Source organism: Streptomyces yamdrokensis, from assembly GCF_053890455.1.
In genome coordinates this window covers 5463002-5520672 of record NZ_CM132679.1, presented here as the reverse complement: position 1 = coordinate 5520672, position 57671 = coordinate 5463002, and the positions used below count along the sequence as shown (strand labels likewise).

At 72.1% G+C, this 57671-nt stretch carries 36 protein-coding genes and 1 riboswitch (2 of these 37 running past the window's edge); of the genes, 11 read left to right on the top strand and 25 right to left on the bottom strand.

From position 1 onward, the window contains the following. The 5 genes from ACWZEH_RS24635 to ACWZEH_RS24615 all read right to left on the bottom strand — a co-directional run. On the bottom strand, positions 1-175 hold the beginning of the coding sequence (locus ACWZEH_RS24635) for a putative bifunctional diguanylate cyclase/phosphodiesterase (protein ID WP_456193287.1). 2171 nt of this gene lie to the left of the window's left edge; the window shows 175 of its 2346 coding nt (coding positions 1-175); the start codon lies at positions 173-175; its stop codon lies beyond the left edge, outside the window. 291 nt (positions 176-466) lie between these two features. Beyond that, positions 467-2686: an NAD-dependent DNA ligase LigA gene (gene ligA / locus ACWZEH_RS24630; RefSeq protein WP_456193286.1), complete on the bottom strand. Its 2220-nt coding sequence runs from the start codon at positions 2684-2686 to the stop codon at positions 467-469. 14 nt (positions 2687-2700) lie between these two features. After that, positions 2701-3708 (bottom strand): methionine synthase, encoded by a 1008-nt coding sequence (locus tag ACWZEH_RS24625; protein ID WP_456193285.1) that lies wholly within the window; start codon positions 3706-3708, stop codon positions 2701-2703. 165 nt (positions 3709-3873) lie between these two features. Next, positions 3874-4584, bottom strand: coding sequence for an SDR family oxidoreductase (locus ACWZEH_RS24620; protein ID WP_456193284.1), 711 nt, complete (start codon positions 4582-4584; stop codon positions 3874-3876). Positions 4585-4602: 18 nt separating this feature from the next. Then, entirely contained in the window at positions 4603-5142 is a 540-nt protein-coding gene (locus ACWZEH_RS24615) for an LOG family protein (protein ID WP_456193283.1), read from the bottom strand. A 228-nt stretch (positions 5143-5370) separates the two neighbouring features. On the opposite strand from ACWZEH_RS24615, the gene ACWZEH_RS24610 reads away from it, so the two are divergent. From ACWZEH_RS24610 to ACWZEH_RS24595, 4 genes are all read left to right on the top strand, one after another. Beyond that, positions 5371-5712 (top strand): DUF427 domain-containing protein, encoded by a 342-nt coding sequence (locus tag ACWZEH_RS24610; protein WP_456193282.1) that lies wholly within the window; start codon positions 5371-5373, stop codon positions 5710-5712. A gap of 80 nt (positions 5713-5792) precedes the next feature. Further along, positions 5793-6572, top strand: a complete 780-nt coding sequence (locus ACWZEH_RS24605) for an alpha/beta fold hydrolase (RefSeq protein WP_456193281.1) — start codon at positions 5793-5795, stop codon at positions 6570-6572. 943 nt (positions 6573-7515) lie between these two features. After that, entirely contained in the window at positions 7516-7995 is a 480-nt protein-coding gene (locus tag ACWZEH_RS24600) for an RICIN domain-containing protein (RefSeq protein WP_456193280.1), read from the top strand. A gap of 255 nt (positions 7996-8250) precedes the next feature. Next, positions 8251-8613, top strand: coding sequence for a hypothetical protein (locus tag ACWZEH_RS24595; RefSeq protein ID WP_456193279.1), 363 nt, complete (start codon positions 8251-8253; stop codon positions 8611-8613). A gap of 36 nt (positions 8614-8649) precedes the next feature. On the opposite strand, the gene mnmA is transcribed toward ACWZEH_RS24595, so the two are convergent. Next, positions 8650-9786, bottom strand: a complete 1137-nt coding sequence (mnmA, locus tag ACWZEH_RS24590) for a tRNA 2-thiouridine(34) synthase MnmA (protein ID WP_456193278.1) — start codon at positions 9784-9786, stop codon at positions 8650-8652. A 59-nt stretch (positions 9787-9845) separates the two neighbouring features. Between mnmA and ACWZEH_RS24585 the strand changes: the two genes are divergently transcribed. Further along, positions 9846-10526 carry an N-acetylmuramoyl-L-alanine amidase gene (locus tag ACWZEH_RS24585; protein WP_456193277.1) on the top strand — a complete coding sequence of 227 codons (681 nt, stop codon included), beginning with the start codon at positions 9846-9848 and terminating at the stop codon, positions 10524-10526. Positions 10527-10665: 139 nt separating this feature from the next. Here ACWZEH_RS24585 and ACWZEH_RS24580 read toward each other — a convergent pair whose 3' ends face one another. The 3 genes from ACWZEH_RS24580 to ACWZEH_RS24570 all read right to left on the bottom strand — a co-directional run bounded on the left by ACWZEH_RS24580 (position 10666) and on the right by ACWZEH_RS24570 (position 12333). After that, positions 10666-11835 (bottom strand): cysteine desulfurase family protein, encoded by a 1170-nt coding sequence (locus ACWZEH_RS24580; protein WP_456193276.1) that lies wholly within the window; start codon positions 11833-11835, stop codon positions 10666-10668. Between the two features lie 67 nt (positions 11836-11902). Next, positions 11903-12169, bottom strand: coding sequence for a DUF4190 domain-containing protein (locus ACWZEH_RS24575; protein WP_456193275.1), 267 nt, complete (start codon positions 12167-12169; stop codon positions 11903-11905). Between the two features lie 5 nt (positions 12170-12174). Then, the gene (locus ACWZEH_RS24570; protein WP_456193274.1) at positions 12175-12333 is read right to left on the bottom strand and encodes a hypothetical protein; all 159 of its coding nucleotides are present in this window, start codon (positions 12331-12333) and stop codon (positions 12175-12177) included. Between the two features lie 153 nt (positions 12334-12486). On the opposite strand from ACWZEH_RS24570, the gene ACWZEH_RS24565 reads away from it, so the two are divergent. Beyond that, complete coding sequence (locus ACWZEH_RS24565; RefSeq protein WP_456193273.1) at positions 12487-13215, top strand: TetR family transcriptional regulator; 729 nt, start codon at positions 12487-12489, stop codon at positions 13213-13215. A gap of 47 nt (positions 13216-13262) precedes the next feature. Here ACWZEH_RS24565 and ACWZEH_RS24560 read toward each other — a convergent pair whose 3' ends face one another. The 10 genes from ACWZEH_RS24560 to ACWZEH_RS24515 all read right to left on the bottom strand — a co-directional run bounded on the left by ACWZEH_RS24560 (position 13263) and on the right by ACWZEH_RS24515 (position 24035). Then, positions 13263-14123: a thioesterase family protein gene (locus ACWZEH_RS24560; RefSeq protein WP_456193272.1), complete on the bottom strand. Its 861-nt coding sequence runs from the start codon at positions 14121-14123 to the stop codon at positions 13263-13265. A 74-nt stretch (positions 14124-14197) separates the two neighbouring features. After that, positions 14198-14857, bottom strand: a complete 660-nt coding sequence (locus ACWZEH_RS24555; RefSeq protein ID WP_456193271.1) for a trimeric intracellular cation channel family protein — start codon at positions 14855-14857, stop codon at positions 14198-14200. 187 nt (positions 14858-15044) lie between these two features. Then, on the bottom strand, positions 15045-16298 hold the full coding sequence (locus ACWZEH_RS24550) for an ABC transporter ATP-binding protein (RefSeq protein WP_456193270.1): 1254 nt from the start codon (positions 16296-16298) through the stop codon (positions 15045-15047). Then, positions 16295-17296 (bottom strand): ABC transporter ATP-binding protein, encoded by a 1002-nt coding sequence (locus ACWZEH_RS24545; protein ID WP_456193269.1) that lies wholly within the window; start codon positions 17294-17296, stop codon positions 16295-16297. The genes ACWZEH_RS24550 and ACWZEH_RS24545 overlap by 4 nt, the downstream gene beginning before the upstream one ends. A gap of 6 nt (positions 17297-17302) precedes the next feature. Further along, positions 17303-18262 (bottom strand): ABC transporter permease, encoded by a 960-nt coding sequence (locus tag ACWZEH_RS24540; protein ID WP_456193268.1) that lies wholly within the window; start codon positions 18260-18262, stop codon positions 17303-17305. A 1-nt stretch (position 18263) separates the two neighbouring features. Next, positions 18264-19268, bottom strand: a complete 1005-nt coding sequence (locus ACWZEH_RS24535; protein ID WP_456193267.1) for an ABC transporter permease — start codon at positions 19266-19268, stop codon at positions 18264-18266. Positions 19269-19373: 105 nt separating this feature from the next. After that, positions 19374-21044, bottom strand: a complete 1671-nt coding sequence (locus ACWZEH_RS24530) for an ABC transporter substrate-binding protein (RefSeq protein WP_456193266.1) — start codon at positions 21042-21044, stop codon at positions 19374-19376. Positions 21045-21546: 502 nt separating this feature from the next. Next, complete coding sequence (locus tag ACWZEH_RS24525) at positions 21547-22278, bottom strand: enhanced serine sensitivity protein SseB C-terminal domain-containing protein (protein WP_456199801.1); 732 nt, start codon at positions 22276-22278, stop codon at positions 21547-21549. Between the two features lie 165 nt (positions 22279-22443). After that, positions 22444-23250, bottom strand: a complete 807-nt coding sequence (locus tag ACWZEH_RS24520) for an enhanced serine sensitivity protein SseB (protein ID WP_456193265.1) — start codon at positions 23248-23250, stop codon at positions 22444-22446. Positions 23251-23366: 116 nt separating this feature from the next. Then, positions 23367-24035, bottom strand: coding sequence for an AAA family ATPase (locus ACWZEH_RS24515; protein WP_456193264.1), 669 nt, complete (start codon positions 24033-24035; stop codon positions 23367-23369). Between the two features lie 236 nt (positions 24036-24271). After that, positions 24272-24371: riboswitch (glycine riboswitch) on the top strand. Between the two features lie 160 nt (positions 24372-24531). Between ACWZEH_RS24515 and gcvT the strand changes: the two genes are divergently transcribed. From gcvT to ACWZEH_RS24490, 5 genes are all read left to right on the top strand, one after another. Then, positions 24532-25680, top strand: a complete 1149-nt coding sequence (gene gcvT / locus ACWZEH_RS24510) for a glycine cleavage system aminomethyltransferase GcvT (protein WP_456193263.1) — start codon at positions 24532-24534, stop codon at positions 25678-25680. Positions 25681-25820: 140 nt separating this feature from the next. Next, complete coding sequence (gene gcvH / locus ACWZEH_RS24505) at positions 25821-26198, top strand: glycine cleavage system protein GcvH (protein WP_456193262.1); 378 nt, start codon at positions 25821-25823, stop codon at positions 26196-26198. A gap of 15 nt (positions 26199-26213) precedes the next feature. Next, on the top strand, positions 26214-27473 hold the full coding sequence (glyA, locus tag ACWZEH_RS24500; RefSeq protein WP_456193261.1) for a serine hydroxymethyltransferase: 1260 nt from the start codon (positions 26214-26216) through the stop codon (positions 27471-27473). Positions 27474-27655: 182 nt separating this feature from the next. Further along, the gene (locus ACWZEH_RS24495; protein ID WP_456193260.1) at positions 27656-29023 is read left to right on the top strand and encodes an L-serine ammonia-lyase; all 1368 of its coding nucleotides are present in this window, start codon (positions 27656-27658) and stop codon (positions 29021-29023) included. A gap of 106 nt (positions 29024-29129) precedes the next feature. After that, complete coding sequence (locus ACWZEH_RS24490) at positions 29130-29537, top strand: cold-shock protein (protein WP_456193259.1); 408 nt, start codon at positions 29130-29132, stop codon at positions 29535-29537. A 111-nt stretch (positions 29538-29648) separates the two neighbouring features. Here the strand turns inward: ACWZEH_RS24490 and ACWZEH_RS24485 are convergent, their stop codons facing one another. From ACWZEH_RS24485 to ACWZEH_RS24460, 6 genes are all read right to left on the bottom strand, one after another. Further along, positions 29649-30245, bottom strand: coding sequence for a type VII secretion system-associated protein (locus ACWZEH_RS24485; protein WP_456193258.1), 597 nt, complete (start codon positions 30243-30245; stop codon positions 29649-29651). Positions 30246-30334: 89 nt separating this feature from the next. After that, the gene (locus tag ACWZEH_RS24480) at positions 30335-52909 is read right to left on the bottom strand and encodes a lonely Cys domain-containing protein (protein ID WP_456193257.1); all 22575 of its coding nucleotides are present in this window, start codon (positions 52907-52909) and stop codon (positions 30335-30337) included. Then, positions 52910-53257, bottom strand: coding sequence for a hypothetical protein (locus ACWZEH_RS24475; protein ID WP_359740701.1), 348 nt, complete (start codon positions 53255-53257; stop codon positions 52910-52912). 2 nt (positions 53258-53259) lie between these two features. Beyond that, complete coding sequence (locus ACWZEH_RS24470) at positions 53260-53751, bottom strand: YbaB/EbfC family nucleoid-associated protein (RefSeq protein WP_456193256.1); 492 nt, start codon at positions 53749-53751, stop codon at positions 53260-53262. A 28-nt stretch (positions 53752-53779) separates the two neighbouring features. Next, a complete protein-coding gene (locus tag ACWZEH_RS24465; RefSeq protein WP_456193255.1) occupies positions 53780-57373 on the bottom strand; it encodes an AAWKG family protein in 3594 nt (1197 codons plus the stop codon). A gap of 84 nt (positions 57374-57457) precedes the next feature. Next, on the bottom strand, positions 57458-57671 hold the final stretch of the coding sequence (locus ACWZEH_RS24460; RefSeq protein WP_456193254.1) for a type VII secretion system-associated protein. The gene runs 230 nt beyond the window's last position; 214 of the gene's 444 nt are visible here — the last part of the coding sequence; its start codon lies off the right edge, out of view; it ends in the stop codon at positions 57458-57460.

The following is a 57671-nucleotide window of genomic DNA, read 5'->3' as shown; positions in this document are numbered from 1 at the left end:
CGGTGCCGCTCACCCCTTCGGGGCGCGCGTCCGCGGTGCGCGCCCCGGGACGCCCTGGTGCGCCCACAGGCCCCGCGGGCCGCCCTGCCCCACGTCCGCGCCGCCGTGCGGCCGCCATGCGGCGCACACCCAGGCGCAGCCGTGAGCCCGGGGCGACGCTCTCGGTGGGTTCCATTCCCGTCCCTCTCACAGCCGGCGGCGCCCACGCCACACGGCTCGATGCCTGACAACCCCCGGCGGCTGCGTGATAGAAAGCCCTTCCACGGTGCCACCACGAACACAGGGATGCCCCGGCCGCAGCTGGGCACGGCGGGCGCACCTCCCAACAGTAGGCCGCAGAAGGCTTTTGGGGCACCGGTCGCCGACGGTTGCCCGAATGCGCCCCAGCCACCCGTATCCATCTGGTATGCGCCGATCGGGTGACCTTCCCCCGCTGCTTCCCGACTGCCCCCCGACCGCTCCCCCACTACTTTGCGGGCTGTTCCCCGGACTGCTCCTCGACGGGCAGCGCCGCGTCGGCCGCGGCCTGTGGCCCTTCGTCGAGCAGGACGGTGAAGCCCTCCTCGTCCAGGACCGGCACCTTGAGCTGCATCGCCTTGTCGTACTTCGACCCCGGGTTGTCGCCGACGACGACGAAGGACGTCTTCTTCGAGACCGAACCGGTCACCTTCGCTCCCCGGGTCTGCAGCGCCTCCTTCGCGCCGTCCCGGGTGAAGCGCTCCAGGGTGCCGGTCACCACGACCGTCAGTCCCTCGAGCGGACGCGGGCCCTCCTCCTCGCCGGCCCCCTCGTCCTCCATGCGGACCCCGGCCGCCCGCCACTTGCGGATGATCTCGCGGTGCCACTCCTCGGCGAACCACTGCTTGACGGAGGCGGCGATGATGCCGCCGACGCCCTCGGTGGCGGCCAGTTCCTCCTCGGTGGCCTGCTCGATCCGGTCGATGGACCGGAACTCCCGGGCCAGCGCCTCCGACGCGACCGGGCCGACGTGCCGGATCGACAGACCGGTGAGGACCCGGGCGAGCGGCCGCTCCTTGGCCGCCGCGATGTTCGCCAGCATCGCGACCGCGTTCTTGCGCGGTTCGCCCTCCTGGTTGGCGAAGACGGTGGCCGTCTTCTCCTCGCCCGTCTTCGGGTCCCGCTTGGGCAGACCGCTGTCCTGGTCGAGGACGTACGCCCTGATGGGCAGCAGCTGCTCGACGGTGAGGTCGAAGAGGTCGCCCTCGTCCTTCAGCGGCGGGTCGGCCGGCTCGAGGGGCCCGGTGAGCGCGGCGGCGGCGACATAGCCGAAGTGCTCGATGTCCAGCGCCTTGCGGCCCGCGAGATAGAACAGGCGCTCCCGCAACTGGGCGGGGCAGGTACGGGCGTTGGGGCAGCGCAGGTCGACGTCGCCCTCCTTCATCGGCCGCAGCGGCGTACCGCACTCCGGGCACTCGGCCGGCATCACGAAGGCGCGCTCACTGCCGTCCCGCAGGTCGGCGACCGGCCCGAGGATCTCCGGGATGACGTCACCCGCCTTGCGCAGCACCACCGTGTCCCCGATGAGGACGCCCTTGGCCTTGACCACGTCCTGGTTGTGCAGCGTGGCGAACTCCACCTCGGAGCCGGCCACGGTGACCGGCTCGACCTGCGCGTACGGCGTGACCCTGCCCGTACGGCCCACGCCCACGCGGATGTTGACCAGTGTGGTGTTGACCTCCTCGGGCGCGTACTTGTACGCGATGGCCCAGCGCGGTGCGCGCGAGGTGGAGCCGAGGCGGCCCTGGAGCGGGATCTCGTCGAGCTTGATCACCGCGCCGTCGATCTCGTGCGCCACGGAGTGCCGGTTCTCGCCGTAGTACGCGATGAACTCCCGTACGCCGGCGAGGCCGTCGACCACGCGGTTGTGCGCGGAGGTGGGCAGGCCCCAGGTCTTCAGCAGGTCGTACGCCTCGGAGAGGCGGGCGAGGCCCTCGAAGCCCTCCAGGGCGCCGATGCCGTGGACGACCATGTGCAGCGGGCGGGTGGCGGTGACGCGCGGGTCCTTCTGACGCAGCGAACCGGCCGCCGCGTTGCGCGGGTTGGCGAAGGGCTTGTCGCCGGCCTCCACCAGGCGGGCGTTGAGGCCCTGGAACTCCTCCATCGGGAAGAAGACCTCGCCGCGGATCTCCACGAGGTCGGGCACCTCGTCACCCTTCAGGCGGTCCGGGATCTCGGTGATCGTCCGCACGTTGGGCGTGATGTCCTCGCCGGTGCGGCCGTCACCACGGGTCGCCGCGCGGACCAGGCGCCCGTGCTCGTAGGTGAGGTTCACCGCGAGGCCGTCGACCTTCAGCTCGCACAGGAAGTGGAACTCCTGCTCGCCCAGCTCCCGGTGGATGCGCTCGGCCCAGGCGGCGAGGTCGTCGTCGTTGAAGGTGTTGTCGAGGGAGAGCATGCGGGAGCGGTGCTGGACGGACGTGAACTCCGTCGCGTACGCCCCGGCGACCTTCTGGGTCGGGGAGTCGGGGGTGCGCAGCTCCAAGAACCGCTCCTCCAGCGCCTCCAGTTCGCGCAGCAGCCGGTCGAACTCGGCGTCGCTGACGACGGGCGCGTCGTTCACGTAGTACCGGAAGCGGTGCTCCTCGATCTGCTCGGCGAGCCGGGCGTGCTGCTCCCGTGCCTCGGCCGGCACGCTCGTCGTCTCCGCCTGCTGGTCACCCGCCACCGTGTGTCCTTCCGTCACTCTGGGTCGTCCGCGAGGGATCTCGCCGCCCGGACGCAGTGCGCGTAGGCGGTGCGCGCGTACTCCGGGGACGCCCCCGCGAGTCCGCACGCCGGGGTGACCGTGACCGCCTCCGCGAGAAGGCCCGGTCGCAGCCCCAGCCTGCGCCACAGCGTTCTGACACCCATGACGCTACCGGCAGGGTCCGACAACGGGCCGTCCGTGCCCGGCACGACACCGGTGAACAGCCGGGCGCCGCTCTCGACCGCCTCCCCGATCGTGTCGTCGTCACCTTCGGTGAGGAGCGAGAAGTCGAAGGAGACCGCCTGCGCGCCAGCCCTCCGCAGCAGGGCGAACGGCACGTCGGGCGCGCACGAGTGGACCACGACCGGGCCGCCGTCGTGCACGGCGAACACGTCCCTCAGCCCGGACTCGACGAGCTGACGGTCCACCGCGCGGTGGGTGCGGTAGCCGCTGGCGCTGCGCACCCGGCCGTGCAGGACGTCGGTGAGGGAGGGCTCGTCGAGCTGGAGGACGAGCCGTGCGCCGGGCACGCGCCGGCCCACCTCGGCGAGGTGCAGGCGCAGCCCTTCGGCGAGCGAGGCGGCCAGGTCCCGGCAGGCGCCGGGGTCGGAGAGGGCCACCTCGCCGTTGCGCAGCTCCAGCTGGGCGGCGAGCGTCCAGGGGCCGACGGCCTGCACCTTCAGCGGGCCCTCGTACCCCTGGGTGTACTCCTCCAGCGCGTCGAGGTCCTCGCCGAGCCAGGAGCGGGCCCGCCTGGTGTCGCGTCCGGGCCGGTCCCCGAGCCTCCAGCCGCTGGGCTCCACGCGTGCGTACAGCTCGACGAGCATCCCGGCGGTCCGTCCGATCATGTCCGCGCCGGGTCCCCGGGCGGGCAGTTCGGGCAGGAAGGGGAAGTCCTCGAAGCTTCCGGTGACGGTCTTGACGGCCTCGCGGGCGTCCCCGCCCGGCATGGACCCGACCCCGGTCGCGGCCCCGAACCTGAACTGACTGTTATCGCTCACCGGAGAAGCGTACGGAACGGGCGGCGGGGCCGGTGTCCCGGCCGGGCCGCGGGGAGCGCGCGCCCGGCGGCACAGACGGTCCCGCGCCCGGCCAAAGGGCGGGCGGGCAGCAGTCCGCGCCCGGCGGGACGGTGTCCCCGGAGCACCCGGCCGTACGCCCGTGGGTCAGCCCCCGGCCCCCGGCCCCGGCCGCACGGTCAGGTCGTTGACCTCCGCGTCCCGGGGCAGATCGAGGGCCATGACGATGGTCGTGGCGACCGACTCGGGGTCGATCCACCTGTCGGCGTCGTAGTCCTTGCCCTCCTGCTGGTGGACCTTGGCCTGCATGGGACTGGCGGTGCGGCCGGGGTAGACCGAGGTGACGCGGACGCCGCCCGCGTGCTCCTCCTCGCGCAGGGAGTCGGCGAGGGCCTTCAGACCGTGCTTGGAGGCCGCGTAGGCACCCCACAGGGCGTGGGCGTTCAGGCCGGCGCCGGAGTTGACGAAGACCACGTGTCCGCGGCTCGCGCGCAGCTGGGGCAGGAAGTGCCGGGTGAGTTCGGCGGGGGCGACGAGGTTGACGTCGAGCTGGTGCCGCCAGGCCTTCGGCGTCAGCTCGCCGACCCCGCCGAGGTCGACGACGCCGGCGATGTGCAGCAGGGAGTCCACCCGGTCCGGGAGGGACTGGTGGGAGAAGGCCCAGCTGAGCCTGTCGGGGTCGGCCAGGTCGCCGACGAGGGTCCGCGCGCCGGGGAACCCGGCCGCCAGTTCCTTCGCCCGTCCCGCCGACCGCGCGTGCAGGACGAGGTCGTCGCCGCGCGTGTGCAGCCGGCGGGCGACGGCCGCGCCGATGCCGGAACCGGCTCCGGTGATCACATGTGTAGGCATGCCCGCCATGCTCGCATCACGCACGGCTCACTCGATGCCCCGGCTCTCCTCCAGGTACGCCAGCGCCCCGACGGGCTCCTCGGCGAAGAACACCAGGTCGGTGAGGGCGCGGGGCAGGAAGCCCTCGTCCTCCATCCGCCGGAACTGGGTCTTGAGCCCGTCGTAGAAACCCGCGGTGTTCAGCAGGACCACGGGCTTGTCCGTGTGCCCGTGCTTCTTCAGTTCCAGGATCTCGGTGGCCTCGTCGAGCGTGCCGGTACCGCCCACCATGACCACCACCGCGTCGGCCTTCTCCAGGAGCAGCCGTTTGCGCTCCGCCAGGCCGGGGGCGATCACCATCTCGTCGGCGCCCCGGCGTGCCCTCGCCGCCAGGAACTCCACGGAGACACCGAGGAGCCGGCCGCCCGCCTCCTGCACGCCGTCGGCGACGACCTTCATCAGGCCGGTGTCGGAACCGCCCCACACCAGGGTGTGGCCGCCCTTGCCGAGCAGTTCGGCGAACTCCCGCGCGGGGCGCGTGTAGCGCTCGTCGAGATCGGCGGCGGAGAGGAAGACACAGATGTTCACCGGCCCAGGGTACGGGCCCGTCCGGCACCAGAGGGAAGAATTCGCCTTCGGCGAGCGCTGCACCGTCCGGCGTCCGGGCCGGCCGGCGTCCGGCCGGCCCGGCCGGCACGAGAGGGAAGAATTCGCCTTCGGCGAGCGCTGCACCGTCCGGCGTCCGGGCCGGCCGGCGTCCGGCCTTCCCGGCCGGCCCGGACGCCCCCTGACCCGGCCGACCGAGGAGTGTGGACCATGACCGCAGGACATCGCATCACCGTCGAACAAAGCGAACGGCACGTGCGTGTGGTGCACGGCGGGGAGGTCCTGGCCGAGAGCGACCAGGCGCTGGTCCTGCGCGAGACGGGCTGTCCCCCGCGGTACTACCTCCCGCCCGGGGACGTACGGCTCGACCTGCTGACCCCGTCCGACACCCGCACCCACTGCCCCTTCAAGGGCACCGCGTCCTACTGGTCACGGCCGGGCTCGCCCGATCTCGTGTGGGCGTACCCGGACCCGAAGCCGGACGTCGCCGGCATCAGGGACCACCTGTGCTTCTACGACGTGGAGGTCCACGGGGAAGCGGAACTCCGATGACCGGATAGAAGGGTTGCGATCGTCGGACGCGCGGCCCGCCTCACCGATGATCGGGCCGCGGTGCGGCAGTCTGCGGAGACATGGACAAGAACATCGTTTCGCGTGACGGCACCCACATCGCCCACGAGAGCGCCGGACGGGGTTCCGTGGTCGTCCTCGTCAGCGGCGCGATGTCGACGGGCGCTACGGTGGCACCGCTGGCCGCGCCGCTCTCGGAGCGGTTCCGGGTCGTCGTGTACGACCGCCGGGGCCGCGGTGCGAGCGGGGACACGGCCCCGTACGCGGTGGAACGCGAGGTCGAGGACCTGGCGGCGCTGATCGAGGCGGTGGGCGGACAGGCCTCGCTGTACGGTGTCTCCTCCGGCGGCGCGCTGGCGCTGCGCGCGGCGGCGAGCGGTCTGCCGGTGCGGCACGTCGCCGTGTACGAGACGCCGTACGCGATGTCCGAGGGGGATCTGAGGGAGCGCGCGCGGTACACCGAGCGCCTGACGGAGGCACTGGGTGAGGGGCGCCGCGGGGACGCGGTGGAACTCTTCCTCCGCCTCACCGGACTGGGCGAGGCGGTGATCGAGGGCGCCCGTCACTCCCCCCTGTGGGCCGGGATGGAGACGATCGCGCCGAGCCTCGCCCACGACGACGCGGTCATGGGCGACGGCGGCGTCCCGGTGAAACTGCTGGCGTCGGTCCCCGTGCCGGTGCTGTCCATCGCGGGCGACGCGAGCCCGGCCTGGATGCGCGAGGCCGCCCGGGCCATCGCGGACACCGTCCCCCACGGCACCTGCCGCACCCTGGCGGGACAGACCCACATGGTGGAGCCGGACGTCCTGGCACCGGTGTTGGCGGATTTCTTCACGTCATGAGGACGTGACGAGGCCGGGCCACGGCGCCCCGGTCCTCCGCCATGCCCTGTGACGGAGGACCGAACGGGCCGGTGGCGCCGCCGCCAGGCGGCGAGCACGGGCAGACCGGGCTGCCCGGTCTGCCCGTGCTCGCCGCCTGACCCGCAGCCGCCTGACGGCTGGTCACCTCCGTCGAGCACCGGCTCGAACCAGATGCTCTTGCCACCCACCCCGGACACCGCCTCCCGGGTTGGCATCCGCCCCAGTCGTCGGCCGGCAGTTCCAGGACCAGCGGCCCTCGGCCCCGCTCCTCGTCCACCCCGCCCGCCAGCGGTACGGGGAACGCGGTGCAGTGGGCCGAAGACTCCGGGCCCAGGCATCACCAGCAGGTCCGTCCGAAGCCGGACCCCAGTCCCGGGGGCAGCAGTTGTCAGGCCATGTCGTTGTGGAGCACGTACAGGACGCCCTGCGGGCACAGCCGGCCCGGTACCGGCCGCGGGCCCGGCGACTTCTCCGGCCGGGGGGCAGCGGCGGCCCGGCCAGCGCCCACAGTTGCCCTCAGGGATCCTTGCAGGTGTCGAGGAGCAGCGTTTGCACGGCTTCGGAGGGCACTTCGGCGGTGGGCGGCGCTGTCCGTCGTCGTGAACGACGGAATGAGACAGCCGCCTCGTCAAGACGGCTGTCGGTTTCTCGTTCCTGCCGCTCTCGCCTGCCGCGCGGCGTTCACCCCGACCGTTCGAAGCCGGCAGTGCGCCGCCACACCGTTGCGCCGCGTGCGCGACATGTGGGTGACGCTCGGTCAGGTGGTTCGAGTAGCGCCGTCCACCCGTTCGAGATCTTCCAGACAGGCTCTGACCTGGCGAAACGGCCGGTCACTGCGCTGTGGGGCAACAGCCGGCTGCCTACGCTGAGTTTCAGGGGAGCCCTCTCCGATGAAAAACTCTCGAGGCTGAGGAGCACTGACTTGACTGACCTCGTACTGCTCGCGGGCGGATCGGTGACGATGACCCACCACGTCACCGGCACCTACTTCATGTGCAACGACTGGCACGACGGTGTCGGCAACCACACCCAGACCTGGGCACAGGACCCGTTCGCCAAGGACAACAACTCGCACCGGTGGTTCCTGCGGCAGAACGCCGACGGTACCGTGCGCGTCGAGTCGTACGCCAACCACCGCTGCCTCACCGCAGGGGCCAACCCGCCCGACACCGTGACCCTTCGAGAACGCACGGACAGCCTCAGCCAGCACTGGCGGCTGGTCTCCCACGCAGAGCGGGGCAACGACTTCTACATGGTCTCGGTCGTGCACCCGCGCTACGCCCTGGCCATCGCGGACCACCTCCAGGGCAACGACCGGCTGGTGGGCCTGACCCGCATGTGGGGCGGGCCGAACCTCTCCCAGCTGTGGCGGATCTACCCCTCGTCGGAGGACCAGGGCTGACTCCGGACGAGCACGCGCGCCGCCCCGTCGCGGGGAGTGCCGCCTGAAGCGTGCCGGCCAACCAGCGGGTGGCCGCCAAGCGCCGGTCACGACGGCGGTGCAACGGCGGCCACCCGCGGCCGGACATCACCGGCACCTTCCCCCGAAGTCCTTTCAGGACACGGAAACGGCGTGGAAGCGGGATCGGTGGGTCGGTACGGTGCGGTCTTCCGGTCAGTGGTTTCCGTGGACTCCGGCGTTCGGGAAGCGATTCACATGACCAGCCGGCGAACGACGACGACCCTGTGGCGTCCGACCGGGCCCGAGGAGCTGGAGCTGGTCCGGGAGTCGGGATGGCGGGCCTGGCCGCCCCGGCTGCCCGAGCAGCCGGTCTTCTGTCCCGTGCTCGACGAGGACCACGCGATCAGGATCGCCCGGGACTGGAACGTGAAGCACGACGGTGCCGGGTTCGTCACCCGCTTCGAGGTCGAATCGGAGTTCCTCGCCCGGTATCCCGTCCGGCGGGCGGGCGGGCGGACCATCCTCGAACTGCGGGTTCCGGCCGGGGAACTGGACGAGTTCGACTCCCACATCGTGGGTGGGATCGAACTCGTCCACGAGTTTCCCGCGCCACCGTGACAATCGCGCGTCCGGTCCGGCAGGGCCGCGCCCGGGTCAGACCGTCGTGGGGGTCCTCGTCGTGCGGGAGGTCGACGCGATCGTCGCCGAGCCGACGACCCGGGTGCCCGCGTAGAGGACGACGGCCTGGCCGGGTGCCACTCCCCGGACCGGCTCCTTGAAGGAGACCTCCAGGGTGCCGTCGACGAGTTCGGCGGTGACCTCGGTCTCCTCGCCGTGGGCGCGGAGCTGGGCGGTGTAGGTGCCGGGGCCGGCCGGGGCGGTGCCGCACCAGCGGGGCTCGATCGCGGTGAGCGCGCCGACGTCGAGGGAGTCCGCGGGACCGACGGTGACCGTGTTGGTCACCGGGGAGATGTCGAGGACGTAGCGGGGCTTGCCGTCGGGGGCGGGGGTGCCGATGCGCAGGCCCTTGCGCTGGCCGATGGTGAAGCCGTGGGCGCCCTCGTGCGTGCCGACCTTGGCGCCGGACTCGTCGACGATGTCGCCCTCGGCGCGGCCCAGCCGGTTCGCGAGGAAGCCCTGGGTGTCGCCGTCGGCGATGAAGCAGATGTCGTGCGAGTCGGGCTTCTTGGCCACCGCCAGTCCCCTGCGCTCGGCCTCCGCGCGGATCTCGTCCTTGGTGGTGACCGTGTCGCCGAGCGGGAACATCGCGTGGGCGAGCTGCCGGTCGTCCAGCACGCCGAGGACGTACGACTGGTCCTTGGCCATGTCGGAGGCGCGGTGCAGTTCGCGCGTGCCGTCGGACAGGGTGACCACGCGCGCGTAGTGGCCGGTGGCCACGGCGTCGAAGCCGAGGGCCAGGGCCTTGTCGAGCAGCGCGGCGAACTTGATCTTCTCGTTGCAGCGCAGGCACGGGTTGGGGGTGCGGCCGGCCTCGTACTCGGCGACGAAGTTCTCCACGACGTCCTCGCGGAAGCGGTCGGCGAGGTCCCACACGTAGAACGGGATGCCGATGACGTCGGCGGCGCGGCGGGCGTCGCGCGAGTCCTCGATGGTGCAGCAGCCCCGCGCGCCCGTGCGGAAGGACTGGGGGTTCGCGGAGAGCGCGAGGTGGACGCCGGTCACGTCGTGTCCCGCTTCGGCGGCACGGGCCGCGGCCACGGCGGAGTCGACGCCGCCGGACATGGCGGCCAGGACGCGAAGGGGACGGGAGGGCTGCGGGGTCTCAGTCATAACGCCTCCAGGGTACGGGGCACGGGAACCGGAACCACCGGGTATCCGTTGTAGACCGCATGGGGGAAAGAAGAGCTTCCAAGGACCGGGTCGCCGGGGACGGGGACCGTCGCATCGGCCGGCGGGCCCTGATCGTCGGCGGTGTGACCGCCGCCGCGGGTACGGCCGTGCTGGCGCGGGACGAGCTGGGCCGCCTGTGGTGGAGGGTGCCCGGGGTCGAGAAGCCCCGTGAGGCCGGTGTCGTCGACTTCGCGGGCGCGCACTGGGTGGCGGCCTCGGACGCCAACTGGCGGCGCGCGGACCGGCCCGACGACTTCGGCATAGACATGGTGATCGTGCATGTCACCCAGGGCAGTTTCGACAGCGCGGTGCGGGCCTTCCAGGACCCCGGGCACCAGGCGGCGACGCACTACATCGTCGGCCAGGACGGACGCGTCGCGCAGATGATCCGCGAGCTGGACGTGGCCTACCACGCGGGAAACCGCGACTACAACGAGCGCAGTGTCGGCATCGAGCACGAGGGGTTCGTGGACCGGCCGCAGGACCTCACGGACGAGATGTACGAGGCCTCGGCCCGGCTCACGGCCCGGATCTGCGCCCGCTACGACATCCCGGTCGACCGGGAGCACATCATCGGCCACATCGAGGTGCCGGGCACCGACCACACCGACCCGGGTCCGCACTGGGACTGGGACCGCTACATGAAGCTGGTCCGCCGGGCGCGTACGGCACGGGCCTGAGGCCCGGCGGTCCCGTCCGCCGGGCCACCGGCGTTCCTGGCCGGCTCGTCGGCGGCCGTGCCGGGGCCGGCGGTGGTGGCGCCAAGCCCGTCGGTGGTCCCGTCCGGCCTGCCGACGGTCCCGACCGGCCCGTCGGCGGTTACGTCAAGCCCGCCCGGCGGGCGCGTTCCACCGCCGGGCCGATGGCCTTCGCCAGGGCCTCGACGTCGGCGCGGGTGGAGGTGTGGCCGAGGGAGAAGCGGAGGGTGCCGCGGGCCAGGTCCGGGTCGGTGCCGGTGGCCAGGAGAACGTGGCTGGGCTGGGCGACACCGGCGGTGCAGGCGGAGCCGGTGGAGCACTCGATGCCCTGGGCGTCGAGCAGGAGCAGCAGGGAGTCGCCCTCGCAGCCGGGGAACGTGAAGTGGGCGTTGGCCGGGAGCCGTCCCCCGGGCGCGGGGTCGCCGCCGAGGACGGCGTCCGGGACGGCCTCGCGGACCGCGGCGACCAGTTCGTCGCGGAGCGCGCCGATCTCGCGGGCGAACCACTCCCGCTGCCGGGCGGCGAGCCGGCCGGCCACCGCGAAGGAGGCGACCGCGGGCACGTCGAGCGTGCCGGAGCGCACGTGCCGCTCCTGACCGCCGCCGTGCAGCACGGGTACGGGGGTGTGCTCGCGGCCCAGGACCAGTGCTCCGATGCCGTACGGACCGCCGATCTTGTGGCCCGAGACGGTCATCGCGGCGAGCCCCGAGGCGGCGAAGTCCACCGGCACCTGGCCGAAGGCCTGGACGGCGTCGGAGTGCAGCGGGACACCGGACTCGGCGGCGGCCTCGGCCAGTTCGCGGACCGGCAGAATCGTCCCGATCTCGTTGTTGGCCCACATCACCGTGGCCAGGGCCACGTCGTCGGGGTTCCTGGCGATCGCCTCCCGCAGGGCGTCCGGGTGGACCCGGCCGTGCGGGTCGACCGGCAGGTACTCGACGGTGGCGCCCTCGTGCTCGCCGAGCCAGTGGACGGCGTCCAGGACGGCATGGTGCTCGACGGGGCTGGCGAGGACCCGGGTGCGGGCCGGCTCGGCGTCTCGGCGGGCCCAGTACAGGCCCTTCACGGCGAGGTTGTCGGCCTCGGTGCCGCCCGAGGTGAAGACCACCTCGCTGGGGCGTGCCCCGAGGGCTTCGGCGAGGGCTTCGCGGGCCTCCTCGACACTCCGGCGGGCCCGCCGGCCGGCCGCGTGGAGGGAGGAGGCGTTGCCGGTGACGCCGAGGTGCGCGGTGAGTGCCTCGACCGCCTCGGGAAGCATCGGGGTGGTCGCGGCGTGGTCGAGGTAAGCCATGGTGGGGCCGATTCTACGGGCCCCGTCCGGTGGCCTCGGGGCGCGGTCGGCCGGATACCACGCCCGCTCAGAAGCTCCAGGAGATCGTGTCGTTCATCCGCATCAACGCCAGCAGGACCAGCAGGTCGGCGATGCCCAGGCCGAGGCCCAGGCAGGCGCGTGCGCGCCGGGTCGTGCCCCGCCGCAGGGCGAGGCCCGCCAGCACGATGGCGATCGGACCGAGAACGACGTTGAGGACGAGCAGGCCCAGCAGCCCCAGGACGAAGGACGCGACCGCCATGCCGTCGGCGTCCTGGACAGCGGTTCGGTGGGGGGCCCGGGAGGTGAGGTACACGGTGGTCAGCCCTCCCGGCGGATGCGGGCGCGGCGCTCGCGCAGGGCGAAGACGGCGAGCCAGACGGCGATGACGGCGCCCCCGGCCGCGGAGACGGCCGGCGGCACGTGGGCCACGGTGCCCAGGACGACGCCCATCAGCAGAAGCGCGGCGAGGAACAGCATGAGTCGGGCCCTCCAGGCTTCGGGGTTCGGGGTTCGGGGTTCGGGGTTCGGTGAGCATCTGCAGGTACGAGTGTTCACTGACTCTGTGGTCCAAACACTCGGCACCCGCCGTCGCGCTTTGCGATTTTGGAGAACGGTTGTTGACTGCATGGCATGAGTCACGCCCTCGGCACCCGGCAGGCCCAGAAGCAGAGGACCCGGCGGACGCTCCTCGACGCGGCACTGGGGCTGCTCGAGGAACAGGGCCTCGGCAGCCTGGGCCTGCGCGAGGTCACCCGGGCCGCGGGGATCGCCCCGACCGCCTTCTACCGGCACTTCCGCTCGATCGAGGATCTGGGCGTGGCACTGGTCGGGGAGGCGCTCGAAAGCCTGCACCCGTTGATCGGGACGGTGATGGCCACGAGCGGTGACGCCGAGGAGCGCATCACGCGCGCCGTGGAACTGATCGCCGGGCATGTGGACCGGCACCCGGCGCACATGCGGTTCATCGTCCGCGAGCGGCACGGCGGGGTGCAGGCGGTCCGGGAGGCGATACGCGAGCAGCTCGCCCGGTTCACCGAGGAGGTCGCGAAGGCACTGGCCGGGGACCCGGTGTCCGCGGGCTGGAGCGAGGACGACCTGCTGATGCTGGCCCAGCTCTACGTCGACCAGATGATCGCCACGGGATGCCTTCTCCTGGAGGCACCGGCATCGGTACCGGCGACGGCGCCCGGGGGACGCGAGCGGTCGCGGACGCGGGAGCACGTGGCACTGATGGCGGCCCGTCGGCTGCGGCTGATCGGCATCGGCCGTCTGCACTGGCTGGACCGCCCGGCCGACGGAGGCAGGGCCGGTGACGGCACTCCCGGCGGCGGAACGAAGGGCGACGGTACGGCCGGCTGACGCGCCGGCCGCACCGCGAAGGACGGCGCAGGACCGCCCAGGACCGCTCAGCCCAGGCGTACCCGGGCGAGCTGACGGGACTGGGCCACCAGGCGGCCGGAGCTGTCCCAGACCTCGGCGTCCTCCTCGAGGAAGCCGCCGGCGAGGTTGCGGGTGGTGATCGACACCCGCAGCGGGCCGGGTGCCGGGCGGGAGCGGACGTGCACCGTCAGCTCGACCGTGGGGACCCAGCCCTTGATCCCGAGCTCGAAGGCGGTGGGAGGCAGCGCGTCCACCGCGAGGAGCAGCGAGAGCGGGTCGTGGTCCCGGCCGTCGGCGAGCCCGAACCAGGCGCGCATCTCCCCCTTGCCGGAGGGCTTCCCGAGGGCCCAGCCGAGGGTCGACGGGTCGAGCTTGAGCATCAGCCGGTCCATGATGGCGGAGCTGCCCTCGACGGGGGCCGGGCCGTCCCCGGCGCCGAAGCACTGGTCCATGGGCGGCATCCCGGGCGGCTCGGCCGACGTACGGACGTCGTCGGGGAGGGTGTCCAGGTCGCCGTAGGACGCCAGGAGACGGATGCGCTCGACCTCACGGCCCCGGTCGTCCGTCTGGAAGAGGGACGCCTGCCCGGTCGAGAGGGTGCGTCCGGTGCGTACGGTCTGGGTGCGGACGACCGCCGGGCCCGGCTGGGAGGCGGTCAGGTAGTGCGCGGTGAGGGTGAACGGGTCCGGGTGCGGCAGCGCGTCGGCGAGGGCGCGGCCCAGGACGGCCAGCAGATAGCCGCCGTTGACGGCGCTGATGATCGTCCAGCCGGCGGAGAGATCGGCGTCGTAGACGCCCGGTTCGCGGGGGACGACCGCGGTGTCGCGATCGAACTCACTGTCGCCGATGGTGGCCCGAACGGCCGCGGCGGAGGCTGCTTCTGGCATGGATGAACAGTACAAGAGTGACCTACTAAGCGGTAGCTTTCTCCCGCCTCTCCCCCTCGTCCGCTCCTCCTCGCCTACTCCTCCTCGCGGACCGTCGAGCGCCGCTGCCACGCGCGGGGCGCCCGCCAGTGGTACCGCAGCGCCAGCAGCCGCAGCACGAACGCCGTGATCACGGCGAGGGTGCCGGTGAGCGCGTTCAGCGTGTCGAACCGGATGCACAGCGCGACCATGGTGGCGCCGACGAGCGCCGGCACCGCGTAGAGATCGCGGTCCCAGCGCAGCAGCGAGGGCACCTCGTTGGCGAGCACGTCCCGCAGTACACCCCCGCCCACCGCGGTGGCGAGACCCATGCAGGCGGAGGCGGTCAGGCCGAGCCCGTAGTCGTACGCCTTGGTGGTGCCGACGACGCAGAACAGGCCGAGCCCGGCAGCGTCGAAGAAGTTGACGGCGTTCTGGATGCGCTCCACGTGCGGGTGGAGGAAGAAGACCAGCACCACGGCGAACAGCGGGGTGACGAAGTACCCCAGGTCCGTGAAGGCGGCGGGCGGCACCGCGCCGATGACCACGTCGCGGAAGAGACCGCCGCCGAGGGCGGTGACCTCCGCGAGTACGGCGATGCCGAAGACATCGAGGTTCTTGCGCACGGCCAGCAGGGCGCCCGAGATCGCGAAGACGAAGATGCCGATCAGGTCGAGCGTGTGCAGGAGGGACGGGCTGAAGAGTTGCTGAAGCACCCGTACATTCTTACCCGGCAGGAACCCCTCGCCTTACAAAACAAGGCGAGGGGTGAGACGAACGTACTGTCCGTGGAGGTGCGAACCGGTCCGGGCGGGCACCGGACGACGCCCCGAAGGGTTCCCGGAGCACCGGACGGTTCCGCCCCGTCCGGTGCTCCGGGAACCCGGGAAGTACGGCGGTCCGTCAGTCGGTCCCGGCCGGACCCTTGCCGGACGCGTCCGGCCCCGTGGCGTCGTGGCCCTTCGCGACGGCGTCGGCCGGCGGGTCGCTCGGCACCTCGGCCACTGCGGGCACCTTCTCCTTGACCACCGCGGCGTCCGGCTTGGTCGTCGAGTCGGCCGGCAGGAGCGCGGCGGGAACCTCCGCTTCGCCCTCGGCCCGCTCCGCCACCACGTCCTCGGTCTCCGTGACGGCCTCGATGCCCGTCGGCCGGGTCCGCGTCAGCTCTCCCGACGCGATCTCGGCGGTGTAGTGGCAGGCCACCCGGTGACCGCCGCCGACGTCCCGCAGTTCCGGCCGCTCGGTCGCGCACCGCTCCGCCTGGGCCCAGGGGCAGCGGGTGTGGAAGCGGCAGCCGGTGGGCGGGTTCGCCGGGGAGGGCAGGTCACCGGTGAGCAGGATGCGCTCGCGGCGGTCCTCCACCTCCGGGTCCGGCACCGGCACGGCCGACATCAGGGCCTTGGTGTACGGGTGCTTGGGCTCGGCGTAGAGCGTGTCGCTCGGCGCCTCCTCGACCAGCGAGCCCAGGTACATCACGCCGATGACGTCGGAGATGTGCCGGACGACCGCGAGGTCGTGGGCGATCACCAGGTAGGTCAGGCCGAGTTCCTCCTGGAGTTCCTCCAGCAGGTTGACGACCTGGGCCTGGATCGACACGTCGAGCGCGGAGACCGGCTCGTCGCAGATGATCACGTCCGGCTCGAGGACCAGCGCGCGGGCGATGCCGATGCGCTGGCGCTGGCCGCCGGAGAACTCGTGCGGGTAGCGGGCCAGCGCGTTGGAGGGCAGGCCGACCCGCTCCAGGATCGCCTTGATCTTCTCGCGGCGCTCCTCCTGGTTCTTGCCGATGCCGTGGGCGACCATGCCCTCGGACAGGATCGACTCGATGTTCTGCCGGGGGTTGAGCGAGCCCAGCGGGTCCTGGAAGACCATCTGGAGCCGGCGCCGGAAGCGGCGCATCTCCTCGCTCGGCAGCTTCGCCAGGTCGGTGCCGTCCAGGACGACCGACCCCTCGGTGATGTCCACCAGCCGCAGCACCGACCGCCCGAGGGTGGTCTTGCCGCAGCCGGACTCGCCGACCAGACCGTAGGTCTCGCCGGCCTCGACCTTCAGGGACACCCCGTCCACCGCGTAGACGTGCCCGACCGTACGGTCGAACAGCACGCCCTTCTTGATGGGGAAGTGGACCTTGACGCCGTCCAGTTCGAGCAGGCTCATGCGGGGACCTCCTCGGCCTTCGCGTCGTCGAGTACGGGGTTGACGCACCGCACCTGGTGACCGGCGGCACGCGGCTCGGCGAGCCGCGGGGTGCCGGTCAGGCAGCCCATCTCGTACCGGTCGCAGCGCGGCGCGAAGGCACAGCCGTCGGCCCAGGCGACACGGTCGTTGATGGAGCCGCGGATGGGCTTGAGGGACTCGCCCCGGGGGGCGTCCAGGCGCGGGATGGAGCCCAGCAGTCCGTGCGTGTAGGGGTGGGTGGGGTGGGCGAACAGCTCGCGGCGCCCGGCGGACTCCACGGCCTTGCCCGCGTAGAGCACGTTGACCTCGTCGCAGAGGCCTGCGACCACCCCGAGGTCGTGGGTGATCATCAGCAGGGCGGTGCCCTCCTGGTCCACGAGTTCCTTGAGCAGTTCCAGGATCTGGGCCTGGATCGTCACGTCGAGGGCCGTGGTGGGCTCGTCGGCGATGAGCAGGCTCGGGGCGCAGGCCACCGCCATGGCGATCAGCGCGCGCTGGCGCATACCGCCGGAGAGCTGGTGCGGGTACTCCTTGAGCCGCCGGTCCGGGTCGGGGATGCCGACCCGGTCCAGCAGGTGGGCGGCCTCCTTGCGGGCGGCCTCCCCCTTCATCCCGCGGTGACGCTCCAGGATCTCGGTGACCTGCACGCCGATCGGCACGACCGGGTTGAGCGAGGACAGCGGGTCCTGGAAGATCATCGCCATCCTGCTGCCGCGCAGGTCGCGGCGGGCGGACGGGCTCATGGTGAACAGGTCCGTGCCGTCGAATTCGGCACGGCCGCCGACCGTGACGCCCTTGTGGGGCAACAGGCCCATCAGAGCCAGGGAGGTGACGGACTTTCCGCAGCCGGACTCGCCGACCAGGCCCACGACCTGGCCCTGGTCGACCGAGAAGGAGACGCCGTCGACCGCCCGGGACTCCTTGCGGCCGCGGCCGCCGAAGGTGACGGTCAGTTCGTCGACAGTGAGCAGAGACATGGTGGTTCAGCCCCTCAGCTTCGGGTCGAGGGCTTCCCGCATGGCCTCGCCGAGGAGGGTGAAGCCGAGGGCGGTGATGATGATGCCGACGGCGGGGTAGACCGCCATCATCGGCGCGTTGTCGAAGAAGCGCTGCGCCTGGGCGAGCATGACGCCCCACTCGGGGATGGCCGGGTCGGGGTTGCCCAGGCCCAGGTAGGACAGGGCTGCGGCCTCGATGATCGCGGTGGCCAGGGAGAGCGTGGCCTGCACGATCACCGGGCTGAGCGAGTTGGGGATGATCTGCGAGACCACGATGCGCCGCTTGCGCACACCCAGGGACTTGGCCGCGAGCACGTAGTCCGCGCCGCCCTGCGCCAGCATGGAGCCGCGCAGCAGCCGGGCGAACACCGGAATCTGGACGACACCCACGGCGATCATCACGGTGGTCAGCGACTGCCCCATGACGGCGGCCACGGACACGGCCAGCAGCAGCGAGGGCAGCGCCAGCATCATGTCGATGAAGCGCATGATGACGGAGTCGATCCGCTTTCCGGCATCACCGCCGAGGGTGGCGGCGGCTCCGGAGACGCCGCCGATCAGGAAGCCGACGGTCAGGCCGATGAACGTGGAGACGACACCGACGAGCAGCGTCTGGCGGGCGCCGACCAGCATGCGGGAGAACATGTCCCGGCCGAGGTGGTCGAGCCCGAACCAGTTGTCGCCGCGGGGGCCTACGAACTCGCCCCGGTTGGGGAAGACCTCGCCCCGCCAGGTCTGGGCCGTCGGGGAGTACGGGGTGAGGTAGGGCCCGACGATCGCGACGAGGACGAACAGGGCGATGACGACGGCGCCGATGATCGCCATCTTGCTGCGCTTGAGCCGGCGGAAGGCTTCCCGCCACAGGCTGGCGCCGGAGCTGGTCTCCTTGGTCGCGGTCAGTTCCGCGAGGCGCTGGATCTTGTCGGTCTTGGTGGCGACGCTCACGTCAGTGCACCCGCACTCTCGGGTCGATGAGGCTGTACGCCACGTCCACCAGCAGGTTGATCAGGACGTACACCAGCGCGATGAACATGATGAACCCGACGAGCACGGGGTAGTCGCGGCCGTCGATCGCGGTCCGGATGAAGGAACCGATGCCTCCGAAGGAGAACACCGACTCGGTCAGGACCGCCCCGGACAGCAGGGAGCCGGTGAGCAGGCCGACCGCGGTCACCACGGGGAGCATCGCGTTGCGCAGCACGTGGCGGCCGCGCACGACGCTCCGCTTGAGGCCCTTGGCCTCGGCGGTGCGGACGTAGTCCTCGTCCTGGACCTCGAGGACGCTGGCGCGGGTCATGCGCACGATGACGGCGAGCGGGATGGAGGCCAGCGCGACGGAGGGCAGGACCAGGTGCATGATCGCGTCCCAGGACGCGTCGAGTTCCCCGGTCAGGACGCCGTCGAGGACGGCGAATCCGGTGACGTTCGTGGCGTTGATGCCGGTGTCCAGGCGCCCGTAGCTGGGGAAGATCCCCAGCTCGACGGCGAAGATCTGCTTGAGGATCAGGGCCAGGAAGAAGACCGGGATGCAGATGCCGATGAGCGACCCGGAGACGGCGGTGACGTCGAGCCAGCCGCCGCGGTTGCGGGCGGCGAAGTAGCCGAGCGGGATACCGACGGCCACGGCGATGATGATCGCCAGGAGGGACAGCTCCACGGTGGCGGGGAAGCGCAGGACGAACTCGTCCCACACCGGCTGTCCGGTCTGGGTGGAGGTGCCCAGGTCGAGTTCGGCGATGCGCTTGAGGAAGCGCCAGTACTGGACATAGACGGGCTGGTCCAGTCCGAGCGCGCGGTTGATGCGCGCCACTTCGGCCTCGGTGGCCTTTTCCCCCAGGATCGCTGAGGCGGGTCCGCCGGGCAGCCGGTCGAGCCACAGGAAGAGCAGAACCGACAGGCCGAGCAGCGTGGGTATGAGCTGGAGCAGTCTTCGTACGACGAGACGCAGCACCCCGCATGCCCCTTTCTTACGTGATGTGTGACATGAACGGACCCGCCCGGCCGCCGAGTTGCGACGGCCGGGCGGACCCAGTGTGCTTGGGTGGTTACTGCTCGCCTACTTGAACGAGGTCTCGGCGAAGATCTCCTGCGTCAGCGGGGAGACGTTCGGCGGGTTCACGTTCTTGGCGAAGGCGATGGCCGGCGGGGAGGACGAGACCGGGACACCGGGCAGGTAGTCCATGATGACCTCGTTGGCCTTCTTGTACGCGGCCACGCGCTCGTCGTGGTTGCCGAGGGTCGAGCCCTCGTTCACGGCCTCGAAGACCTTCTTGTTCTTGAAGCCCCACTGCTTGTCGTACCCGGAGAACCAGGTGCCGATGAAGTTGAAGCCGTCGTTGAAGTCACCGGTCCAGCCGAGCATGTGCAGGTCGCAGGAGCCCGACTCGGTGGCGTCCAGGTAGTCCGGGGCCCACTTCATCGCCTTCGGCGTGACGGTGATGCCGGACTTCTCCAGGTCGGCCTTCATCAGCTCGAACAGGTCCTGCGGGGCAGGCATGTACGGGCGGGTGACCTCGGTCGGGTAGCAGAAGTCGACCTTCAGCTTCTCCTGACCGGCCTTCTTGAGGAGCTTCTTGGCCTCGGCGGTGTCGTACGGGTACTGCTCGACGTCCTTGGAGTAGCCCTCGACCGTCTCGGGCATGAACTGGTCGGCGACCTTGCCGCCCTCGGGCAGCTGGGTCTTGACCAGGTTCTCCCGGTCGATCGACTGCGCGATGGCCTGGCGGACTTCCTTCTCCTTCAGCGCGGGGTTGGCCTCCTGGCTCATGCCCACGTAGAAGAGGTTGAAGACGCCACGGGTCGGGACGCCGTAGCCCTCGTCCTCGAGGGTCTTGACGTCCGCCGGAGCGACGAGGTCGTAACCGTCGATGTCACCGGCCTGGAGCGCCTGACGGCGGCCCTCTTCGGTGTCGATGGTGCGGAAGACCAGGTTCTTGATCTTGGCCTTGTCGCCCCAGTAGCCGTCGAAGCGCTCAAGGGAGACTTCCTTGTTGCCCTTGTTCCACTTCGTGATCTTGTACGGGCCGGTACCGGCGACCGTGCCGGCCTCCTGGCTGTACTTGGGGTACGTGATGGCGTCGCCCTTGGCGGAGGCGTCCTGCTTCTTGTACGCCTCGAGGGCCTTCGGCGAGTGGATCGCCAGGGCCTGGAGGGAGAAGCCGCCGGGGAGGTTGGCGGAGGGCTCCTTGACCTCGATGACGGCGGTGTTCTCGTCCTTCGCGGTGCAGGACTTGTAGTTCGCCTCGGGCGTTTCCTTGTCCTCGTTCTTCGCGAAGCCGCCCATGATGGACTGCCAGTAGTACGAGACCGCGCTGGACTGGTAGGTGCCCGTCCAGTTGAACCAGTGGTCGTAGTTGGCGCAGACGGCCTCGGCGTTGAACGCCTCGCCGTCGTGGAACTTGACGTCCTTGCGGAGGTCGAAGGTCCAGACGGTGCCCTTGTCGTTGCTCGACCACTTCTCGGCGAGGCCGCCGACGAGCTCGCTGCCGCCCGACTCGTGCTCCAGAAGCGCCTCGAAGGCCTGCCGCGTCACACGGAAGGTTTCACCGTCGCTGGCCAGGGCAGGATCGAGGGAGCCCGGGTCACCGGCGCCGGCGAAGACGAAGGTGTCCTTCTCGCCGCCGCTCTCGTTGTCACTGTCCCGTTCGCTGGAGCAGCCCGTGGCGATCAGACCGACCGCCACCGCGGCCGTGATCGCCCGAGCGGCTCGGGACTTGGGTATGCGCATATTGGGGCCACTCCGGGTCCGCTATGTGGATGCATCTTGACCGGCCGAACACTACAGACGTTCACAGCGAGTCGAGAACAGTCCGGATAGCGGTGATACCTAGCTGAGATCTGAACAGTTGACATAAGGGACTCTTCAGGCGTCCCCCCGTCATGAATTAACCGTTCGGACACATCTGACGCATCGTCAGTAGCCTCGAAAAAAGCGTCAGGCGGCGTGAAGAACGGGTGAAACCGCAGGTGACAGGCGGTTGACTGGTCATAGCTGAGTGCACATGGCCGAAAATCTGACGTGAAATCAGCACCCGAGGGCGGAGCCGCCGCCCTTCGCCGGCAGGTGCGTCCATCCCGCGGGCACCGTCACGCTGAGTCAGCACAGGGGTGTGCGGCCGGGTCCTTCCGGACCTGCCTCTCACGCATACGCCCCGGTCAGCGCCGGGGCCCGACCGGCGGATCAGGTCGGAGGTGACTGGCGGTATCTCTCCAACCGGGCCGAGCGGGTGCTAACGCGCGGGCGGGTAGCCGGGAGAGGCGGCGGCGCCGTGCGCCTCTCGGTCGTAGAACGGGCGGGCGTTGGCGCGCAGCCACATCGCGACCGGGTCGTGTTCGTCGGACATCGCGACGGTCGACACCAAAAGCCCGTCCGGGACCGCGCCGAGGGACTGCCGCATCATCGCGCGCACCGCGTCCACGGCCGGCGGCGACGTGTCGTACACGTCCAGGCCGACGGCGAGGTACGGGGCGCCGAGCGACGGCTGCACCCAGGCTCGGCGCAGCGAGCGGACGGCGGGGGTGCGGTGCGCGTTCTGCGCTATCAGGGCGTAGAACTGCGGGATCTCGATGGCGGGTTCGGACAGCCGCAGGGGCCCGGCGGGCTGCCGGTCCAGCCCGGTGGCGAGCCGGCGCAGATCCAGCCAGGGGATGCCGAGGCCGCCGCCCGGGGCGTGCGGATTGAGCCAGAGTCCGTAGCGGTCGGGGTAGAGGGCACGGGCGGCCTCGACGCCGTCGACGACCTCGTAGGACCGGTTCCAGCCACTGGCGGACAGCTCCTGGGCGGAGGTCACGCAGGGCGCGTAACCGAGGCCGTCGACCTCCATGTTCCCGTACTGGGCGTCCGGGGAGCCGGCCTGGCCGTGCCACAGCAGCATCCAGACGTGACCGGAGGAGGGTGTCGCGAGCGCGCGCAGCAACGCCTCATAGGCGTCGTAACGCCCGGGTGTCACCTGGCGCAGCATGTGCTCGACCTGCCCGGCCGCCGCGGTGCCAGCGCTCACTTTGTATCGCCCCTCCGTACCACCCGTACAACACCCTCGCCCGAGCCAATGAACCTAGCTTAAGCGCCTGACGGCGCCGGGGAGCTCCGCCGGTGCGCGACCGGCCCCCGGCAGCACCGCGCCCCCTCAGCGCTGCCATTGGCAGAAGGGGCGGACGCGGTCGCGCATCCACTGGCCGACCGGGTCCTGGGCCACGTCCAGAAGGACGAGGTTGACGGGCCACCTCACCGGCTCGCGGCCCAGCGCGCGGCCCAGCGCGTCCATCGGCGCGGCCCTCAGGTCGCCCTCCGTCCGGGACAGTTCGGCGGGGGCCAGCTCGACGCCGACGAACAGCACCGGTTCGGCCGTCTCGATCTCGGCGAGGCAGCGGCGGGCGGTGGTGACGACGCCGAGGGCCTCGAACTCCGCGGAGGCGGCGGCGAGGAAGTCCACCGGGTCGTCCTGCCAGTCGGGTTCGAACAGCTTGACCCGGCCGCCGCTCGCGGGGCCGTCCAGCGGGCCGCGTCCGGCGCGGCACAGGGCGGCGACCGCGGGGGGCGGCAGCGGGATGCCGACCACTCCCCCGGGATTCACGGCGATCCCGGCCTGCGGCGGCAGACCGCGCGCGAACTCCACCGCGGGCGCGACGGTGAACGACATGTGGGTGCCGACGACCTGACGGAACTGTTCCTCGGAGCTGAAGACCGGTACGTACGCCTGGCCGTCGATCTCCGTCGTGGGCAGGTCCAGCGGGCCGCTGTCCGGTCCGCCGCCGTTGGGCAGCGGTATCCACAGGTAGCTGCGGCCCAGCACCTCGATGATCCGGCCGTCGGCCGAGGGGACGCCGAGGGAGGCGGAGAGCGCCTCCTCCAGCTCGTTGCCTGGCCATCCGCCGTGCGGGTGGGGGTGAGTCTGTGCCGGGAAGTCCGCGGAGAAGCCCGCCGGGAAGTCCATCTGCCTACCGCCTGCCTGGAACCACTGCTGTGGCTGGAAAGGCTAACCGCTGCCGCACCCCGGCGTGCGGCCCGTCCACCGGCAGGCCGGCCGCCCGTGGCGCCACCGGCCCGTGATCAGTCCGTGAACTCGATGCGGTGCAGCGCGTCCGCCGCGTCGCGGTCGGCCAGGACCGCCGATCCGCAGCCCGCGGGCAGGTCGCCGCGCGCCACGGACGTCAGCAGCCGGTCGATGGCGGTGCGGTGGCGCCGGAAGGCGTACCGGGAGACCCCGCGACCGCGCTCGCGCTGGCCGTCCAGGGCCTGCTCCGGGGGGACGTCGAGCAGCAGCAGGTGCAGGACCGCGCCCCTGCGGCGGGCCTCGCGGGCCAGCCAGCGGCGCACCCAGGCCTGCGTGCCGCAGTCGTGGACGACGACGCCCTCGCCGGTGCGCAGGGCGCGCCGCAGTCCGGCGTAGTGGGCGAGGCGGACCAGGGGCCGGTACACCGCGTACGGCAGGAGGCGCGGCGCGGCGCGGTCCCAGCGGTCCCGGGTGTCCTGCGAGTCGATGCGGGTGCCGCGCGCCGCGCGCCGCATGAGGGTGGACTTGCCGCTGCCGGGCAGTCCGGTGACCACGACGAGGTCGCGGGGGCCGAAGAGCAGGGCGTGCGGGCTGCGGCCGGCACGCTCGCGCAGGTCGCGGACGACCGGCGCGGGCAGGGTGGCGCAGGCGTCCCTGGCCGAGGGGGCCTGCTGCTCGGGCAGCGTGACGCCCGTGGTGGTGGCGTACGCCGTGGCCTTGTTCACCGTAAGTCCTCCCCTGGGGGCGGTCCGACCCTGTGACCAGGTACCGGACCATTTCCCCGCCGAGTGTAAAGAGACGGTAACGCCGAGGGCTTCCGGATTCCTTCCCTTTCCCGATACAGACCTGTCACAGCCGTCCGTGAACACCCGGGCACCCTGCGCTTCCTCTCAGAAGGGTCCCCCTGCCGCGGCCCGGCGATGCGTGCAATGATGAGCGCGCCAACTGCATACCGGCCGTTCGAATCCGCGCGGGAGAGTCCCCGGCACCGTTGCCGTCGGGGCGCCGAAGGAGCAAGTCCCTCCCTTGAATCTCTCAGGCACCGTTACCGCGTGGGCGAGGCACATCTGAAAAGCGGGCCGCCGCGCGTGTTCACCGGCGGCTCCACCCAAGGTGCAAACCGTGGTCGTCCCCTGCGCGGGCGGTCATGGCGAACCTCTCAGGTTCCGATGACAGATGGGGAGGAACGACCTCGCCCGTCCTGCCCTGGGAGACCGACCGATGAGCAGTACCGAACCCCGCCGGACCGCACTGGACGCCCTGCATCGTTCGCTCGGCGCCACGATGACCGATTTCGCCGGCTGGGACATGCCCCTGCGCTACGGCTCCGAACGCGACGAGCACAACGCCGTGCGCACGAGGGCCGGTCTCTTCGACCTCTCCCACATGGGCGAGATCACCGTCACCGGCCCGCAGGCGACGCAGGTCCTGGACCACGCGCTGGTCGGCAACATCGGGACCGTCAAACCCGGCCGCGCCCGCTACACCATGATCTGCCGTGAGGACGGCGGCATCCTGGACGACCTGATCGTCTACCGGCTCGAGGACACCGGGGCCGGTTCCCCTCACGCCGGTTCTCCTCACTACATGGTGGTCGCGAACGCCTCCAACGCCCAGGTGGTGCTGGACGCGCTGGTGGAGCGGTCGGCCGGCTTCGACGCCGAGGTCCGTGACGACCGCGACGCGTACGCGCTGCTCGCGGTGCAGGGCCCCGAGTCCCCCGGCATCCTCCAGTCCCTCACCGACGCCGACCTCGACAACCTGAAGTACTACGCCGGGCTGCCCGGCACGGTCGCGGGCGTTCCCGCGCTGATCGCCCGTACCGGCTACACCGGCGAGGACGGCTTCGAGCTGTTCGTGAAGCCGGAGCACGCGGTCGGGCTGTGGCAGGCGCTGACCGAGGCGGGTGAGGGCGCAGGGCTGGTCCCGTGCGGGCTGTCCTGCCGGGACACGCTGCGGCTGGAGGCGGGCATGCCGCTGTACGGCAACGAGCTGAGCACCTCCCTGACGCCGTTCGACGCCGGGTTCGGCCGGGTGGTGAAGTTCGAGAAGGAGGGTGACTTCGTGGGCCGCGCCGCCCTGACCGAGGCCGCCGCCCGCGCCGAGCGGACCCCGCCCCGCGCCCTGGTCGGCCTGGTCGCCGAGGGCCGCAGGGTCCCGCGCGCCGGGTACGCGGTGGTCGCCGGCGGTGAGGTGATCGGCGAGGTCACCTCCGGCGCGCCCTCCCCGACGCTGGGCCGGCCGATCGCGATGGCGTACGTCGACGTGGCGCACGCGACGCCGGGCACGGAGGGCGTCGGCGTGGACGTCCGCGGCAGCCACGAGCCGTACGAGGTCGTGGCACTGCCGTTCTACAAGCGGCAGAAGTGACACCTTCGTAGACGGTCCCGGCGCGGCCTTCCGGGCTTTCGCACGTCGGGGTACGGCGGTACAGGGTGCCGTACGACGGCGCAGGTCGCCGTAGTGTCCGACTCATCAGCACATCCCCCGCCCACAGGAGAATCCAGATCATGAGCAACCCCCAGCAGCTGCGTTACAGCAAGGAACACGAGTGGCTGTCGGCCACCGAGGACGGTGTGTCGACGGTCGGCATCACCGAGCACGCGGCCAACGCGCTCGGCGACGTCGTGTTCGTCCAGCTTCCCGAGGTCGGTGACACCGTGACCGCGGGCGAGACCTGCGGCGAACTGGAGTCGACCAAGTCGGTCAGCGACCTGTACTGCCCGGTCACCGGCGAGGTCACCGAGATCAACGAGGACGTGGTGAACGACCCGTCGCTGGTGAACTCGGCCCCCTTCGAGGGCGGCTGGCTGTTCAGGGTGCGGACCGGCGAGGAGCCGGCCGACCTTCTCTCCGCCGCCGAGTACGACGCCTTCATCCAGGGCTGAGGAGGCCGTAGCCGCATGTCGCTTCTGAACACCCCGCTGCACGAGCTCGACCCCGACGTCGCCGCCGCGGTCGACGCCGAGCTGCACCGCCAGCAGTCCACCCTCGAGATGATCGCCTCGGAGAACTTCGCCCCGGTCGCGGTCATGGAGGCCCAGGGCACGGTCCTCACCAACAAGTACGCCGAGGGCTACCCCGGCCGCCGCTACTACGGCGGCTGCGAGCACGTCGACGTGATCGAGCAGATCGCCATCGACCGGGTCAAGGAGCTGTTCGGCGCCGAGCACGCCAACGTGCAGCCGCACTCGGGCGCCCAGGCCAACGCCGCCGCGATGTTCGCGCTGCTCAAGCCCGGTGACACGATCATGGGCCTGAACCTCGCGCACGGCGGGCACCTGACCCACGGCATGAAGATCAATTTCTCCGGCAAGCTCTACGACGTCGTGGCCTACCACGTCGGCGACGACGGCCGGGTCGACATGGCCGAGGTCGAGCGGCTGGCCAAGGAGAGCAGGCCGAAGCTGATCGTCGCCGGCTGGTCGGCGTACCCGCGGCAGCTGGACTTCGCCGAGTTCCGCCGGATCGCGGACGAGGTCGGCGCGTACCTGATGGTCGACATGGCGCACTTCGCCGGTCTGGTCGCGGCGGGCCTGCACCCGAACCCGGTCCCGCACGCCCACGTCGTCACCACGACCACGCACAAGACGCTCGGCGGCCCGCGCGGCGGCGTGATCCTCTCCACGGCCGAGCTGGCCAAGAAGATCAACTCCGCGGTCTTCCCCGGCCAGCAGGGCGGTCCGCTGGAGCATGTGGTCGCGGCGAAGGCGGTCGCCTTCAAGGTCGCGGCGTCCGAGGAGTTCAAGGACCGCCAGCGCCGCACCCTGGAGGGCTCCCGCGTCCTGGCCGAGCGCCTGGTCCGGGACGACGTCAAGGCCGTGGGCGTGGACGTGCTGTCCGGCGGTACGGACGTGCACCTGGTCCTGGTCGACCTGCGCGACTCCGAGCTGGACGGACAGCAGGCCGAGGACCGGCTCCACGAGGTCGGCATCACCGTCAACCGCAACGCGATCCCGAACGACCCGCGGCCGCCGATGGTCACCTCGGGTCTGCGGATCGGTACGCCCGCCCTGGCCACCCGCGGCTTCACGGCCGAGGACTTCGCGGAGGTCGCGGACGTGATCGCCGAGGCGCTGAAGCCGTCCTACGACGTCGAGGCGCTCCGGGCGCGGGTCACGGCTCTCGCCGAGAAGCACCCGCTGTATCCCGGTCTGCAGTAATTTCGTACGCTTTCATTCGTACGGACGTCCGGGGCGCCGCGCACACTGGGTCAGTGAGCGCGGTGCCCCGCACCATGCACCGCACACGCGACATCCCCTCTCCGGTCCCTCTCCGACCTCACCTTCGGTCCACCCCCTGCCCGGCGGACAGCGGCGTCCGCCGAACCCCTAGGAGTCCTCCCGTGGCCCTCTCGGTCTTCGACCTGTTCTCGATCGGTATCGGGCCGTCCAGCTCGCACACGGTCGGCCCGATGCGGGCTGCCCGCATGTTCGCCCGGCGGCTGCGCAACGAGGAGCTGCTGGACCCGGTCGCCTCGGTCCGCGCGGAGCTGTACGGCTCGCTCGGCGCCACCGGACACGGCCACGGCACGCCCAAGGCGGTGCTGCTCGGCCTGGAGGGCGCCTCGCCCCGCACGGTGGACGTGGAGACGGCTGACGAACGGGTGGAGAAGATCAAGGACGGCGGCCGGATCCGCCTCCTCGGCGACCACGAGATCGCGTTCTCCTTCGACGACGACCTCGTACTGCACCGCCGCAAGACGCTCCCGTACCACGCGAACGGCATGACCCTGTGGGCCTACGACGCGTCCGGCGCCGAGGTGCTGTCGAAGACGTACTACTCGGTGGGCGGCGGCTTCGTCGTCGACGAGGAGGCGGTGGGCGCGGACCGCATCAAGCTCAACGACACGGTCCTGAAGTACCCGTTCCGCACGGGTGACGAGCTGCTGCGCCTGACCCGGGAGACGGGCCTGTCCATCTCCGCGCTGATGCTGGAGAACGAGCGCGCCTGGCGGAGCGAGGAGGAGGTCCGCGAGGGGCTGCTGGAGATCTGGCGGGTGATGCAGGCGTGCGTGGCGCGCGGCATGTCCCGCGAGGGCATCCTGCCGGGCGGCCTGAAGGTGCGCCGGCGTTCCGCGAACACGGCACGCAAGCTGCGCGCGGAGGGCGACCCGAAGGCCCTCGCCATGGAGTGGATCACGCTCTACGCGATGGCCGTGAACGAGGAGAACGCCGGCGGCGGCCGGGTCGTCACCGCACCGACCAACGGCGCGGCCGGCATCATCCCCGCCGTCCTGCACTACTACGTCAACTTCGTCCCCGGTGCCGACGAGGAGGGCGTGGTCCGCTTCCTGCTGGCGGCCGGTGCGATCGGCATGCTGTTCAAGGAGAACGCGTCCATCTCCGGCGCCGAGGTCGGCTGCCAGGGCGAGGTCGGCTCCGCCTGCTCGATGGCGGCGGGCGCCCTCGCCGAGGTGATGGGCGGCTCGCCGGAACAGGTCGAGAACGCCGCCGAGATCGGCATGGAGCACAACCTCGGCCTGACCTGTGACCCGGTCGGCGGCCTGGTCCAGATCCCGTGCATCGAGCGCAACGGCATGGCCGCGGTGAAGGCGGTCACCGCGGCACGGATGGCGATGCGCGGCGACGGGTCGCACAAGGTGTCCCTGGACAAGGTCATCAAGACCATGAAGGACACCGGCGCCGACATGTCCGTCAAGTACAAGGAGACCGCGCGGGGCGGGCTGGCGGTGAACATCATCGAGTGCTGAGGGGACGGGGCACGACGGACGGCGTATGTTGTCCTGGCTGGTCGGGTTCCGTTCCGGGCATGGGGTCCGGGCGCGGGGTCCGGTGTTCTGTTGGGGGTTGGAAACAATGGTCGCTGGTCGTGTGGTGCGGTTCGACGCCGTACGGGGTTACGGGTTCATCGCTCCGGAGCACGGCGGGGAGGATGTCTTCCTCCACGTCAACGACGTGCGGATTCCGGAGCATCAGCTGCGTCCCGGAGTCACCGTGGAGTTCGAGATCGAGGAGGGCGACCGGGGGCTGAAGGCCTCGGGCGTGCGGCTGGCCCAGGGGCCCGGCCCGGTGTCCTCCGCCGGGGTGGGCCGCCATCCGGACGGCGACGACTCACTGTGCGACGTGCTCACCGCCGAGGAGTACCTCCAGGAGGTCACGGAGGTCCTGCTGTCCGCCGCGCCCACACTGACCGGCGAACAGATCCTCCAGGCGCGTCGCGGGCTGCTGCAGTTCGGCAAGACCCACGGCTGGTGCGACGGGTGAGACGGGCCGGCCGGACGGGTCGGTGAGGCGCGGCCCGGCAAGGACCGGGACCGCCGTCCGGGAGCCCGCGTGGCCGTCCGCGCCGATGCCTTCGTACCTGCCCGCCGGTCGTCAGGTTCGTCCCGCACCGGCCGGATCCGGCTCGGCTCCGGCCGGCCGTGTCCTGCTCCCGATCGTCTCCGCGAGCGGACCGGGCTCCAGCACGGTGCCCGCGGGGCTGGGCGGGTTGACGTACAGCGCGTGGCCGGACGGCAAGCGGTCCAGGAGGTCCGCGACGGCGACGAGTTCGAAGGCGAAGCCGCCCACGGTGTCGAGGTGGGGCGCGGCGGTGAAGACCGGGACCACGAGCCTGCCGTCCTCCACGGCGGCGGTCACCGGTGTTCCGTCCGGCAGGGTCAGCACCGCCACCTCGGCGGGGGCCAGGGCCCGCAGTACGTCCTCGGCCGGTCCGTAACCGGTGACGGCGAGCTGGAGGGCCTCGTCGACCCCGTCGGTGGCCTCGGGCCAGCCGAGCGATTCCGGGGAGGGGCGGTGTGCCTCGTTGTCCTCCCACTCCTCGATCTCGCCGGTCGTTCCCGTGCGCCAGCGGCCGACCACGGCCCAGTCGGGCGGCACGCCCTCGCCGTGCCAGCCGGGGTCGACCATGCTGATCCAGTGTTCCGGCGCAAGCCGTGCGGCCTCCACGATGTCCTCGGGGGGCGCGGGCATCGCTGCGGCACTCCGCCCTCCGGTCTCATTCACCCGCACGCACTCTCCCGACACACGTGACCGTCATTCGTCGCTCCACTCGTCGCTCGTCACTCGTCCGCCTGCTTCGTCCACCGGGCACCCGGACCACCCGTCCCGAGGGGCGGCAGTCCGAGATCGCTCCGGAGCCGGGCGGCGAGGCGCGTCGCCGCCCGGAGGTCCGCCCTCCCCGCGGCCAGGAGGTCGGCGATCCGCCGCACCGCGTCGCGGAACTCCTCCCCGGCGTACCGGGAATCCGCGAGCACGGAGTGCGCCTCGCGCGGCAGTACCAGCCCGACGGCCGTGTCCCAGGCCCGGACGGCGTTCGTGTCCGGGCCCTCGGCCGGGAACGCGCTCTCGAAGTCCGTGAACGCCGACCGCCAGATCCGCCGCGACACCGTGGCCGCGATGGCCTCGAGCGCGTCCGGCCACGGGCCGGGCCGTACCATCAGCAGCCGCACCTGGTCGAGCGGTGCCAGTCCGCTGCCCCGCAGGCCTCCACCGAGTTGTGCCTCGACCTCCATGCCGGGAGTCATCCCGACGCCCACGGCCCTCAGGTCGGCCGGGCCGACGGTGTCGGCACCCTCGAACCGCGGCGGATCGCCGGGCAGGTCATCGGCCGTCAGCTGCCTGGCGACCCACTGGCGCTGGGCAGTGTCGCGAGGGACGACGGGCACGTACCCCATGCCGGCGTCGGTGCCGATGTCGGCCCCGGTCCCGGTCCCGGGGAGGATCTCGTCGAGCGGGGGCGCGGTCCCCACCGCCTTCGTGCCTGCGTCGCGGTCGAGCCGTGGCGGGGTGTCGCCGTCCGCCGCGGCGGCGTCGGGGGCGGTTCCGGCGAGCGTGATGACGGCGCCGGAAGCGGATCCGGCGGACTGTCCGGGCAACTCGGGCGGACGGATCCGCGACCAGGGTGCCGCGTCGTCCTGGGGCGAGGTCATCACGAGGAGGCTCTCGTTCACCGCCGGCCGCCGGTCGAGGACCCACAGGGGCCGCGTCGGCAGCCACACCGTCCGGGCGGCCCCCGTCCGGGCGGCGAGCGCCTCGGCCAGGCCGGTACCGCCTGCCCCCGTCCCGACGGGGACGACCACGACGTCCCGGTCCAGCTGTGCCAGGACGGGATCGTGGGAGAGCAGTTCGGCGATCTCCTCGTAGGGCACCGGGCGGGTGGCGCCGTCCGGCCAGGGCACGTCCACCTGTCCCGGGGTGGTGCCGTTCATGTCCAGTACGTATCCGCCGGGATGGGCGCTCTTCCCGGCGCCCTTCCTGTACCAGGGCGCCAGGGTCCCTCGGCCGTTGCTCAGGCCGCCGTCGGGTGAGATCACGTAGCGGTCCGCCCACAAGTGGCTCGGGGCGGGCTTCCCCGTCCAACTGCGGCCGACGCCCGTGCCGTTCACGGAGGTGATGAGGGTGCGGTCGTCCAGCGCGCCGTTGCGTTCGAGGTCGTACGCGGCGAGCGCCGTGGGATCGTAGGTGTCACGGCCGAGGGCCGCCGCCGTGGCCGCCATCCGGAGCAGGTCCGCCCGCAGGGCCTCGTCCCGCGGGTCCTCGCCGGTGCCGCCCAGGTGGAGCGCCTTCGTCGTCAGGGCGTCGGGGTCGGGATGGTTCTCCACGCTCTCCACGGCCTTGACCGTGGCCCACAGCGCGTTCTGCCGGTGGGCCTCGGTGACCTGCGCCGACGTGCGCAGACCCAGCACCGAACGGGCCCACTGGTCAGGATCGTGCTCTTCGATCAGTTCGCGGGCCCGGTCCACGGAGGGCAGGGAGACGAAGTCGGGCAGCGCGGACCGGGGGTCGGTGGACAGCCGCGCCGACGCGGCCTCGAGCATCGTCCGTACGTCGGCGGGCTCCGGCGGCGCGGGCCGGGTGCCGGGGGTGGTCGTCAGGCCGTGGTGCGCGCGGGTGACCCGGTCGAGCAGGTCGAGCGTCAGCTCACCGTGTCCCCGCAGGTTCTCGTCCCCGCGGCGCATGACTTCCAGGGCGCCGATACCGCGCAGGAGCCGGCGGTAGGTGCCGGCCGGGTCGTCCCTGTCGTGCTCCACATCGACGCCGAACGTCATCCGGAGGGCGCGGACCAGCCGCAGCGCCGTGTCCCGGGCCATGGCCCGGGTGAAGTCGGGGGACGTCTCCAGGCCGGCCAGAGCGGCCAGGGCGTCGAGTTCGTCCGGGGTCGGCTCGGGTCGCAGCTTCACCATGTCCACCGGGTCGTTCGCCGGCGTGGTGGGGATCCCGTGGTGGTGCAGTTTCCCGTTCGCGTGGCGACTCCAGTGCTCCCTCTCGGGGGCGTAGACGTCGCGCCGCGTCACGTTGGAGACGCCCTGGGCCGCCGACGAGGCGGAGAGCGGGTCGGGGACGAACGGGCGGCTCCGCTTCAGGGCTGCGGCGGTGTGTCCCTCCGGTCCGCTCCCCCAGCAGGACAGGAACACGATGGGGGTGTCCCGGTCCAGTCGTGCCACGCTTCGGCGCCGCCGGAGGAAGCCACCGGTTTCAGAGCCCCGGACCGGAACGTTGCCCTGGAATTCATTGACCATGAGGGTCTGGCCCGGCAGGCCGTGGACCAGGAAGAAGTAGGGCTTCCGGCCCTTCCAGGGAACCGGCCGGGGGTCTCCGACCGGTTCACTGGTGAGCGGGTCGTAGACGGACCACTCCGTCGACCGGGTCATTGTCTGCAGCAACGGCTCGAACTGGAGCAGGTCGGCGCCGTTGAGCACGGCACGGCCGACGGGCCGGCCCTCGTCGGTGAGGGTGAAGGACATGACCTTCCCGTCCTCGAGGGTCCTCCCCTCGATCGTGTGCAGGACGCCTTCCCCGGGCCCCGGCCGTTCCTCGTCCGGGCCCAGGTCGTCGGGCCCGCTGCCGATCCACTCGCCCAGCGGCCCGCTTTCGAAGACCCGGTCGTCGGCCACCTCGATGCGGTGGCGGCCGGTGCCGGGGTGCGGCTTGAGGGCGACCTCGCCGCTGTGCGACCACAGCGTCCTGCCGGACCGGGCCGCGGCCCTGCGCGGCAGATCCAGTCCCATGGCGCCGGCGTTCTGCGAGACGAGCACCACCTCGGCGCCGTCCTCACGACTCGCCAGTTCCTCGTCCAGCGCCAGCAGCTCGGCGAACTCCTCCGACGACAGCTTCCACCGCTTGCTGCCGTCCGGCAGGGACAGCCCGACCTTCGTGTGGTCACCGTCCTTCGTCCCGATCACGTACGGGAGGGGAGCACCGGGCCGGCGTGCCCACGGCGAGGGCTGGGAGTCCCTGCTCCCTCCGTCCACCACGTCGTACGAGGAGACGTCCACGTCCCGGGCGGGCCGGCCCGTCCAGTTCCGGCCCAGCGGGGTGCCGTCCGGTGCGGTCAGGCGGGTGGCGTCGGACAGCAGGCCCTGCTTGCCCAGGTGGTACGCGGTCAGCGACGCCCGGCTGGTCGCCCGGCCGGCCGCCATCGCCTCGTCCACCAGCTCGTACAGCCTGCGCACGCGGTTCGACAGAGCGTCGACGTCGAAGCGCACCGGTACGGGAGCGGAGTCCGCGGACCCGCCGTCCGAGTCGCCGTCCGAGTCACTGTCCGAGTCGCTGTCCGAGTCGCTGTCCGAGTCGGGGTCGTCCCCGGGGTTGTCGTCGAGGTGCAGCAGGTTCCTGGCGAGCCTGTCCGGGCCGGTGAAGTAGTCCGCCTCGCCGAAGTCCTCCGGACTCAGTTCCGCCAGCCGGGCGACGGCCTCCGACAGGGGGGAACGGTCGACCGTGATGACCGCCTGCCGCCGTGCCGCCCGCCCGGTGGCGCCGTCGATCGGGCCGACGCCACCGATGTCCCGGCCGCCGCTCTCCGTGGTGATCGGGAAGTCCTCGGCCCGGACCGTGCCGCCCCGTACTTCCGCGACGTCGCGCACGGCCCGCTCGTTGAGTTCCAGCTGGCGCCGGATCTCCTCGAGGAGGAGGTCGCGCACGGCGTCCGCCCGCTGCCGGCCGACCGTCCCGGCGTGCTCGACGGCACCGCCGGACAGCGCGAAGCGCGGGCCGTTGCTGTAACCGGTGACCGTGATCCCGGGGAGCCGGAGGCCGGCCCCGAGGTCCCTCAGGCCGGACACCACGATCTCCTCGGCCAGCTCGGCGAGTTGCCGGCGCTGGACCGGATCGGTGATGTCCCGGTGGCGGTGCTCGAAGGCGACCCGGGTGCGGGACGGGGAAGGCGTCGGGGCGGGCTCGGCGGGCCCGTCGTCGTCCGACACCGCCACGCTTTGGGCCTCGTCGTCGGGGCCGAGCTCGGGGACGGTGTCCGACAGCGCCCCCGGAGCGGTCGGCCGCGCCACCGTGTCCGTCGGGGCCGGGGCGTCGGTGGAGGTCGGCGGCGCGGCGGGGGCGGTGGGCCCCACGGCGTCGGAGGGCCGCAGCCGGCCGGCGCGTGCGGCGTGCAGCAGGTGTGCCAGGGAGCCTGCGGTCAGCGACCGGTCCCAGCCCTGCCGGGCGGCGTGCCGGCCGACGACGTGCCGGAGCCCGCTCCAGGTGAGCAGGCCGGGGCCGGCGTTGCCGGCCGCCTGGAAGCTCAGCCTTTCCAGGGCACCGAAGCCCTCGATCAGCTCGTGGAACTCCGCCTCGCGGTCCGGGTCGGAGTCGATGTGCACGCCGTGGGTCTGCCGCAGGGCCCGCACCCAGTGCCGGGCGCGGTCGGCGCGGTCCGGCAGCCGGTCGGGCAGTCCGCCCAGGTCGGCGAGCGCGTCGAGGGCGTCGGTCCCGGGCTCGGGAAGGAACTCCTCGATGTGGCCCGTGGGATTGTCGGGGTCGTCGTACACGATCAGGCGCGGCGGCAGGCCGCCCTCGGCCTCGCTCGGCGAGATCTGCCGGTCCACGGTGAAGACGGTGCGGCGGGTCTCGTTGGCGACGTACTGGGCGGAGGTGGGATGGGTGAGCAGGTCCTGGTCGGCGCGCGTCATGGACAGCTCGCAGAACAGCAACCACACCGGCTGCTCGGGAGACAGCGCCCGCAGGCTCCTGCGCCGTGCCAGCATCCGGCCCAGATGCCGGGGATGGACCGCCTGGTTGGCGCGGGTGCTGCGGCGGGGCACGGTGGTGCGTCCGCTGTCGCCGTGGCCGACGACGACGTAGGAGTCGGCCAGGCCCCGCGGCAGGGGCAGCAGGCCGCCCCGCCGCCCGGCGTACACACCGGGCAGCCCTTCCACTTCGTTGGTGTGGTGCTGGATGGCGGACACCACCCGCAGGGCCTCCTCCCGCATCGCCATGTCGTGCGCGTTGAGGAACGCCCGCCCGGTCAGCGTCTGCCCGTCGACCGTGACCAGCGGGTACGAGTGGACGTCGGCGTCGGGGAAGACAGCGCCGTTCGCGGCCCTGACGGTGGCCGCCGGGTCGTCCGGGACCAGTCCCGGGTCGGCGGGGATCCAGGCCCCCGCCGGGTCGCTCCCGGAGACCGGCGGGGCCAGGACCGGAACCCGGCGGCCGTCCGGGGCCCTTTCCAGTCGCAGGTCGCCGTAGGTGAACCAGACGCGGGTGCCGGTGCGGTCGGCGATCACCCGTGCGAGGGCCTCGTTGCGGCCGTCCTCCTCCCCGATCAGGAGCACCACGGGCACGTTCGGCTGCCGCTCGGGGTCGTGCAGCACCAGTTCGGCGAACTCCTCGTCCGACACCGGCCGTCCGTCCGCCGTCATCGCTCCCTCGGCGTTCCGTTCGGCCACCGCCGCGTAAGCGGCGGGCCTCCAGGGCGCGGGGTGGACGCCCCGGGGATCGGCGACCACGTCCATGTGCAGGTGGACACCGGGACGTCCGGTCCAGTTCCTGCCGTGCGGCGCGCCGTCGTCCCCGCTGAGCACGGACTGCTCCGGGTAACCCTGCCGGGTCAGCCCGTAAGCGGCGATGGCGTCCAGGCTGCCGCTCCGGCCCCGGCGATGGGCACTGCTCACGAGGGTGAGGGCGTCGTAGTGCCGGGCCGCGTCCACCGGTTCGTCCGGCGCCAGGTGCAACAGCATCCGGGTGATGCCGTCGAGGTCCAGGTCGGCGCCGAAGCGGGGGTGCCCGGCGCGCACCGCCTCGATCACGCGCAGCGAGTTGAACAGCCCGTCGCGCAGCTCCGGCGGGAGCGGCTGGGAGCCGAAGGTGGCGTCGACGAGTGCCCACAGTTCCTGGAGACGCTGCTGGACCGCGCTGTCGGTGGGCGGCGGTGCGGCGGCGGACCGTGCCTCCGGCACCAAAGTGGGCAGCGGCAACGGGGCGGGAGTGTGCGGCTGCGGCGCGTGCGCGCCGGTGGTGCCGTCCCACAGGGCGCGGACGGCCACGTAGGAGTCACCGCCGTCACCCGGGTCGCCCTCGGCGACGTCCCACAGCGCACGGGCACGGGCCAGTGCCTCGTTCTCCACGTCGGTGGCCTCGACGGGGTTGACGTCCGCGGGGCGCGACCCGCGGGGACGGGCCGGTTCGACGCTGCGCGGGTGGCGGGGCGCCGTCCGGGGGCCCTCGCCGTACAACCGGCGCAACAGGGGGTACAGGGCGGGCTGGCGGGTGCGCACCCACTCCGGGCCGGCGTTGTTGCGGGGCAGCCCGGTGTAGGGGTCGCTGCCGCCGTTGGCCATGAGGTAGACGTTGGTGAGCTGGGCGAAGAACTCGAGCTCGTTACGGCTGCTGTAGTTGGGGGCGCTGCGGCGGCCGTCGGCGTCGTAGCCGTGGAGGGGGCCGTCGGGCCAGTTGCCCGCCTCGCCGGCCCGTGTGGTGGTGCGGAAGGTGTTGGTGATGCGCTGCCGGTCGACGGCGTCCAGACCGTGCAGGTGAAGGGTGTGGGCGAATTCGTGCAGGGTGGTCGAGTAGCCGTCGGGATAGGCGGTCATGCCGGTGCCGACGGTGGTGCGCTCGCCGAGCAGGTTCTCCTCGGTGACGGCCGCGGTGCGCGTGCCGACACCGCGGACGTCGTCCCAGGGGCGGCCGTCGCCGGTGACGGCGCCCCGCAGGAAACGGAAGGCGTCCAGGGAGGTCAGGGCCTCGCTCCTGGGCACCACCACGACCCGCGAACCGCCCTTGAGCAGCCGCGCCGCGACGTCGGGGTCCCGCAGCAGTCGGGCGACCTGGGCACGGGCCCGGTCACCGGCGGAGACGGGCTGTTCGACCCCGTCGGGCACCTGCGTCATGAGGCGCGCCGCGACCGGGGCGAACTCGGCCGGGGCGAGCCCGGCACGCAAGGCATCGACGAGCACGGGATCACCGGCCAGCCGCTCACGGTCCGCGGGCGGCAGCGACGCCAGCGTCGCGTCGCGGTCGGCGGTGGACAGGCCGGGCAGCCGCGCGGCGAGCGCCCGGACCGGGTCCGCGGCCACCTCCGGACGGACCCGCAGCCCGTCGGCCAGCGCGGTCAGCTCGGCGCGCAGCGCGGGCAGGTCGGCGTCGGTGACGCCGAGGGCGCGCCACGTCTGTTCGTGGCGGGCGAGGGCATCGGGGTCCAGGGCTGCGGAGTCGAGCAGTTCGCTGAGCCGTACGACGAGGGAGGGGGCGGCGCCGACGGGCCGCGCGGAACGGTAGGCGTCCTCGCGCGCGAGCACCGGCGTGACCGTACGAGGGCTGTCGGCAGGGGTGTGGTGAAACGCCCACAGCAGGTCGAGGAGGTCGCGTCCGCGCAGTTCGGGGTCGGTCCCGGTGGCCAGGGCGAGGGCGGCGTCGGCCAGGGAGTCCGCGGGCGCCGGCACGGTGAAACCGTCGACCGTGACCGTGCCGGAGGCCGGCCGGTCCACCGCCGTGACCGTGATGTCGACGCCGTTCACCGACAGGTCGAGAACACGGCCGCCGCCCGTGACGGGCCGGACCCGCACCGACGCTCCGGGCATCTCCCGCTCCAGCGCCCGGCGTATCCCGGCGACGGCGGGCAGGGCGGCCGCGGGCAGCTGGAACTCCACGGCGCCCAGCGGCCGGGACCGGCCGAACTGCACCCGGCCGCGGGCGGCTCCGGCCAGCACCACCGGGTGGCCGAGGCCGTGCAGCACGGCACCGACCCGGCGCGCGACGTCCAGTTTGCCGGTGTCGTCACCGGACGGCGTGCCCGCCCCAGCCCCCTCCAGGGGGCCCGGGACACCGCGGCCGGCCGGGGTGGCGGTGGGGGCCGACGGCGGAGGCGGGGGTGCCGACGGCGGGGGCGGGGGTGCCGACGGCGGGGGCGGGGCGGTCGTGGCGGTCTTGACCTGGTCGGTCCGGACGACGACACCCAGCCGGTCGCTGAACAGGGCCGCCACGTTGGCCAGCCAGTCGGCGGCTTCCTCGGCGACCAGGCCCGGCCTGACCTGGTCGCTCATGTAGCGGCCCGACTTGTCGTTCACCACCCAGGAACGCAGCTTCTCGCTCCAGCGGAACTCGCCGGACACCCGGCTGCGCCCCGGCATCGTCCGTCCGGCCCCGGCCCCGGTCTCGTCCTCGGCGACGAACCCGGCGGCGATGCCGGTGTGGCCCAGCCCGTCCAGCGCCTCGCGCAGTGCCTGGGCCGTCAGACCGGGGTCCCGCTCCCGCATGCCCGCCAGCAGCGCGTCGAACTGCTCCTGGGTGACGATCCCGCTCAGACTCTCCGTGCCCAGGATCACCCGCCCGTCATCGGTGACCGTGTACAGCCACACCGCGTCCCGGTTCCCGGTGATCACCAGGTTCGGATCCACCTCGTCCAGCGGCACCCACAGGGGGTTCAGCCGTACGTCGCCGTCCTGGTCGCGTTCCTCGTCCTTGACCCGCTTCGGCAGGACCGGGGCGCCGAACCGGTCGCGGGGTACGGCGTCGCTGCCCTCGTAGTGGTTGGTGCCGTTGTAGTAGACCTCCGTCCGCCGCAGGGCGTCATCGGGTCCCACGTCGCTGACCCGCCGGACACCGGACGGGAACGACCGCACCACGTCGACCCGCAGGTCGAACGCGTGCGCCAGGAGGGGCAGGAAGATCTCTCCCTCCGGTGTCCCCCAGCGCTGCTCCCAGTTGACGACGGCGTCCAGGAGCAGGGGCAGTTCCCGGTCGTCCAGCGGCGCGGCGCTCTGCGAATAGACCGTGGGGAGCAGGCGGCGCAGTGCGTCGTCGTCGAGGTCGTCGGGTGTCGGCAGCAGACCGTGCTGCTCGAGATGCTCGAACATCCGGCGCGGGCTCAGGTTCTCGGCGTCCGCCTCCTGGACGGCCCGGGCGTCCTGCGGGGAGACGCCCGGGGCGGCGGGTTGTGACGCCATGCGGGCGTCGACGTACCGCCTCAGCAGTTCGGCGGGATCGAGGGCCTCCGGTACGGGGACGTGCTGGACGCCGTGGTGGGCGAGCCGGGCGAGCATCTCTGCCCGGTTCATTCCCTGGACGCGTGCCGCGAACGCGTCGGCGACCGTCTGCCGGAACTGTCCGACGATCTGCGGATGCAGCCGCCCCTCGCTGCGGATCACGTGGTCCTCCACGAGGGACCGCATGGCCTGGAGCACGGCCTGTGACGGGCCGGCCGGGTCCATGCCGGTCGTGGAGTGGATCGCGGCCTGGCGACGCAGTTCATCATGTACCGCGTCGGTCTGCCCGAGCCAGTCGTACGCGGCGCGGTCGGTGGAGGCGAGGCCGTGCAGACGGCTCCGGATGTGCACGGGGTCGCCGGCCATGAAGGAGTAGAGGAGGCACTCGCCCGTGGCGGGCACCCGTACGCGGCGGCCCCTCGCACCGAGGCTGTCGGTCGTCGTCGGCCCGGAGCCCTTCTTGCCGTCCTCCTGATCCTGAACGTCCGACGGCGGGACCTTCGATCCCTCGCCTTCCGTCTTCGTGCCTTCCGTCTTCGTGCCTTCCGTCTTCGCACCTTCCGTCTTCGCACCTTCCGTCTTCGGGGTTTCGGGCGGAACGGGCGGAACGGGCGGAGTGACGGTGTCCGCGGGGGGCACGGGCGGCGCCACGGTGTCCGCGGGGGGCACAGGCTGCCGGGTGTCCGGGGACGGCGTGTCCGCCGGCGGTGTCCGTCCGGCCGGCAGCGCCAGTTGGTAGTGGCGGTCGTCGAGGCTCAGCACCACGTGTGCGCCGGTGTGTCCGGATGTCTCGACGAGTCCCCGCAGGTTCTCCTCTCCCGTCGGGTGCCCGGGGGTGAAGTCCTGGAAGCCGCCGTCACTGCGGACCACCGTGACGCGCACGCCGAAGGTCCGTGCGGCGAGCAGCGGGAGCAGGTCCGCCGCGGAGTGGTTCCAGCCGGCCTCGGACGTGGCGTCACCCGGGCGGAGGAGCTGGGCGACCGCCAGTTCGGCCCGTACCCCGGGTGCCAGATCGACAGCGTGCGGGACGAGACCGCCGAGGGCGTCGAACTCACGGCGGGCAGGGGTGTCCGCTGCGAGGTCCAGGCCCGCCGCGGCGATCTCGTCCGCGCTGAAGGAGTCGGTGGCGTCCGGGGCCACGGCGGCCAGCAGGTCCTCGTCGGCGTGGTCGGTGAGCCAGGTGGCCATCCTCCGGCGCAGTTCGGCCGTCGCCCGCGGATCGGCGGGGTCGATGCCCTGCGCGGACAGCAGTCCCGGGGCGGCGCGTTCGAGGCCGTGGGCGAGCGCGCGGAAGAAGGCCTCGCCGTCCCTCGGCACGTCGTGGAGCGTGTACGTCTCCTGCGCGGGAGACGTGAGGACGGTGTCCGCTCCCGTACCGGTCCTGGTGTAACGGGGCGGGGCCGGGGGCGACGCCTTGGACGCCTTGGGCGGGGCCTGGTGGGTCACCGCGGGCGGCTCGGCGAGACCGTCCAGCTCCTTGCGGCCCTCCTCGGTGGCCGCGAGGCGGTGCCAGCGGGTGAGCTGGTCCGCCCCGGCCCGTACCCGGTGGTACTCCGCCGCGGCCTTCTCCGCCGCGTCCCTGAGCGCGTCCAGCTCGTCGCGCCGGGCGTCGAAGGCGTCGCTTGCCGTGTCCCGGCGCACGGTGGCGTCGTGGAGGCTCCGGCCGGGCGCTGCCGCGGACAGCAGAGCCGTGTCGAGCCGCTCGTCGGCCGCGGCCTTCGCGGTACGCGCGGCTTCGAGCCGCAGACCGGCCGCCTCCCGCAGTCTCCCGGCGGCGGCTGTCGCGTCGGCCAGGCGGACCAGGGCGGCGTCCTGTTCGTCCCGCAGGAGGTCCGCCCAGCCGTCGTGTTCGGGTTCGGCGCCGTACTCGTTCTCGGCGAGGGCGTCGACTTCGGCCTGCGCGGCGGCCACGGTCGCGTCCGCGGTGCCGTGGTCCCGGCGCGCGTCGTCCTCGGCCTGCCGCAGGGCGGTGTCCGCCGTATCGACGTCGGCCCGGGCGAGGTCGACCGGGCGCGCTGCCGCGCGGGCGATCCCGGCGGCTCTGTCGAGGGCGGTCTGCGCGGCGTCGAGGTCCGCGCGCAGGCCGGCTGAGGCGCGCCGCTTCTTCCAGTAGGCCTTGTCGGCGTCGACCCACGCCTTGCTCGCACTGCCGACCGCGTCCCATGCCTTTTTGACCTGTTCGGGGAAGTTCGCGTCGGTGACGAGCTTCAGCTCACGGGCGATGTCCTCCCGGACCCAGGTGACGACGTACGTCTCGGACTCCATCGCCTGCGGACCCGACCGGGCCTTGCTGCCGAAGGTCCCGCCCCGGATCCTGTTCGCGAGCTTGGAGTCCACGACGCTCCGGTGCACGTCGCCGACGCTGAGCCAGGTGGCCGGGACGGCGAACAGGAAGGACCGGTCCGTCTTGGGCTTGAGGTTGCGCGAGGTCAGGTGGTCGTCTCCGACCGGCATCCCGTCGCCGTCGAGGTCGTTGGGGCCGGGGCCGAAGAGTCCGATCTGGTTGAGACCCGCGTTGTTGGGCGAGTCGTACAGGAAGCCGCCGCCGAGGGCCCCGGTCTGGCTGTGTTCGCCGGCCGAGGACGTGCCGGCGTTCTCCCCGTACCGCCTGAGCACCTCCAGCTTCTTGCCGTCGGCGACCGTCAGCAGCAGCGCGCGGCTGAAGTCGGGTGTCGAGCGCAGGGTCAGCCGGCCGGTGTCGGTGCCCACGAGGGACTTCTCGGTCAGCCCCGCCACCTGGTAGCCGTCCGGCTCGGTGGTGCGCGGGTAGAACGCGGTGAGCGCCGTGGAGCTGGTGCCGTCCTCCAGCGCCTGCGCGGAGCCGGTGCCCAGCCGGGTCAGGCCGGTCTCCCTGGTCTTGCGCAGGAGTCCGGTGAGGGCGTCGGCGCCGGGGCCCTCCTCGGCCTCGAGGGCGCGGAGGGAGAAGCCGACGTCGTACGCCTTCGTGAGGAGGAGGTCGCCCGCGATGCGGATGTTCTCGATGCCGATGATCCCGCGGGGGTGCATGCCGTTCTCGGGGAAGGTGAACGACCGCATGACGCCTTCCCCGTCCCGGACCAGTACGTCCTCTCCCGCCTTGGGAAGGGAGGCCGGCCGGGGCGCCTCGGCCAGGGCGGGGTCGGCCGTCGGGTCGGGTGCGGGCAGCAGCCGGGGGGCTGTGGAGGTGCCGGACGGGGTGGCCCCGGTCCCGTCCGTCCCGGGTGTCTTCGTCGGGGGCGTCACCGGCTCCATCAGGCTGAGCGGCACGTGTTCGCGCAGCTCGCCGACGGCGTCCTCCTCGATGATCTGCAGGTGGCCCCGGAAACGGTCGAGGGCCGTGGTCTCCCTCTCCGGCCGTCCCTCCTCGGCCGGGGCGCCGGTGTTGGGGGTGTCGTCGGCCTCCAGGGTGATCCGCATGCGGTACGGGGTGACGATCTCCGCATGCGGTTCGGTGGACGCCGCCCGGTAGATCGTGACGGTGGTGACCGCGTGACTCGACGCGACCGCCTTCCGATGGGAGCCGCCCTCGGTGTACGTCGGTCCGGCTGCCACGACCTGTGCGTTGCCGGTGTACACCAGCTGGCTGGTCAGAAGGCCCACGTCCGCCCCGGAAGAGGCCTCCGAGTTCTCCTGGGCGGTCTCGATGGCCCGCCGGTTCTCCTCCAGCTCCGCGCTGTGGTCGAGCCCGTCGAACACGGGTGTCCCGGGGATCAGCTCGACCCGTGCCCGCACCCGCCGGCTGCCGATCCGCACACTGCCCCAGCCCCAGCCTCCGGCGGTGACCAGCGTCGACGGGCCGGTGGTCGTCATCTCACCCTTCAGGGCCCGCGTGGCACGGGCCGTCACCAGCTGCCGGACCCTCTCCCGGTCCTCGTCGTCGAGCCCCAGCTCCCGGATCCGCTTGTCGAACGCGAGCAGCACGTCGGTGGGATCCAGCGCGTTCACCGCGTACGTGCCGAAGGCGGCGCCGCGCAGCCAGGGCTGCGGCGTCCAGAGCTGCCGCGTGTAGCGGGGGACCTCGCCCATGCCGTCGTCGAGCAGCCCCATCCGGTGCGCGCTCTTCTCCGGCAGGTGCCCCAGCAGGCCGCCCGGGCTCGTCAGCTCCGTCCCCGCCGCTCCGGCCAGTGAGCGGGGTACGAGGGCACTGACCGCCGCGGCCGTCCCGATCCGGCCCGCCCCCAGCCGGCTGGAGACCAGCGCGAACCAGTGGTGTACGTCGCCGGCCACCAGCACCTGGTGGGTGAAGCCCTTGCGGTTCATGTCCGCGACGACCGTCCGGACGACGCTGACACTGTGCGCGCGGGACGTCGAGACGGGGTTGGCGACGATTCCGTACGCGCCCATGAGGCCGTGCCCCGGATTCTGGGCGACGGAGTAGATCAGCTGGCCGCCGAAGACGAAGCTCGTGCTGTTGCTGGTCTTGCCGGCCGCCTGCCGGGTGCCGCCGAGCGTCATCTCGGTGTCCATGGACATCGACGGCGTGAGGGCGTGCAGGTCCCCGACCGTCGTCGCGTACCGATAGGTCCCCCACAGCTCACCGTACGGCCCCTTGCCCAGCAGGCCGCTGCCCACCAGGCCCAGCGGCCCCGAACTCTGGTCGAAGCTCGCCGCGAGGTACTGGGGGGTGAAGGTGCGGACGATCGCCTCCCGGGTGGGGGCGCCCTCCTTCACCAGTTGCCAGGCGCTGCCCGACGCCTCCTTCAGGACCCGGTTCACCTCCGCGACCAGCGTGGGTGACAGCACCATGTTCACGATCACGAACGGGTGCTGCTGGAACTCCCTGAACCGCTCCGCCCCGCGGCCGGCGAGCCGTCCGGCGGGCTGCCCTTCGCCGGTGCCGGCGGGCAGCACGAGGTCGCCCCTCGCCAGGGCGTGAGCCCGCTCGGTGGCCATGGGGGCGGGGGCGGGCTCGTCGGACAGATAGGGGTTGAGCGCCCCGTCCGCGTACGGGTCCGCGTCGGGGGTGTGCTGGACGGGGACACCGATGAGCACCTGACCGGTCATCGGACCGCCGCCCCTCAGGTGGCCCAGCGCCGTCCGGCCGAAGAGCACGTTGACCGGCTCGTCCAGGACCAGCAGTCCCGGCAGCCCGAGGCCGAGGCCGCGGATCAGGCCGCGGGGCCGCCAGTAGCCGCCCAGGGTCGCGGTGAGGGACATGTCGTAGCGGTACAGGTGGGTGGGCTGGTTGCTCACCGACATCGGCTCGTTGGTGACCGTCGAGCCGAAGGCGGTCTCCGCCTCCCACTGCCATCCCCTGCGCGCGCCCAGGGTCAGCCCGAGCGTGTTCCGGGGGAGCCCCGCGTCGTCGGCGTTGTTGTCGCGTCCCGAGAAGGTGCCTTCGAAGCCCAGGTCCACGCCTCGTTTCGCGCTTGCCTGGCCGTCGAGCCGGTCGATGCCCTGTGCGCTGAAGCGCATTCCCTCGTCGACGTCCTTGCCCTCGTACCGTCGCCCGGTCAGCGTCCCGTGCACCCGGAGGGTGTAGTAGGTCTGTCCGACGGAGTCGGGGTCCGTGAGTCTGACCGGCAGGCCGACCGTGGTCAGCGCCTCCAGGTTCGCGGTGACGTTCTGCTGGGACAGCACACCGAGGACCTGCAGGGTGTTCTGGAGCGCGATCCGGTACTTGACGGGATCGGTCCACTGAGGCGGCACGGGCAGGCGCCGGGCCTCGTCGAGCACCCGGTCCGGCCTGCGCGTGAGCAGGTCGTCCAAGCGGGCGCGCCAGCCCTTCGGCAGGTTCGGCGGCAGCAGCTGGTCGAGGGGCACCACCAGCCCTTGGCGCAGATGCGCGATGGCGTCCACCACGCCGTCGGCGAACGCGTCCAGCAGGGTGCGGCCGACGCCGTCCGCCGTGTCCGGTGCGACACGGGTGCGCAGGCCGTCGTCGAAGGTGAACTCCTTCACCCGGTGCATGCCCAGGGTGCGCGGGCGGTCCACGGTCAGATAGGCCGGGACGAACGGCGGGGCGCCGCCGTGGCGCAGGGCGAGTGAGGTCCCGTCGTCCCATCCGGCCAGCCGCCGTGCCTCGGAGCTGGTCATCCGGTCCAGGCTCCAGGTGAGGAACCGCGTCGGCGGTGCGTTGTCGCCGGCCCGACGGACCCGCACGGACTTCACGACCAGGTACAGGGCGGTCTTGGGACCCTTCACCTGTCCGGCCGACTTGAGGGTGCCGGCCCCGCCGAGTCCGACCGACCAGGTCTTCGCGTACGAGTACTGGGCACTCGGCCCGGCCTGGAGCCGCAGGTCGAAGGGGGCCGTGCCGGGGTCGAGGAAGTTGAAGGCCGGTCCGGCGACGGCTTGCAGCAGCAGGCTTCTGCCCGTGGCCCGGCTGCGCTCGTTGCGGACCGTCGAGGTGTTGATGTCCCGCATCTCGGCCTGGTCGGTCTCCCCGACGAGCACCGCCGCCCGGGGGATCAGTTCCTCCACCACGAAGACGCCCAGCGGTGACTTCTTCTTGTCGTCGGCGAACAGCGGCGGGGTGGTGACGCGGCCGCGCGCCATCGTGCCGCCGTGCCGTTGGAAGCTGTCGCCCGAGAAGAAGACGTCCAGCTCGGTGTAGGCCGAGCTGCCGGGCAGGGCTCCGATCTGTCCGGCAGCCCAGTCGCGGATCGCCGCGACCGGGCCGAACCCCTCGGTACGGACGAGGCGGTACTGGGAGTTGCGGTCCAGGTCGATCGACCGGGGGATGCGGCCCGGCTTCGGCATCTTCGTCACGCTGTCGGGCAGGCGGACCGCGAGCCCGTTGCGGAGGCCGAAGGCGAACCGGGCCGGGGCGGCCGGGTCGGTGTCGGTGCCCGTGACGACCCGGCCGGTGGCGTCGGTGACGCGCATCTCGTAGTACACGTCGTCCAGGAACGACCGTGACTTGTCCAGCGTCCGGGTCTCCATCTGGTTCATGCGCTGGTCGGCCAGCGTGTAGCCGACCTTGTTGATGAAGCCGAACCGCAGGGCGAGACGGCCGAAGCCGCCGAACGCCGCGGTGCCCGCCGGGCCGATCGGCCCGCCCAGGCCGTACTGGGAGTTGGCCTGCATGTTCTTGGTGAACCCGAACGTCGCGGCGCCCCGGTGCATGCTGTCGATCTTCGAGGCGTCACCGATGCCGTCGTCGAACGGGGCCCAGTTGCCGTAGTGACGCGCCCTGACGTACAGGACCCGGACCTTTCCGTCCGCGTTGAGGTAGGGGAACGGACGCCCGTCTCCGTCCGCCAGCGTTTTCGGCTTGTCCCGGAGCGTCTGACGGATGTCGCTCAGCAGCTGCGTGGCGCCCTTGCCGGGCCGGGCGTCCGGCCTGCGCCGCAGCTCGCCGTCGATCGCGTCCAGTGCCTGTTCGAAGCCCCGCAGGACGACCGTGCTCTGGCCGAACGTACTCGGGTTGGCGAGGAGTTGTCCGAGCTCGGCGGCGGTCAGCCCCGGTGGCAGCAGTGCCTGGAGGTCGTCGACGTACTCGGGCATCCGCCTGCCGTCCTCGAACCGGACCGGGGCGCGGCGTGCGGGCGGGGGCGCCATGGCACGGTCGAGGCGCGGGTGGTCCGCGGGGGGCGGGTCCGACTCGGTGGGCTTCGGGACGAGGGCCACCGTCAGGTCCGGCTCCGTGGACGAGGGCGGCTCGCCCGGAGCCTCGGTCTCGTCCTCGGCCGCGAACGTGATGTCGTCCGCTCCGGTGCCGCCGGGGCGGACGGCCGCCCAGTCGGCTGCCGCGGGACGCCCCGGCGCGCTGGGCAGGAGGGAGGGGATGTACGGCCGTGACGGCCCGGCCGGGGCCAGGCTCACACTGCCCTGCGAGGCCCATACGGCACGACCGGTGCCGGCGCTGACGACGGCCCGGGGGTCGGTGTCCGGGGTGCCGCTGCCGGCCGGCCCGGCGGGCGTCGCCGGACCCGCCTGTGTCGCAGGGGCGGCCTTCGGTACGGCCAGGACGACGTCCGTGTCCTGCGGGCGGGTGTTGAGCACCGGGTCGCGTGCCAGCAGCTCGGCGACCTCGTCGTAGGGCACCCTGCCGCGGAAGCCGCCGGGCAGGTTCATGAGGAGGTGGTCCCGGCCGCCTCCGGCCCACACCAGGTAGGCCGGTGACCTGTCGGGAGTGCTCCACGGCGGGCGTTCCTGGCCCACGGCCTGGTAACCGCCGCCCTGCTTGGGGGCGGCGACGACGACGCGGTCGGTGGCCGTGGTCGTAGCCGTGGTCGCGTCGGGCGCGGACGGGGACCAGCGTCGTCCGGTCGGCACGCCGTTGAGGTCGAGCAGTTGCGTCCGGGGCGCGAGGGCACCCAGCGTCTCCAGGTGGAACGCGCCCAGTTCGGTCGGGTTGTCCACGTCGACGCCGACGGCCGCCGCCTGCGCGACCAGGCCGAGCAGCTCGGGCCGCCGGGCCGGGTCCGGCCGGTCCAGATGCAGGACCCTGCCGGTCAGGGCGTCCGGGTCGGGGGTCCGGCTCTCCCACTCCAGGGCCTTCACGCTCGCCCAGAACAGCCGGGCCCGCTCGGGCTGTCCGACGGCCGCCGGGCCGTCGCCGAGACGCAGGACGCGGGCGGCCTCGGTGTCCAGCTCCGGGTCGGACAGTCCGCCCAGCCGCCGCGCCGCGGCCGTCACGTGGGGCAGGGAGACGAAGCCGGTGAGCGTGATGTCCGGTCGGCGGCTCACGGCGTCGGCTGCCCGGGTGAGCAGGTCCCGGTAGGCGTCGGAGGCAGGGGCGCCCGCCACGTCGCCCTGCTGGTCCGCGTGGGCCGCGCGTTCGAACAGGTCCATGGAGAACGGGCCGAGGTCGCGCAGCGCCGGGTCGGCTGCGCGCATGCTCTCCAGCGCGCCGATGCCGGCGAGGAGTTCCCCGTACCGGCTGTCGTCCTCGATCGCCGCGCCGAAGGTCAGGCGCAGCGCGCGGACCAGCCGCAGAACCTGTTCACGGGTCGCGTCGGACACCGGCTGTGAGGGGTCCGTGTGCAGGCCCGCCGCGCGGGCGCGGTCGTCGAGGTCGGCTCCGAAGGGCTCAGGGCGGTGCTCCACCCACGCGCCGCGCCGGCCCCGCGAGTCCGTGTAGAGGCGGTGCACGAACTTCCCGTCCGGCAGCACCGCGAAGCTGACCATGTGGGTGCCGCCGTAGGTGGTGCGCCCGGTCTCGTTGGCGACGTGCTGGCTCTCGCTGACGACCGCCAGCGGGTCGGGGACGAAGGTGTCGTCGATGCCCCTGCGGGTGCGGACCACACCGGGCGGCTTCGCGCTGGAGCACGCCTCCATCAGCACGCCGTGGTCCTTGGGGAGCTGCGCCAGGCTCGGACGCCGCTTGAGCATCCCGCCGGTCTCCCGCTGCCGGGTGTGGTGGCGCGGGTCCGTCATGGTCGGTACCCGGGTCGCGCCGGGCCGGCCGTGTGCGCTGAAGACGTACATCGGCTTGCCGGCGAACGGTACGGGCGCGTCGTCCTTGGCGGACTCCCCGGTGACCGGGTTGTAGTGCCACAGCTCCGTCGACTCCGTCGCGAGCCGCAGCGCCTCGATCCGGCGCGGAGCCTCGGAGTCATCGAACACCCCCCTGCCGGTGGTGGTGCCCCGGTCGGTGACGACACTGTGGGACCGCACCTCGCGCTCCCAGGCCGGCGCGTTCCCGTACTCCGCCGGGTCGAGCACCTGACCGGGGGTACTGCGGATCCAGTGGGCGCGCGGCAGCCCTTCCCCGAACTGCAGGGAGACGACGTGCGGCAGGGCCGGGTCCTGCTGGGGCGACACCTTCACCGTGCCGTTGGCCGACCAGACCTCCCTGCCGGTACGGTCCGCCGCCCTGCGGGGCAGATCCAGACCCCGCGCACCGGCGTCGGGGACGAGCAGCACCACGGGGACGTCCGGGGGGAGCCCGCTCAACGCGGGGTCGAGGGCGAGCAGTTCGGCGAACACGTCGATCGGTACCTGGCGCGGGGCTCCGTCGAAGCCGCGTACGACGACCCGTCGGTGGTCGCCCTCCGTCATCACGACGTACGGTTCCGGCTCACCGGGGCGGTGCCATGGCGCGGTGCCCACGTCGCCGCGCGCCAGACTGCCGTCGGCCTGGCGGACCACCTTGCCGACATGGGCGAGATCCAGGTCGGGGATCACGCCGTTCGTCCAGTTGCGGCCCCGGACGCCCCCGCCCGGTGCGGTCATCGTACGGGTGGGTGACAGCACCCCCCGGAGCTGGAGGTGGAACGCCGCCAGGGCGGCCAGGCCGCCCGCCGACTCAACCGCCGGGTCCATCGCCACCCGGAACAGCTCGCTGCGCTGCGCGTCGGTCACCGCAGCGGCGGTGTCCAGGAGCAGCACCCGGCGGGTCAGGGCGTCCAGGTCGAGCGGTCCGTCGCGCAGCGCGGGGTCGGCCTGCCGGAGCCGGTCGAGGTGCGTGAGGGTGTCGCGGAGGGCGGGGTAGATCCGGTTGGTCTCGACGCCGGGGCCGAACACACCCGTCAGCAGCCGGTGGTCGAGGTCGTCGGTGGCCGGGGACGGCTCGGGCGAGTCGGTCATGGACGCGTCGCCGTCCTCCCAGTCCATGATCATGTCGATCGAGTCCGGGGAGCCGGGTACGGAAGAGGGCCCGGCCGGGATCTCGGCCGGTGCCCGGGAGCTGAGCGGCGTCCCGTCGGTGACGACGGGCGGTACGGAGGACACCTCGCCGGCGACGGCCGGGGCCGGTTCCACCAGGGAGGCGGCGGCCGGCAGTTCCCCGGACTCGGTCCGTACGGGCCGGTAGGGCGGCGGGACGTCGGACGTGGCCTCGGTCTCCGGCGCCGTGGGGGGCGGGCCGGACCGCTCGGCCCCCTCGGACGAGGGGACACGGGTGCCGTCCGGGGTGACGGTGGCCGCCGGGTCGTCGGTGGTGACGGCGTCGGTGCCCGTGGAGGTGGTGACGTGCTCACCGGACGGGGTGGTCTGGGGCCGTTGCTGCGGGGTGGCGTTCGGTGGGACGGGGGCCGGGGAGGCGGTGGCCGACGGGGTGGGCGTCGCGGCGGTGACGGGCGCGGTGACGGGCGCGGCGGCGGGCGCGGCGGCGGGCGAACCGCCGAGGAGCGTGCCGACCGGGGGTGCGAGGGGATTCGTCCGCGGGTCCGGCTGTGGATCCGGCTGCGGGGTGGCCCGGTCCTGCTGGTCGGGCGTGACCCGGGTGTCGGGGATCCGGGACGTCTCCGGGTTCCTGGAGACGTCGGCGGAGTTCTCGGTGTCGTCCGCGTCGTCGGCGAGCGGTGTCGTCGTGTCGTCGTCCGCCGGCCGTTGGCGTTCCGGGGCGGACCGGGTCTCGGGGGTCCCTGACGTGTCGGGCGCCCTGGAGACGTCCCGGGTGCCGCCGGTGTCGCCCGTGGCGCGGGGGGTACGGACGTCGTCCGTGTCCACGTCCTCGGCGAACGGTGTCGTCGTGTCGTCGTCCGCCGGCCGTTGGCGTTCCGGGGCGGACCGGGTCTCGGGGGTCCCTGACGTGTCGGGCGCCCTGGAGACGTCCCGGGTGCCGCCGGTGTCGCCCGTGGCGCGGGGGGTACGGACGTCGTCCGTGTCCACGTCCTCGGCGAACGGTGTCGTCGTGTCGTCGTCCGCCGGCCGTTGGCGTTCCGGGGCGGACCGGGTCTCGGGGGTCCCTGACGTGTCGGGCGCCCTGGAGACGTCCCGGGTGCCGCCGGTGTCGCCCGTGGCGCGGGGGGTACGGACGTCGTCCGTGTCCACGTCCTCGGCGAACGGTGTCGTCGTGTCGTCGTCCGCCGGCTGCCGGCGTTCGGTGCCGTCCGGTACGGAGGTGTTGCCGCCCGTCTGGGTCGACGGCAGCCCCGGGGCGGAGGAGCCGACGGTGGACGGGATGTTCCCCGGGCCGTTGTTCGTGCCGGCGGTCCCGTCGGCCCCCGGGCCGGTGTCCACAGGGGGGTTGAGGGTGGAGAAGACGGTGTCGGTGTCCACGTTCGCCGGCGTCGGCAGGGTGTTCCGGCCGATGACGGAGTCCGGGGCCGTGGTCTCGAGGCCGTCCACGGCGGAGTCGTCGTAGGCGTTCGTGGACGCGTCCGAGGAGGTGTTCGTGGACGACGGTTTGCCCGCACCCGGTGCTCCCGGCCCGGGCTGCGTGCCGGTGTTCCCGTTGGCCGCCACGGGCTGCCCGTAAGGGGCGCCATCGAAGGGACCGCCGTGGTCGGAGCCGTAGTCCGTGAGGGAGGAGACCGTCGGGATGTCGCTGATATCGCTGACGTCGCCGAGGGAGGAGGTGTCGTCGTCGTAGGTGACGGAGCGGGGCGGCGTGTACGGGTCGTCCCAGGTGCCGGCGGTGGAGACCGTCCCGGGGCGGGGCAACGGGACCGGGTTCGGGTCGGCATTGGACAGCGAGGGCTTGTAGGGGCCCTCGGTCCGCTCATGGATCCCGTCCTCGTAGGTGTCCAGGTAGGTTTTCCCATACGCGTTGTTGCCACTGTCCCCGTAGGTGGTTTCGTACGTGTCCCCGTAGGAATTTCCGTACCGGTCGCGATAGCCGTTCCTGTCCCCGCCCCCGCCCCCGCCTCCGCCGTTCGTCAGGTGGTTGATGTCGTCGAGGCCGAAGTCGGGCTTGTGGAAGAACTTGTCGTACATCCACTTGCCGCCGTACTCGGCGCCGGTGGAGGCGGCTTCGAAGAGGAGTCCGCTGAGGCCCGCGCTCACGAACGTCGCGGGGTTGAGCGTGAACGTGCCCAGGAATATGAGGTTGGTGAAGGCCCCCGCGAAGGTTTCCGCCTGGCCTTCGTTGACGAAGCTGAGCGGAAGGTCGAACACTTCCTTCCACGTGTGGTTGTTCTTGAAGATGTTGCGCACGATCGGCGCGCTGAACTGGGAGAACAGGCCCCCGAAGAGTCCCGCGAACGCGCCGGCGACCGCCGACTGCCCGATCTCCGTCCAGTCGAACTCCTTGCGCCGGCGGTCCGGGTCGTCCGGCGCGGTCATGGAGATCAGCTGCGCGGCGAACGTGACGAACGCCTCCTGGATCGCCTCGAGCAGGACCGACAGCGGCGTGGGGACGGCTCGTCCCAGCCGCTGGAGGAGCAGCAGGATGGTGAGCGCGGTGCGCGCCTTGGCGATGGCGATCTCGGTGAGCGAGGTCCCGCCGGTGAAGACGGACAGCGCGGCGATCAGGGCCAGCTCGATGTTCATCAGGATGAACTCGAGGAGGATCTGGTACTTGGCCTCGGAGAGCTTCATCGAGCGGTCCACCTGCCGCGAACCGATGTCCCGGAGCTCGTCGGAGAACTTCTGCAGGTGGTTCTGGCCGTTGTCGTCGACGAACAGCTTCATCGCGGCGACGAACTCGTCGGCGATCCGCGGCGGCAGCGAGTTCCCGGCGGTGGAGATCGCTCCCTTCATCGCGTCGGACAGGTCACGGACGTCGTCCGCCAACCGCCGGTAGGGATTGCGGCTGGCGAAGCCCAGGTCCTCGTTGCCGGTCGCGACGTTCGCGCCCACCCAGACCTCGATGAACTCCCGCAGACCGGGCGGGAACATGATCGCCATTCAGCGCCTGGTTTCGCTCTCCGAGCCCTGCGCCTCGATGTCGTCCAGCGCCTGGGTCTGCGGCCGCTGCACGTGCTCGGCCTCCGCGGCGACCGCGTCGACCAGGGCCAGGAACCCGCCGGTGATGGCCGTGACCGTGGCCGACACCTGCTCCTGTTCCTTTCGGACCTGCTCACCGACGGCGTTGGCGAACTCGTCGTCGCCGCCCTCCTCGCCCCACCAGCCCGAGTACACGGCGTAGCCGGTCTCGAACCGGGGCAGCATCTCGTCGCCGTAGCGGACGGCGTCGGCCAGGTGCTTGGAACCTGCCAGGATCGCCTGGATGTCGGCGGAGTAGTTGCCGGCCATGACTACCTCCCCTCCTGCCGTCGGTCGTTCGTGCCGCGGGTCCCGGGCGGGGTCGCGGGTTCCTCCTCGTCCTCGACGATCTCGTCGCGGAGCCGGCTCATCGCGGTCGGCCGGCCCTCCGTCACGGAGGTCTCGCTGAGCAGCGAGCCGAAGACCGACTCCCAGTCGACGCCCATCCGCTCGGGTGCGGCGCCCCGCGAGGTCATCCGGGTGAGCGGGTCGAGCGTCTCGACGACCCGGCGGGCCATCTCGGCCCGCGCCGCGTTGGCGGCCTCCAGCACCGCCGCGGACAGCTGCGGGGCGGGCATGGTCCGGTACTTGCCGTCGAGGAACTCCAGGCTGGTCAGTTCGCCCTTCGCCCCGACACAGACCCGGACCGACCGGTCCGCCGAACGCGCGGTGACCGACGCGGCGTCCAGTTCGGCGCGCGCCGAAGCCGCGGCCTCCTCCGCCGCCTTGAGGTGGGCCATCGCCTGGGCCACACGGTCTTCCATCGACTGACTCAACTCGGTCTCCTCCCCGTCAGCGCCCCAGTGCCTGGGGCGCTCCCCCTTCGTCGGTGCCCCAGACGTCCTCGTCCTCGGCGAGCCAGGTGGTGCGTTCCCTGTCGCCGCTCTCCGTCTGCGGCCTGCCTTCGCCCGCCCCGCCCATGCCTCCCATGGGTGGCATGAAGGGCATGCTGCTGCTGGTCTGCGTGCCCTTGGACACGACGCGGTGTTCCTCGTCGTCGACGGTCGGCGTGTTGGCCGCCACCCTGCCGGACCGGGCGGCGCCCGGCTCGATGACGTTCCTGACGCGTTCGCCGGAGTTCCCGCCGGCCTCGCCGCCGCCGGCGCCCCGCGTCATCGGCGGGTACATCCCCGGCGATCCCGCTCCCGTGCCGGTCCCGTCCGCGGCGGCGGCCGCCAGGCCGTCACCGCTCTGCGGGCGTCCCAGCGCCGAGGAGAGGTCGTCCTGGTTGTAGAGGTTGTCGGCGAAGACGGAGGAGTACGCCGATCCGGCCGATCCGGCCGATCCGGCGGGCGTGCCGCCGGAGTTGTAGGCGGAGAGGTCGGGAGGCTCGGGGAGGTCCGCGATGCGCTGGCGGATCAGCTCGTCGATGTTCTTGTCGCCGGCGTTGATCCGGTCGTACTCGGCCTGGATGTCGCCCATGCGCTCGTCGTACTCGGCCCTGGCGTCCTTCCTCGCCTGTTCCGCCTCGATGCGCGCCTGGTCCCGTTCCTCCTGGGCGGCGGCCTTCTCCCGCTCGTACTCGCTCCTGGCGTCGGCCTCGGCGGCATCGGCCCGTTCGACGGCTTCCCGTTCGGCGGCGTCGATCTCCGCGATCCGGTCGTCGTACTCCTGCCGGGCACGGGCCTCGTCGGTGCCGGCGGCTATCTCGCGCTCGTACTCCTGGCGTGCCTGCGCCCGCTCCTGCTCGGCCTCTTCCCGCGCCTGGTCCCGCTGTTCCTCGGCGGCGGCCTTCTCCCGCTCGTACTCCTGCCTGGCCGCCTCCTCCTGACGGTCGGCCTCCCGTACGGCGGCCTCGCGCTCGGCGCGGGCCTCGGCCTTCTGCTCCTCGTAGTCGGCCTGCGCCTCGGCCTTGGCCTGTTCGGCCTCCAGCCTGGCCTGCTGCTTCTCGACCACGGCCTCGCGGCGGGCCTGCTCCTGCTGGGCCTCGGCATCGGCCCTGGCGTCGACCTGCTCCTGCCGGGCGGTTTCCCTGTCCTGCTCGTACTCGGCCCTGGCCGCATCCTGTTCGGCCTTGGCGGCGGCCTTCTCCTTCGCGGCCTCTTCCTTGGCCGCTTCCTGCTCGGCCTTCGCCGCCGCCTTCTCCTGCGCCGCCTCCGCCTTGGCCGCCTCCTGCTCCTTCTCGGCCTCGGCCTTCGCCCGGGCCTGCTCCTCCTTGGCGGCTTCCTTCTCGGCGACCGCCTCGGCCTTGGCGGCCTCCTGCTCCTTCTCGGCCTCGGCCCTGGCGGCTTCCTGTTCGGCCTTGGCGGCGGCCTTCTCCTTCGCGGCCTCTTCCTTGGCCGCTTCCTGCTCGGCCTTCGCCGCCGCCTTCTCCTGCGCCGCCTCCGCCTTGGCCGCCTCCTGCTCCTTCTCGGCCTCGGCCTTCGCCCGGGCCTGCTCCTCCTTGGCGGCTTCCTTCTCGGCGACCGCCTCGGCCTTGGCGGCCTCCTGCTCGGCCTTGGCCTCGGCGCGGTCGGCGTCGTTCTGGGCCTGGGCCCGTTCGCGTTCCTTCTTCGCCTCGTCCTGCGCCTTCTGGTTCTGCGCGAGGACGAAGGCCTGCTGCTCGGCGGCTTCCGCCTTGGCCTGGGCCTTCTCCTTGGCGGCCTCTTCCTTGGCGGCCTCCTGCTCGGCCTTGGCGTCGGCCTTCTCCTTGTCCGCCTCCGCCTTGGCCGCCTCCTGCTCCGCCTTGGCGTCCGCCTTCTCCTGCGCCGCCTCCGCCTTGGCGTCCGCCTTCTCCTTGGCGGCCTCTTCCTTGGCGGCCTCCTGCTCGGCCTTGGCGTCGGCCTTCTCCTTGTCCGCCTCGGCCTTGGCCTCCGCCTTCTCCTTGGCGGCCTCTTCCTTGGCGGCCTCCTGCTCGGCCTTGGCGTCGGCCTTCTCCTTGTCGGCCAGCGCCTTGGCCTCCGCCTTCTCCTTCTCCAGCGCGGCCTTCTCGGCGTCCCGCTCCGCCTTGGCGTCGGCCTTCTCCTTGTCGGCCAGCGCCTTGGCCTCCGCCTTCTCCTTCTCCAGCGCGGCCTTCTCGGCGTCCCGCTCCGCCTTGAGGTCCGCCTTCTCCTTGTCGGCCAGCGCCTTGGCGGCGTCAGCCTCTTCTTTCGCCTTCTTCTTCTCGGCGTCCGCTTCCGCTTTCGCGGAGATCTCCGAAAGGGGCCTGCTGTCCCTGTCGGTTATGCTGGTGTCAAATGCGTCTTGAGCTGTTTTGAACGCTTTATGGATTTCAACAATGGCCGTGGCGCCCGCCGTGCTGAGCCAGTCCTGCACCGACTGCTCCCATCGGCGCACCGCCTCGTCGCCGATCGCCTTCCACGTCGACATCTCGCTCGGCCTGCCGTACGACTTGCCCTCGATGACGATGTCGTTCTGGAAGCCGGCCGTCGCCACCACGTAGTTGTGCCAGGACGTGTACATCCCGGAGCTTGAGCTCACCGTCTCGATGTCGGTCTTGTCGTACTGGGTGTCGAAGAGCGTCAGCCGGGCCTCCTCGAGCATGTCGTAGAGCCAGCGCTGCGGATTGCTCTCGGCCTTCCACGCCTCCCAGGCGTCGTAGAGGTTCTGCGCCTGGGTGAGGATGATCTGCTGGGCCTCGGCGAGGGCGCGGGCCGGCTCGGACGTCACCGTCTCACCGTCGACGGTGACGGCGGTGCCTCCACCGCCGTCACCGTTGAGCTGGTCCGCGTACCCCTCGTAGTTCCGTGCCAGTTTGTGGATGAGCTCCTTGAAAATGGCGGCCGAGGTGCCGTCCCAGGAGTCGCTGCCCTCTCCGATGTCCTCGGTGTCCCACTTGCCGATGGTGAGGGAGCTGTCCTCGAAGAACGCGACGACCCGGTCGAACGCCTTGGCTGTCTCCGTGAAGGACCGCAGGTCGACGTAGTTGGCGTCGTCCACCTTGATGTCACGGTTCGTGTACCCGTGGGTGGAGTAGGGCCACATGGTCAGCTGCGAGAGGGCGTCCCTGGAGCCGTAGAGGTACTGGACCAGGGGATTGGTGTCCCAGTCGAGTTTCTCCCCCTCCTTGTTCCAGCCGCCCTTGTCCTTCAGGACCTCGCTGGTCTTCGTGTAGCCCGGGATGATGTCGTCACCGCTCGGCGGCCAGGCCTGGCCCGAACCGAGAAAGGTGATGTACGCCCGGTACCGGTAGAGGTAGCTGCCCTCGGACACCTCCGCGTCGTCACCGCTGGAACGGTAGAACGGGAGGGTGTAGTCGGTGTTCTTGGTCTTCCAGCCACTGGGGGAAAGGAACCCGGACGAATACTCCGGCCCGCCCTCCTTGTCCAGCCGGACGTGGATCAACGGGATGTCGTCGTTGCCCTTCAGATTCTCGAACAACGTGCTCCGCTCCGGCAGGATGTAGCCGGTGAGCATGTCAACTGCCTTTTTCCAGTTGTCGTTGTTGTTGTCTTCGGGGTTGGCCATCGCCGAGCTCCGCGAGGTGGTGGGGAGGAGAACTACCGGGTGTGCGTCGAAGCGCCCTGGGTCACCTGATGTCCGACGACCCGGTCAGTCCTCGTCGGGGGCACCCGGATTGTCGAAGTCGCTGTCGACGTCCTCGAAGATGTCCATGAACTCGTCCGCTGTGATGTTCTCGAGGTTCTTGCCCTGACTCTTGGCCAGTTGGTCGATGGTGTCCCACAACGCCTCCTCGAGGTCCTCGAAGAGGACTCCCTGCGCCTCGAGAATCCGCTCGACCTCGCCCGCGCCCTTCTGGATGACC

What these genes read in the sequence shown, in the direction of transcription:
- ACWZEH_RS24620 (WP_456193284.1), bottom strand. Translation starts at nt 4,584, where the DNA reads ATGGCGGGCATGCCTACACATGTGATCACCGGAGCCGGTTCCGGCATC.
- ACWZEH_RS24610 (WP_456193282.1), top strand. Translation starts at nt 5,371, where the DNA reads ATGACCGCAGGACATCGCATCACCGTCGAACAAAGCGAACGGCACGTG.
- ACWZEH_RS24605 (WP_456193281.1), top strand. Translation starts at nt 5,793, where the DNA reads ATGGACAAGAACATCGTTTCGCGTGACGGCACCCACATCGCCCACGAG.
- ACWZEH_RS24595 (WP_456193279.1), top strand. Translation starts at nt 8,251, where the DNA reads ATGACCAGCCGGCGAACGACGACGACCCTGTGGCGTCCGACCGGGCCC.
- mnmA (WP_456193278.1), bottom strand. Translation starts at nt 9,786, where the DNA reads ATGACTGAGACCCCGCAGCCCTCCCGTCCCCTTCGCGTCCTGGCCGCC.
- ACWZEH_RS24585 (WP_456193277.1), top strand. Translation starts at nt 9,846, where the DNA reads ATGGGGGAAAGAAGAGCTTCCAAGGACCGGGTCGCCGGGGACGGGGAC.
- ACWZEH_RS24580 (WP_456193276.1), bottom strand. Translation starts at nt 11,835, where the DNA reads ATGGCTTACCTCGACCACGCCGCGACCACCCCGATGCTTCCCGAGGCG.
- ACWZEH_RS24570 (WP_456193274.1), bottom strand. Translation starts at nt 12,333, where the DNA reads ATGCTGTTCCTCGCCGCGCTTCTGCTGATGGGCGTCGTCCTGGGCACC.
- ACWZEH_RS24565 (WP_456193273.1), top strand. Translation starts at nt 12,487, where the DNA reads ATGAGTCACGCCCTCGGCACCCGGCAGGCCCAGAAGCAGAGGACCCGG.
- ACWZEH_RS24560 (WP_456193272.1), bottom strand. Translation starts at nt 14,123, where the DNA reads ATGCCAGAAGCAGCCTCCGCCGCGGCCGTTCGGGCCACCATCGGCGAC.
- ACWZEH_RS24550 (WP_456193270.1), bottom strand. Translation starts at nt 16,298, where the DNA reads ATGAGCCTGCTCGAACTGGACGGCGTCAAGGTCCACTTCCCCATCAAG.
- ACWZEH_RS24545 (WP_456193269.1), bottom strand. Translation starts at nt 17,296, where the DNA reads ATGTCTCTGCTCACTGTCGACGAACTGACCGTCACCTTCGGCGGCCGC.
- ACWZEH_RS24530 (WP_456193266.1), bottom strand. Translation starts at nt 21,044, where the DNA reads ATGCGCATACCCAAGTCCCGAGCCGCTCGGGCGATCACGGCCGCGGTG.
- ACWZEH_RS24525 (WP_456199801.1), bottom strand. Translation starts at nt 22,278, where the DNA reads ATGCTGCGCCAGGTGACACCCGGGCGTTACGACGCCTATGAGGCGTTG.
- ACWZEH_RS24520 (WP_456193265.1), bottom strand. Translation starts at nt 23,250, where the DNA reads ATGGACTTCCCGGCGGGCTTCTCCGCGGACTTCCCGGCACAGACTCAC.
- gcvT (WP_456193263.1), top strand. Translation starts at nt 24,532, where the DNA reads ATGAGCAGTACCGAACCCCGCCGGACCGCACTGGACGCCCTGCATCGT.
- gcvH (WP_456193262.1), top strand. Translation starts at nt 25,821, where the DNA reads ATGAGCAACCCCCAGCAGCTGCGTTACAGCAAGGAACACGAGTGGCTG.
- glyA (WP_456193261.1), top strand. Translation starts at nt 26,214, where the DNA reads ATGTCGCTTCTGAACACCCCGCTGCACGAGCTCGACCCCGACGTCGCC.
- ACWZEH_RS24490 (WP_456193259.1), top strand. Translation starts at nt 29,130, where the DNA reads ATGGTCGCTGGTCGTGTGGTGCGGTTCGACGCCGTACGGGGTTACGGG.
- ACWZEH_RS24485 (WP_456193258.1), bottom strand. Translation starts at nt 30,245, where the DNA reads ATGCCCGCGCCCCCCGAGGACATCGTGGAGGCCGCACGGCTTGCGCCG.
- ACWZEH_RS24480 (WP_456193257.1), bottom strand. Translation starts at nt 52,909, where the DNA reads ATGGCGATCATGTTCCCGCCCGGTCTGCGGGAGTTCATCGAGGTCTGG.
- ACWZEH_RS24475 (WP_359740701.1), bottom strand. Translation starts at nt 53,257, where the DNA reads ATGGCCGGCAACTACTCCGCCGACATCCAGGCGATCCTGGCAGGTTCC.
- ACWZEH_RS24470 (WP_456193256.1), bottom strand. Translation starts at nt 53,751, where the DNA reads ATGGAAGACCGTGTGGCCCAGGCGATGGCCCACCTCAAGGCGGCGGAG.
- ACWZEH_RS24465 (WP_456193255.1), bottom strand. Translation starts at nt 57,373, where the DNA reads ATGGCCAACCCCGAAGACAACAACAACGACAACTGGAAAAAGGCAGTT.